The organism is Sphingomonas echinoides, from assembly GCF_029623395.1.
In the GTDB taxonomy this organism is placed as follows: Bacteria; Pseudomonadota; Alphaproteobacteria; order Sphingomonadales; family Sphingomonadaceae; genus Sphingomonas; species Sphingomonas echinoides_A.
The window spans coordinates 1-52,902 of sequence record NZ_JAPYKK010000024.1 but is presented as its reverse complement, the minus strand read 5'-3'; the positions used below and the strand labels follow the sequence as shown (position 1 = coordinate 52,902).

Annotated in this window: 63 protein-coding genes and 1 tRNA gene; 39 read left to right on the top strand and 25 right to left on the bottom strand. The window is 65.1% G+C overall.

The features are described 5' to 3' along the window. Positions 1–172 precede the first annotated feature (172 nt). Positions 173–361: a hypothetical protein gene (locus QBJ92_RS14025; RefSeq protein WP_277970324.1), complete on the top strand. Its 189-nt coding sequence runs from the start codon at positions 173–175 to the stop codon at positions 359–361. 15 nt (positions 362–376) lie between these two features. Here QBJ92_RS14025 and QBJ92_RS14020 read toward each other — a convergent pair whose 3' ends face one another. Next, positions 377–1,003 carry a S24 family peptidase gene (locus tag QBJ92_RS14020; RefSeq protein ID WP_277970332.1) on the bottom strand — a complete coding sequence of 209 codons (627 nt, stop codon included), beginning with the start codon at positions 1,001–1,003 and terminating at the stop codon, positions 377–379. A gap of 92 nt (positions 1,004–1,095) precedes the next feature. Here QBJ92_RS14020 and QBJ92_RS14015 point away from each other — a divergent pair, with 92 nt between their 5' ends. Then, positions 1,096–1,281 carry a hypothetical protein gene (locus QBJ92_RS14015; RefSeq protein ID WP_277970323.1) on the top strand — a complete coding sequence of 62 codons (186 nt, stop codon included), beginning with the start codon at positions 1,096–1,098 and terminating at the stop codon, positions 1,279–1,281. After that, positions 1,278–1,586 carry a hypothetical protein gene (locus tag QBJ92_RS14010; RefSeq protein WP_277970322.1) on the top strand — a complete coding sequence of 103 codons (309 nt, stop codon included), beginning with the start codon at positions 1,278–1,280 and terminating at the stop codon, positions 1,584–1,586. Before QBJ92_RS14015 ends, QBJ92_RS14010 begins: the two co-directional genes overlap by 4 nt. Here the strand turns inward: QBJ92_RS14010 and QBJ92_RS14005 are convergent. Together QBJ92_RS14005 and QBJ92_RS14000 are read right to left on the bottom strand one after the other, a co-directional pair. Beyond that, on the bottom strand, positions 1,583–2,368 hold the full coding sequence (locus QBJ92_RS14005; protein WP_277970321.1) for a hypothetical protein: 786 nt from the start codon (positions 2,366–2,368) through the stop codon (positions 1,583–1,585). The genes QBJ92_RS14010 and QBJ92_RS14005 overlap by 4 nt on opposite strands. Further along, on the bottom strand, positions 2,338–3,579 hold the full coding sequence (locus tag QBJ92_RS14000; protein WP_277970320.1) for a TIGR04063 family PEP-CTERM/XrtA system glycosyltransferase: 1,242 nt from the start codon (positions 3,577–3,579) through the stop codon (positions 2,338–2,340). Before QBJ92_RS14000 ends, QBJ92_RS14005 begins: the two co-directional genes overlap by 31 nt. A 132-nt stretch (positions 3,580–3,711) precedes the next feature. Between QBJ92_RS14000 and QBJ92_RS13995 the strand changes: the two genes are divergently transcribed. From QBJ92_RS13995 to QBJ92_RS13985, 3 genes are read left to right on the top strand one after another with little or no spacing between them, the layout of a single operon-like run. Further along, entirely contained in the window at positions 3,712–3,876 is a 165-nt protein-coding gene (locus tag QBJ92_RS13995; protein WP_277970319.1) for a hypothetical protein, read from the top strand. Then, positions 3,869–5,227: a putative O-glycosylation ligase, exosortase A system-associated gene (locus QBJ92_RS13990; protein ID WP_277970318.1), complete on the top strand. Its 1,359-nt coding sequence runs from the start codon at positions 3,869–3,871 to the stop codon at positions 5,225–5,227. Before QBJ92_RS13995 ends, QBJ92_RS13990 begins: the two co-directional genes overlap by 8 nt. Beyond that, the gene (locus QBJ92_RS13985) at positions 5,224–6,333 is read left to right on the top strand and encodes an acyltransferase family protein (RefSeq protein WP_277970317.1); all 1,110 of its coding nucleotides are present in this window, start codon (positions 5,224–5,226) and stop codon (positions 6,331–6,333) included. The genes QBJ92_RS13990 and QBJ92_RS13985 overlap by 4 nt, the downstream gene beginning before the upstream one ends. Here QBJ92_RS13985 and QBJ92_RS13980 read toward each other — a convergent pair. Then, positions 6,297–6,878, bottom strand: coding sequence for a type 1 glutamine amidotransferase domain-containing protein (locus QBJ92_RS13980; protein WP_277970316.1), 582 nt, complete (start codon positions 6,876–6,878; stop codon positions 6,297–6,299). The genes QBJ92_RS13985 and QBJ92_RS13980 overlap by 37 nt on opposite strands. A gap of 121 nt (positions 6,879–6,999) precedes the next feature. On the opposite strand from QBJ92_RS13980, the gene QBJ92_RS13975 reads away from it, so the two are divergent. From QBJ92_RS13975 to QBJ92_RS13965, 3 genes are all read left to right on the top strand, one after another. After that, on the top strand, positions 7,000–8,028 hold the full coding sequence (locus tag QBJ92_RS13975) for a DNA topoisomerase IB (protein ID WP_277970315.1): 1,029 nt from the start codon (positions 7,000–7,002) through the stop codon (positions 8,026–8,028). 8 nt (positions 8,029–8,036) lie between these two features. Then, positions 8,037–9,281, top strand: coding sequence for a mechanosensitive ion channel family protein (locus QBJ92_RS13970; RefSeq protein WP_277970314.1), 1,245 nt, complete (start codon positions 8,037–8,039; stop codon positions 9,279–9,281). A gap of 219 nt (positions 9,282–9,500) precedes the next feature. Further along, positions 9,501–9,788, top strand: coding sequence for a hypothetical protein (locus QBJ92_RS13965; protein WP_277970313.1), 288 nt, complete (start codon positions 9,501–9,503; stop codon positions 9,786–9,788). A gap of 12 nt (positions 9,789–9,800) precedes the next feature. On the opposite strand, the gene QBJ92_RS13960 is transcribed toward QBJ92_RS13965, so the two are convergent. Further along, complete coding sequence (locus QBJ92_RS13960; protein ID WP_277970312.1) at positions 9,801–10,232, bottom strand: diguanylate cyclase; 432 nt, start codon at positions 10,230–10,232, stop codon at positions 9,801–9,803. Positions 10,233–10,617: 385 nt separating this feature from the next. Between QBJ92_RS13960 and QBJ92_RS13955 the strand changes: the two genes are divergently transcribed. From QBJ92_RS13955 to QBJ92_RS13945, 3 genes are all read left to right on the top strand, one after another. After that, positions 10,618–11,076 (top strand): MaoC family dehydratase, encoded by a 459-nt coding sequence (locus QBJ92_RS13955; RefSeq protein ID WP_277970311.1) that lies wholly within the window; start codon positions 10,618–10,620, stop codon positions 11,074–11,076. A gap of 136 nt (positions 11,077–11,212) precedes the next feature. After that, positions 11,213–12,391, top strand: a complete 1,179-nt coding sequence (locus tag QBJ92_RS13950) for an acetyl-CoA C-acyltransferase (RefSeq protein ID WP_277970310.1) — start codon at positions 11,213–11,215, stop codon at positions 12,389–12,391. A 459-nt stretch (positions 12,392–12,850) separates the two neighbouring features. Further along, the gene (locus QBJ92_RS13945; protein WP_277970309.1) at positions 12,851–13,330 is read left to right on the top strand and encodes a pyridoxamine 5'-phosphate oxidase family protein; all 480 of its coding nucleotides are present in this window, start codon (positions 12,851–12,853) and stop codon (positions 13,328–13,330) included. A 375-nt stretch (positions 13,331–13,705) separates the two neighbouring features. Here QBJ92_RS13945 and QBJ92_RS13940 read toward each other — a convergent pair whose 3' ends face one another. Beyond that, on the bottom strand, positions 13,706–14,923 hold the full coding sequence (locus QBJ92_RS13940) for a polyhydroxyalkanoate depolymerase (protein ID WP_277970308.1): 1,218 nt from the start codon (positions 14,921–14,923) through the stop codon (positions 13,706–13,708). A gap of 154 nt (positions 14,924–15,077) precedes the next feature. Here QBJ92_RS13940 and QBJ92_RS13935 point away from each other — a divergent pair, with 154 nt between their 5' ends. After that, positions 15,078–16,892 (top strand): ABC transporter transmembrane domain-containing protein, encoded by a 1,815-nt coding sequence (locus QBJ92_RS13935; RefSeq protein ID WP_277970307.1) that lies wholly within the window; start codon positions 15,078–15,080, stop codon positions 16,890–16,892. A 140-nt stretch (positions 16,893–17,032) separates the two neighbouring features. Here QBJ92_RS13935 and rimM read toward each other — a convergent pair whose 3' ends face one another. The 3 genes from rimM to ffh form a co-directional block, all read right to left on the bottom strand. Next, positions 17,033–17,509 carry a ribosome maturation factor RimM gene (gene rimM, locus QBJ92_RS13930; protein ID WP_277970306.1) on the bottom strand — a complete coding sequence of 159 codons (477 nt, stop codon included), beginning with the start codon at positions 17,507–17,509 and terminating at the stop codon, positions 17,033–17,035. Beyond that, positions 17,509–17,973 carry a 30S ribosomal protein S16 gene (gene rpsP / locus QBJ92_RS13925; RefSeq protein ID WP_277970305.1) on the bottom strand — a complete coding sequence of 155 codons (465 nt, stop codon included), beginning with the start codon at positions 17,971–17,973 and terminating at the stop codon, positions 17,509–17,511. Before rpsP ends, rimM begins: the two co-directional genes overlap by 1 nt. 62 nt (positions 17,974–18,035) lie before the next feature. Further along, the gene (gene ffh / locus QBJ92_RS13920) at positions 18,036–19,550 is read right to left on the bottom strand and encodes a signal recognition particle protein (RefSeq protein ID WP_277970304.1); all 1,515 of its coding nucleotides are present in this window, start codon (positions 19,548–19,550) and stop codon (positions 18,036–18,038) included. 226 nt (positions 19,551–19,776) lie between these two features. Between ffh and QBJ92_RS13915 the strand changes: the two genes are divergently transcribed. Genes QBJ92_RS13915 through QBJ92_RS13900 form a run of 4 tightly spaced genes read left to right on the top strand, consistent with a single transcriptional unit; the run spans position 19,777 to position 24,344 of the window. After that, the gene (locus tag QBJ92_RS13915; protein WP_431358407.1) at positions 19,777–21,432 is read left to right on the top strand and encodes a putative bifunctional diguanylate cyclase/phosphodiesterase; all 1,656 of its coding nucleotides are present in this window, start codon (positions 19,777–19,779) and stop codon (positions 21,430–21,432) included. 55 nt (positions 21,433–21,487) lie between these two features. Next, complete coding sequence (gene mtaB / locus QBJ92_RS13910; RefSeq protein WP_277970302.1) at positions 21,488–22,795, top strand: tRNA (N(6)-L-threonylcarbamoyladenosine(37)-C(2))-methylthiotransferase MtaB; 1,308 nt, start codon at positions 21,488–21,490, stop codon at positions 22,793–22,795. Further along, positions 22,792–23,721, top strand: a complete 930-nt coding sequence (gene ftsY / locus QBJ92_RS13905; protein ID WP_277970301.1) for a signal recognition particle-docking protein FtsY — start codon at positions 22,792–22,794, stop codon at positions 23,719–23,721. The genes mtaB and ftsY overlap by 4 nt, the downstream gene beginning before the upstream one ends. Beyond that, positions 23,718–24,344 (top strand): inner membrane-spanning protein YciB, encoded by a 627-nt coding sequence (locus QBJ92_RS13900; protein WP_277970300.1) that lies wholly within the window; start codon positions 23,718–23,720, stop codon positions 24,342–24,344. The genes ftsY and QBJ92_RS13900 overlap by 4 nt, the downstream gene beginning before the upstream one ends. Before the next feature lie 390 nt (positions 24,345–24,734). On the opposite strand, the gene QBJ92_RS13895 is transcribed toward QBJ92_RS13900, so the two are convergent. Both QBJ92_RS13895 and pspF read right to left on the bottom strand, forming a co-directional pair. Next, the gene (locus QBJ92_RS13895; protein WP_242182054.1) at positions 24,735–25,346 is read right to left on the bottom strand and encodes a superoxide dismutase; all 612 of its coding nucleotides are present in this window, start codon (positions 25,344–25,346) and stop codon (positions 24,735–24,737) included. A gap of 72 nt (positions 25,347–25,418) precedes the next feature. Further along, positions 25,419–26,474 (bottom strand): phage shock protein operon transcriptional activator, encoded by a 1,056-nt coding sequence (pspF, locus tag QBJ92_RS13890; RefSeq protein WP_277970299.1) that lies wholly within the window; start codon positions 26,472–26,474, stop codon positions 25,419–25,421. Positions 26,475–26,631: 157 nt separating this feature from the next. Between pspF and QBJ92_RS13885 the strand changes: the two genes are divergently transcribed. The 8 genes from QBJ92_RS13885 (at position 26,632) to QBJ92_RS13850 (ending at position 29,489) form a co-directional block, all read left to right on the top strand. Next, positions 26,632–26,781 carry a hypothetical protein gene (locus tag QBJ92_RS13885; protein WP_277970298.1) on the top strand — a complete coding sequence of 50 codons (150 nt, stop codon included), beginning with the start codon at positions 26,632–26,634 and terminating at the stop codon, positions 26,779–26,781. Positions 26,782–26,817: 36 nt separating this feature from the next. Beyond that, positions 26,818–27,486 (top strand): phage shock protein PspA, encoded by a 669-nt coding sequence (pspA, locus tag QBJ92_RS13880; RefSeq protein ID WP_277970297.1) that lies wholly within the window; start codon positions 26,818–26,820, stop codon positions 27,484–27,486. A gap of 1 nt (position 27,487) precedes the next feature. After that, positions 27,488–27,778, top strand: a complete 291-nt coding sequence (gene pspB, locus QBJ92_RS13875) for an envelope stress response membrane protein PspB (RefSeq protein WP_277970296.1) — start codon at positions 27,488–27,490, stop codon at positions 27,776–27,778. Between the two features lies 1 nt (position 27,779). Next, positions 27,780–28,157: an envelope stress response membrane protein PspC gene (gene pspC, locus QBJ92_RS13870; RefSeq protein ID WP_277970295.1), complete on the top strand. Its 378-nt coding sequence runs from the start codon at positions 27,780–27,782 to the stop codon at positions 28,155–28,157. A 37-nt stretch (positions 28,158–28,194) separates the two neighbouring features. Further along, positions 28,195–28,485 (top strand): hypothetical protein, encoded by a 291-nt coding sequence (locus QBJ92_RS13865; RefSeq protein WP_277970294.1) that lies wholly within the window; start codon positions 28,195–28,197, stop codon positions 28,483–28,485. A gap of 20 nt (positions 28,486–28,505) precedes the next feature. Beyond that, complete coding sequence (locus QBJ92_RS13860) at positions 28,506–28,778, top strand: hypothetical protein (RefSeq protein ID WP_277970293.1); 273 nt, start codon at positions 28,506–28,508, stop codon at positions 28,776–28,778. 193 nt (positions 28,779–28,971) lie between these two features. Next, complete coding sequence (locus QBJ92_RS13855; protein ID WP_431358408.1) at positions 28,972–29,211, top strand: hypothetical protein; 240 nt, start codon at positions 28,972–28,974, stop codon at positions 29,209–29,211. A gap of 35 nt (positions 29,212–29,246) precedes the next feature. Continuing rightward, positions 29,247–29,489: a hypothetical protein gene (locus QBJ92_RS13850; RefSeq protein ID WP_277970291.1), complete on the top strand. Its 243-nt coding sequence runs from the start codon at positions 29,247–29,249 to the stop codon at positions 29,487–29,489. Positions 29,490–29,566: 77 nt separating this feature from the next. Here QBJ92_RS13850 and QBJ92_RS13845 read toward each other — a convergent pair whose 3' ends face one another. The 4 genes from QBJ92_RS13845 to QBJ92_RS13830 all read right to left on the bottom strand — a co-directional run bounded on the left by QBJ92_RS13845 (position 29,567) and on the right by QBJ92_RS13830 (position 32,392). Next, complete coding sequence (locus tag QBJ92_RS13845; protein WP_277970290.1) at positions 29,567–29,989, bottom strand: DUF1810 domain-containing protein; 423 nt, start codon at positions 29,987–29,989, stop codon at positions 29,567–29,569. 52 nt (positions 29,990–30,041) lie between these two features. Next, positions 30,042–30,656, bottom strand: coding sequence for a hypothetical protein (locus QBJ92_RS13840; protein ID WP_277970289.1), 615 nt, complete (start codon positions 30,654–30,656; stop codon positions 30,042–30,044). A gap of 77 nt (positions 30,657–30,733) precedes the next feature. After that, positions 30,734–30,818 (bottom strand) — tRNA-Leu (locus QBJ92_RS13835). Positions 30,819–30,886: 68 nt separating this feature from the next. Next, a complete protein-coding gene (locus QBJ92_RS13830) occupies positions 30,887–32,392 on the bottom strand; it encodes a YifB family Mg chelatase-like AAA ATPase (RefSeq protein ID WP_277970331.1) in 1,506 nt (501 codons plus the stop codon). Between the two features lie 43 nt (positions 32,393–32,435). On the opposite strand from QBJ92_RS13830, the gene QBJ92_RS13825 reads away from it, so the two are divergent. The 7 genes from QBJ92_RS13825 (at position 32,436) to QBJ92_RS13795 (ending at position 36,489) form a co-directional block, all read left to right on the top strand. Further along, complete coding sequence (locus QBJ92_RS13825; protein WP_277970288.1) at positions 32,436–32,762, top strand: hypothetical protein; 327 nt, start codon at positions 32,436–32,438, stop codon at positions 32,760–32,762. 83 nt (positions 32,763–32,845) lie between these two features. After that, positions 32,846–32,980, top strand: a complete 135-nt coding sequence (gene rpmH, locus QBJ92_RS13820) for a 50S ribosomal protein L34 (RefSeq protein WP_010162954.1) — start codon at positions 32,846–32,848, stop codon at positions 32,978–32,980. Between the two features lie 32 nt (positions 32,981–33,012). After that, a complete protein-coding gene (rnpA, locus tag QBJ92_RS13815) occupies positions 33,013–33,330 on the top strand; it encodes a ribonuclease P protein component (protein WP_277970287.1) in 318 nt (105 codons plus the stop codon). Between the two features lie 28 nt (positions 33,331–33,358). Next, positions 33,359–33,592, top strand: a complete 234-nt coding sequence (yidD, locus tag QBJ92_RS13810) for a membrane protein insertion efficiency factor YidD (RefSeq protein WP_277970286.1) — start codon at positions 33,359–33,361, stop codon at positions 33,590–33,592. Between the two features lie 37 nt (positions 33,593–33,629). Next, positions 33,630–35,399 (top strand): membrane protein insertase YidC, encoded by a 1,770-nt coding sequence (yidC, locus tag QBJ92_RS13805; protein ID WP_277970285.1) that lies wholly within the window; start codon positions 33,630–33,632, stop codon positions 35,397–35,399. Continuing rightward, positions 35,396–36,031, top strand: a complete 636-nt coding sequence (gene yihA, locus QBJ92_RS13800) for a ribosome biogenesis GTP-binding protein YihA/YsxC (RefSeq protein ID WP_277970284.1) — start codon at positions 35,396–35,398, stop codon at positions 36,029–36,031. Before yidC ends, yihA begins: the two co-directional genes overlap by 4 nt. A gap of 56 nt (positions 36,032–36,087) precedes the next feature. Continuing rightward, entirely contained in the window at positions 36,088–36,489 is a 402-nt protein-coding gene (locus tag QBJ92_RS13795; RefSeq protein ID WP_277970283.1) for a hypothetical protein, read from the top strand. Positions 36,490–36,575: 86 nt separating this feature from the next. Here QBJ92_RS13795 and QBJ92_RS13790 read toward each other — a convergent pair whose 3' ends face one another. The 5 genes from QBJ92_RS13790 to QBJ92_RS13770 form a co-directional block, all read right to left on the bottom strand. Further along, positions 36,576–37,283: a PEPxxWA-CTERM sorting domain-containing protein gene (locus QBJ92_RS13790; RefSeq protein WP_277970282.1), complete on the bottom strand. Its 708-nt coding sequence runs from the start codon at positions 37,281–37,283 to the stop codon at positions 36,576–36,578. Between the two features lie 163 nt (positions 37,284–37,446). Then, positions 37,447–37,914: an OsmC family protein gene (locus QBJ92_RS13785; protein WP_277970281.1), complete on the bottom strand. Its 468-nt coding sequence runs from the start codon at positions 37,912–37,914 to the stop codon at positions 37,447–37,449. A gap of 1 nt (position 37,915) precedes the next feature. After that, the gene (locus QBJ92_RS13780; protein WP_277970280.1) at positions 37,916–39,055 is read right to left on the bottom strand and encodes a glutathionylspermidine synthase family protein; all 1,140 of its coding nucleotides are present in this window, start codon (positions 39,053–39,055) and stop codon (positions 37,916–37,918) included. Next, entirely contained in the window at positions 39,055–39,438 is a 384-nt protein-coding gene (locus tag QBJ92_RS13775) for a hypothetical protein (protein ID WP_277970279.1), read from the bottom strand. Before QBJ92_RS13775 ends, QBJ92_RS13780 begins: the two co-directional genes overlap by 1 nt. A 97-nt stretch (positions 39,439–39,535) precedes the next feature. Continuing rightward, positions 39,536–40,870 carry a chloride channel protein gene (locus QBJ92_RS13770; RefSeq protein ID WP_277970278.1) on the bottom strand — a complete coding sequence of 445 codons (1,335 nt, stop codon included), beginning with the start codon at positions 40,868–40,870 and terminating at the stop codon, positions 39,536–39,538. An 86-nt stretch (positions 40,871–40,956) separates the two neighbouring features. Here QBJ92_RS13770 and QBJ92_RS13765 point away from each other — a divergent pair, with 86 nt between their 5' ends. Beyond that, positions 40,957–41,625 carry a glutathione S-transferase family protein gene (locus QBJ92_RS13765; RefSeq protein ID WP_277970277.1) on the top strand — a complete coding sequence of 223 codons (669 nt, stop codon included), beginning with the start codon at positions 40,957–40,959 and terminating at the stop codon, positions 41,623–41,625. A 117-nt stretch (positions 41,626–41,742) separates the two neighbouring features. Here the strand turns inward: QBJ92_RS13765 and QBJ92_RS13760 are convergent, their stop codons facing one another. Then, on the bottom strand, positions 41,743–42,375 hold the full coding sequence (locus QBJ92_RS13760; protein WP_277970276.1) for a PEPxxWA-CTERM sorting domain-containing protein: 633 nt from the start codon (positions 42,373–42,375) through the stop codon (positions 41,743–41,745). Between the two features lie 198 nt (positions 42,376–42,573). Here QBJ92_RS13760 and dapE point away from each other — a divergent pair, with 198 nt between their 5' ends. Beyond that, positions 42,574–43,722, top strand: coding sequence for a succinyl-diaminopimelate desuccinylase (dapE, locus tag QBJ92_RS13755; protein ID WP_277970275.1), 1,149 nt, complete (start codon positions 42,574–42,576; stop codon positions 43,720–43,722). Positions 43,723–43,782: 60 nt separating this feature from the next. On the opposite strand, the gene QBJ92_RS13750 is transcribed toward dapE, so the two are convergent. Next, entirely contained in the window at positions 43,783–45,009 is a 1,227-nt protein-coding gene (locus tag QBJ92_RS13750; RefSeq protein WP_277970274.1) for a threonine synthase, read from the bottom strand. A 320-nt stretch (positions 45,010–45,329) separates the two neighbouring features. On the opposite strand from QBJ92_RS13750, the gene QBJ92_RS13745 reads away from it, so the two are divergent. Continuing rightward, positions 45,330–46,496, top strand: a complete 1,167-nt coding sequence (locus tag QBJ92_RS13745; RefSeq protein ID WP_277970273.1) for a glycosyltransferase — start codon at positions 45,330–45,332, stop codon at positions 46,494–46,496. A 455-nt stretch (positions 46,497–46,951) separates the two neighbouring features. Continuing rightward, positions 46,952–48,118 carry a glycosyltransferase family 4 protein gene (locus QBJ92_RS13740; RefSeq protein ID WP_277970272.1) on the top strand — a complete coding sequence of 389 codons (1,167 nt, stop codon included), beginning with the start codon at positions 46,952–46,954 and terminating at the stop codon, positions 48,116–48,118. 48 nt (positions 48,119–48,166) lie between these two features. On the opposite strand, the gene grpE is transcribed toward QBJ92_RS13740, so the two are convergent. After that, positions 48,167–48,718: a nucleotide exchange factor GrpE gene (gene grpE, locus QBJ92_RS13735; protein WP_277970271.1), complete on the bottom strand. Its 552-nt coding sequence runs from the start codon at positions 48,716–48,718 to the stop codon at positions 48,167–48,169. A gap of 20 nt (positions 48,719–48,738) precedes the next feature. Further along, positions 48,739–49,782 (bottom strand): heat-inducible transcriptional repressor HrcA, encoded by a 1,044-nt coding sequence (hrcA, locus tag QBJ92_RS13730; RefSeq protein ID WP_277970270.1) that lies wholly within the window; start codon positions 49,780–49,782, stop codon positions 48,739–48,741. A gap of 146 nt (positions 49,783–49,928) precedes the next feature. On the opposite strand from hrcA, the gene QBJ92_RS13725 reads away from it, so the two are divergent. The 3 genes from QBJ92_RS13725 to QBJ92_RS13715 are packed head-to-tail and all read left to right on the top strand — an operon-like array spanning position 49,929 to position 52,506. Continuing rightward, positions 49,929–50,510, top strand: coding sequence for an SRPBCC family protein (locus QBJ92_RS13725; protein WP_277970269.1), 582 nt, complete (start codon positions 49,929–49,931; stop codon positions 50,508–50,510). Further along, positions 50,510–51,697 carry a zinc-dependent alcohol dehydrogenase gene (locus QBJ92_RS13720; RefSeq protein WP_277970268.1) on the top strand — a complete coding sequence of 396 codons (1,188 nt, stop codon included), beginning with the start codon at positions 50,510–50,512 and terminating at the stop codon, positions 51,695–51,697. Before QBJ92_RS13725 ends, QBJ92_RS13720 begins: the two co-directional genes overlap by 1 nt. Positions 51,698–51,720: 23 nt before the next feature. Continuing rightward, entirely contained in the window at positions 51,721–52,506 is a 786-nt protein-coding gene (locus QBJ92_RS13715; protein WP_277970267.1) for an SDR family NAD(P)-dependent oxidoreductase, read from the top strand. Between the two features lie 98 nt (positions 52,507–52,604). Here QBJ92_RS13715 and QBJ92_RS13710 read toward each other — a convergent pair. After that, positions 52,605–52,902: energy transducer TonB (locus tag QBJ92_RS13710; RefSeq protein ID WP_277970266.1), on the bottom strand; the 298-nt coding region annotated here is incomplete at its 5' end.

Genomic DNA, 52,902 nt, shown 5'->3' with positions numbered 1-52,902 from the left:
CAAAGTCCCGAGGCAACGCAAGAACCACCTGGAACTGGGGGGCGCCTACCAACTCTTGTCGGCCACGTCACTGGTCGGCAACAGGTCATTTTCCGGTTCCTGTTCCGATTGATCCACGCTTCCCGCTTCGGGACGCTGGTGTCTGCGTGCGGGACATGGCAGACGCACGATCATGCCTGCTTCCCGCCCGCCCCGCTCGCCGCTTGCCGGTGGCTTCTTGATTGCGCTGGGTGCGATCGTCGGTGTCGCGGTCGGCCTGTTCACGCCGCTCGGGCCGACGCGCGGGTTTCTCGCGGGGTTAGCGGCGGGGATCGCCATGTCGCTTGCGATATGGCTGCTGGATCGCAAACGCGACGGCTGAATCTACGGCAGCGGCTCAGCGCAAGGCGCGCGATAGCCAGACGACGCGGCCGATGATGACCGCGTCAGAGGTGACGATGTCCGGATAAGCGGGATTGTCGCTAGAGACGACGATGGCGTCCTCCTGTCGGGACACGCGCTTGACCAGCAACTGGCCGTCGTGTCGCACCACGAAGATCGCCGGACGCGGCCCGATCGTGCGGTCGCGTTCGTCCACCACCAGCGCGTCGCCGTCTGCGATCGTCGGCACCATCGAATCGCCCCGCGCGGTCAGCATGCTGGCATGGGCCGGAGCCAGCCGCAGATCGGCCAGAAGCCGCGGATCGAGCAGCATCGTACGCGCATCGTCGCGGCTCTCGGCACCGTCGACCATCGCGCCGGGGCCTGCGGACGCCTCCACCGCAAGGCGTCGGATCGCGGCCATGACGGGCGCGGGCTTGCCCCCTAGTTCGCTCTCGTCGATGCGGAAATAGGCCGCCAGCAACGCCCGATCGCGCTCGGCGAGGACACGCGGCGTACCGCGCCGGACGAATTGCTGAAGATACGCATCGTTCCGCCGCAGCATTCGCGACAGCGCCGCATACCCCACGCCATGTTCGGCGATCAGAGCCTCCAGCCGTGCGCGGGGATCAAGCGTACTCATGCTCACGACGATACCATAGGAAATTTCCTAGACAAGTTGGAGATTGCGGAACACATCGTGAACATACAGCGACTCAACTGGGAAGGGCAAACATGTCGGTGCTGCACAAGATCGATTGCTATCTCCGCGCAACGGCGATGCCGCGGACGAAGTTCGGGCGGCTTGCGGTGGGCGACCCCCGCCTGGTCGACGATCTCCGGCGCGGGCGCGAGCCCGGCGCGCGCATGGTGCAACGGATTGAAACCTTCCTCGCGCAACACGATGAGGCATCACGATGAGCCGTGGTCCCGACGCCGCGACGCTGCTGCGGCGCGCGCTCGAACGGCATGCCGACCGGCACGGGATCGTGCTGTCGTGGTATGCGCTCGCAACCCGCCGCTGGGCGAGTGCGACGTTCGTCGGTGCTTGCCACCGGCTGACGCTGTCGGTCGAAGGTCCGGGAATTGAGGGCTGGATCGCTGCGTTGGACGAGGTCGATCTGCCCCTGCGCGGTCATCTGGTCGCCGACGTGGCCGTGACGACCATCACGCGCACTGGTGAGCGCGCGGAACTCGGCGTCGAAGTGCTGACCGTCGAAACCTAGACCGAGCGGATGGCCAGCGCGCGTAACGTGGCGAGCGTGTCTTCGAACGCCCCCGGATGCGATCCGTTTGCCGGTGACGAAGCGGGTGCGATGGGCGTCCCGTCGCGCAGCGCGACCGGGGCAGCGGGAGTCCGCTGCAGCACGCGCTCGAGCCGATCGAGCAGCGCATGGATCGTTTCGGCAGGATCGTCCCTGTTCGGTGCCACCGCCGTCGGTGCCGGGGGATCGACGACAGCGTAGGCCGCAAGCGGCTGGTCGAGATCGTCCGGCATCGCGCGTCCCGCAACGAACGCCGCCGGGCGGTCGACATCCGCCACGGGCGCCGGCGCGCGATCTCCGACCGCCGGTCCCGATGGTGGCGCCACGTCCAACAGCCGGGCGCCAAGATCGCGGTCGGCGCGAAGCGGAGGCCGGGACGGCGCGTCCGGATGCGCATCGGCCCGCCGCAGGATCGGGGCGTCTTCAGGCTCCTCCCTCGCGGGTTTGAGCACGAACCCATCCCCGGCGATCGGCGCGTCGCTCGGCCCCAGCAGCAGGTACGTCGCCAGCCACGCGATCATGCCAAGCCCTCCGCCCCCCAGCACCACGAGCAGCAAGCGCGCGGTAAAGCCGAGCGGTGGCGCCGCCGCCGCGACGACCGAGGCGATCCCGCTGTCGAGCACGACGTCCTCGACCAGCGCCATCGGCAGGAGCGCGAAGGCGACCGCCGCCACGGCACCGACCATCGACCCCACGATCGGTGCGACGGGAATTACGCGTTTAGGATCGGAACGGTTGGCCATGGGGTGAACCTTGCCAGAGGATCGGTGAGTTTCTGGTAAACGGGCGCATAGCAGCCGACGTTGCGCGCCCAGTCCCGCTCGCGCTCGACGAACGCGCGTCCGCGGTCGCGGCGCTGTTCCCAGCTTTGCCGGTCGGCGAGCAACCCCGCCAGCGCCCGCGCCATCGCGGCGGGATCGGCGGGCGTGAACAGCGTACCCGTCACGCCGTCCTCGATTAGTTCACGGTGCCCCCCGACATCGGAGGCCGCGACCAGCCGGCGTTGCGCCATCGCCTCGAGCGGTTTGAGCGGCGTGACCAGATCGGTCAGCCGCATCGGCTTGCGCGGATAGGCGAGGATGTCGGTGACGCTGTAATAGCGCTCGACCTCGGCATGCGGCACGCGCCCGACGAAGCGGATATGGTCCGCAACCGGGGATGCCGCGGCCTGTGCGCGCAGCGCTGCCTCGGCCGGTCCGCCGCCAACCAGGACGAGCTGCACCTTCGGGCGCGCCGCGACGAGTTGCGGCATTGCGGCGATCAGGTCGTCGAGCCCTTCATAATCGTAGAAGCTGCCGATGAACCCGACGACTTCCGCGTCCGTGATCCCCAACGCCGTGGCGAGCGCGGTGTCATATGGCAGGGGTTCGCCGAACACCGAGAGATCGACACCGTTGGGCGAGACGAAAATCTTGTTCCGATCGATCCCGCGCGCGACGAGATCGCTGCGCAGGCCGGCGCAGATCACCGCGACCGCATCGGCACGCCGGACCGCATAGGTTTCGAGCGCGCGGGTGGCGCGATAGACGAGCGACCCTTCGCGCCCGGTGCCGTTGCCGACCGCCGCATCTTCCCAGAACGCGCGAATCTCATAGACGAGCGGCAATTGCCGGCGCCGCGCCACCCGCAACGCGGCGAGCGCGTCGAGCACTGGCGAATGCGCGTGCAGCACATCCGGACAGAATGCCGCCACAACGGCGTCGATTCGCTTCGAAAAGGCGTAGATTTCGTGCAATTCCTGCACGACCGGCAGCGTTTTCCGCACGGGTGCGGTCCGGTGAAAGTCGATCCCGTCGACCGTTTCGGCAATCACGGCCGAATCCCCGTGGCGCGGCCCCGTCACCGCCGCGACCTCCCAGCCGCGTCGCATCTGGCTCTTGAGGATCGCCCGCGTGCGAAAGGTGTAGCCGCTGTGGAGCGGTAGGCCATGATCTAGGATGTGAAGAATCCGCATGCCCGTCCGATAGCGCGGCAGTGTTTAACGGAGCCTCAACCGACGCGCGGTTAGGACGGCGCTCGACAGCCGGGCGATCCGGCGTGGCGCGCAACGCCCCGGTCCGGGGACGGCGGAAAGGTATAGCGGAGGATGATCGACAATTTCGCGCTCGCGATCAGCCATGGCTTGATCGCGCTGACAGTCTGGCTGTTGCTGCGCCGCCCCGATCTTGATGCCGAAGCGGCGCCTGCGGACCAGCCGACGCCGCCCCCCGCAAAGCCTTTCCGGAAAACACGGGCGCGGCCGCGTGCGTGACCTGTTCTTCGTCGCGTTTCTCGCCGCTTTCTTTGCGGCGGGGTTCCGGCGCCCGTTCCTGTTCGTTCTGGCTTATGTCTACATCGATATCGTGTCCCCGCAGCGCCTGACCTACCTGCTGCTCAACGCCGTCCCGATTTCGCTGATCGCGGTGGCGCTTGCGGTTGGAGGCTTCGTGCTGGCGGACGACAAAAGCGACGTGCGGTTCGCGCCGCGGCAGGTGCTGATCGTGCTGCTGCTGCTCTATTGCGGCCTCACGACGCGCAGCGCGGACTTTCCGGTCGAGGCGCTGGAGAAATGGGCATGGGTGTGGAAGACACTGGCGTTCGCCGCTTTCCTCCCCCTCACCTTGCGCACCAAGCTTCGGATCGAGGCGCTGCTCTTGGTGATGATCGCCTCGGCATCCTCGATCATCATCGTCGGTGGCCTGAAGACGATCGCCAGCGGCGGGGGCGGCTATGGCACGCTCAACCTGATGGTCTCGAACAATTCGGGGCTGTACGAAGGATCGACCATCTCGACCGTTGCGGTCGCGATCATTCCTCTGATCCTGTGGTTTGCGCGGCACGGCACGATCTTCCCGCCGGGCTGGAAGGGTACGGCGTTCTGCTATGCGCTGGTGTTCGCGTGCCTGTTGATCCCGGTCGGCACGTCGACCCGGACCGGGCTGCTGTGCATCGGCCTCGTCGCGCTGCTGATGTTGCGCGATGCAAAGCGCAAGCTGCTGTATCTCGGGCTGATTGCGGCTGCGGGGATGATCGCGGTGCCGTTCCTGCCGAGCGCGTTCACCGAGCGGATGGGGACGATCAAGACCTATAAGGGCGATGAATCCGCCTCGACCCGGCTCGCGGTGTGGGGCTGGACGTGGGACTATGCGAAACAGCATCCGCTGGGCGGCGGGTTCGAAATGTATCGCCAGAACCAGATCCGCTACGACACCGAAAAGGTCGAAGGCGACGGCAACAACGCGACCGTCGACCGCAAGCTGACGGTCGACAAGGCGCGCGCGTTCCACAGCGCCTATTTCGAGATGATCGGCGAGCAGGGTTTCCCCGGCCTCGCGATCTGGGCGATGATCAACTTGGGCGGGTTGCTGCGAATGGAGGTGCTGCGCCGACGCTACGCCAAGGCCGAGGCGGGCGACGCGTGGATTGCCCCGCTCGCGGGCGCGCTGCAATCCGCGCATATCGTCTATCTGCTGGGGGCGGCGTTCATCGCGATCGCGTTCCAGCCGTTCGTCTACATGCTGATCGGCGCGCAGATCGGGCTCGACAGCTATCTCGCGCGCAAGCGGGCGACGCAGGCGTTCCGGCCGATGCGCCCGGCCCGTACAGCGAAGCTGGCGGCGTGACCGGCAACCGGCCCGAATTGCGCGCACTGACCGGGATGCGCGGGATCGCGGCGTGGTTCGTCGTGCTGTATCATATTCGTCTTTCGATCGCTGGGTTGCCGCCCTTCTGGCTTGCGGTGTTCGCCAAGGGGTATCTCGCGGTCGACTTCTTCTTCCTGCTGTCGGGCTTCGTATTGTGGCTAAGCTGGAGCGACCGACTGCGGGCGGATGGAATCGCGGGAGTCCCCGGTTTCCTGTGGCGTCGGCTCGCGCGGATCTGGCCGCTGCATCTGTTCATGCTGGCGTGCGCGGTCGGGCTAGCCTTGGTGCTGGCGATGGTGGGCAAGCACAACCCCGGTGCTTACCCCTTTGCGGACCTGCCGCTGCATGTCCTGCTTCTGCAGAATTGGGGATTTACCGATCATCTCGCGTGGAACGATCCGAGCTGGTCGATCAGCACCGAATGGGCAGCGTATCTGCTGTTCCCGCTGCTGGCGATGCGGATCGACTGGCGCCGGATGCCGATTCCGTTGGTTTTGGCGGCGATCGTCACGCTGGGCGTCCTGCTACACTTCGGCATGGCTGGCGCGGCGACGCTTGGCAGCGAGATCTGGACCTTCGGGCTGCGGCGCTGCCTGATCGAATTTGCGATCGGGGGCGCGGTTTGCGGCTTGTGGCAGCGGTGGCGGAAGGCCCCTGCCCGGCCCGCGCTGATCGCCGCCCTTCTTGGAACGGGCGCGGTCGGGTCGGTCGGGTTGGGGATTCCGGAAACGCTTGGCGTACCGCTGGGGTTCGCCGCATTGCTGCTAGCGCTGGCGCTCACGTCTGACAGGAGCGGCAACCCGTTGGCGGGACCGCTGCTCCACTGGTTGGGTGAGGTCAGTTATGCCACCTATCTCGGGCACTTCCTGCTGTTCGTCGTGTTCAAGCTGGTGCTGGTGCGGGACGCCCATGCCGTTCCACCTGCCCTCGTCGTGCTGTATCTCGCGCTCGTTTTAGCAAGTTCGTTTGCGCTCTATCACTGGGTCGAACGCCCTCCGCAAACGGCGATGAACCGGCTCGCCGCGCGTCGGCGAGCCGGTTCTGCACCTTATGCGTCCGCGGTTTCGTCCTCGTCCGCTTCCTGATCGTCCAGGTCTTCCTGCAACGCCGCCAGCAGCGCCCTGTTGAAGGCGGGGATGTCGTCCGGCTTGCGGCTGGTGATGAACGGACCGTCGCGCACGACTTCCTCGTCCACCACGTCCGCGCCGGCATTCGCCAGATCGACGCGGAGCGACGGCCAGCTCGTCATGCGACGACCGTCGACTACGTCGGCCTCGATCAGCAGCCACGGCGCGTGGCAGATCGCCGCGATCAGCTTGCCGTCGTCCGCGAATTCCTCGACGATCTCGACCGCGCGGTCGTTCATGCGCAGCTTGTCCGGATTGCCGACGCCGCCGGGCAGCAGCAGCGCGGTGAAGTCTTCGGTGTCGACTTCGTCGAGCGTCGTGTCTGGGGTGATCGTGTCGCCCTTTTCGTCGAACACCATCCCCTGGATCGGATCGGTCTTGATCGATGCGAGCGTGACCTTGACGCCTGCATCGAGCAGCGCCTTGCGCGGTTCGAACAATTCGGCCTGTTCGAAGCCGTCCGTCGCGATGATGAGTACGTGCGCTTGCGAAAGCTCAGCCATGACAATCTCCGGTCATTGGATAATTCGATTGGGAACAAGCCTCGGGGGCTCGCGGTGCTCAACCCGTGAGTGCGCGCGCCTGTTCCGGAACGATGCGCCGACCCGTGCATTCCTTACGGACATGGCGCAAACCACACCGACGATTTCGTATCACGACGACAGCGAACCCGGCATCACGCGACGCAAGATGCGGCACGGCTGGGGCTATTACGGCGTGGACGGAGCGCGTGTCACCGATCGCGCCGAGATCGACCGGTTGAACGCCATCGGCCTTCCGCCGGCGTACCGAGACGCCTGGTTCTGCCCCTCCTCCACCGGCCATATTCAAGCGGTCGGTTGGGACGAGAAGGGCCGGAAGCAATATCGCTATCACCTGGGCTTTCGCGAAACGCAGGAGGCCGCGAAATACGAATTGTGCGCGCCGTTCGGGCATGCCTTGCCCAAGCTACGCGCCAGGGTCGAGACCGACCTGAAACGTCGGGGGCTCGACAAGGACATGGCCGTCGCCGCCGTGGTGCGGCTGCTCGATCTCGGCAAGGTTCGCATCGGCAACGAAGGCTATGTTAAGTCGAACAAGAGTTTCGGCGCCACGACGCTGCGGAAGCGCCATGCGGCGCTAAAGGGGCAATCGCTCAAGCTCCAATTCAAGGCGAAGTCGGGCAAGTTGCGGATGCTGACGATCACCGACGGGTCGCTCAGCCGGTTCGTCAAGCGGTGCCAGGACTTGCCGGGCCAGCATCTGTTCCGCTGGGTGGACGCCGAGGGCGAATGCCATCCGGTCAACTCGTCCGACGTCAACGCCTATATCCGCGACGCGATGGGCGGCGATTTCACCGCAAAACACTTCCGCACCTGGAGCGCGAGCGTGCTGGCGTTCGAAGCGCTCGCCAATTCGAAACACGACATCAGCCTGAAGACGATGCTGGAACCGGTATGCGAAGCGCTGGGCAACACGCCCGCGATCGCGCGCAAGTCGTATGTCCACCCGGCGCTGCTGGACATCGCCAAGCACGGCCAGAGCGAATTCCGTGCAGCATTGCGCCTGCCGCGATCGACCCAGCATCTCACCCGCGTCGAGCGCGGTCTGATCGCTTTTCTTGAGAATGGCACGGCGACCATCGGCACGCCGATCCTCGCCGGCGCTGCCTGAGGTACACCATGAGTCAGAAAACTGCGGCCGTCCTGCCGCCCATCCGCGTGCGCGACGTCAACAGCCAGGTCCAAAGCCTCGTCAGGACGACGGTCGACTGGATCGGCGATTACTGGCTGCAACTGTTGATTTCCTTCGCCGCTGGCGCCGCGATCGTCATCGCGCTCCATTTCGCACGTCGCATGGGCCACCGACTGTGCGTGCGCGACAAGCAGCTGGGCGGTTGGGGCATCGTCCTCGGCCGGGCGGTGACGCGCACCGGCAACATCTTCATCCTGGTGCTCGCCGCCAAACTCGTGATCGGGTTTGCGAACCCGCCCGCCGACGTCACGCGCGTCATCAACTTCCTGTTCACCATCTCGGCGGTGTTCCAGGCGGCGATCTGGGCGCGCGAACTGATCCTCGGCGCGATCGAGCATCGCACGCGGAGCGAGCATTATACCGGCGAAGCAATCGGCAGTGCGATGGGGATTATCCGCCTGCTCGTCAGCTTCGCGGTGTTCGCGATCGCGCTGATCGTCGTGCTCGACAATCTGGGCGTCAACGTCACCGGACTGGTGGCGGGGCTGGGCGTCAGCGGCATCGCGATCGGTCTTGCCGCGCAGGGCATCTTCGCGGATTTGTTTGCCGCGCTTGCGATCATCTTCGATCGCCCGTTCCGACGCGGCGACGCGATCAGCTATGATTCTTCCGCAGGCACGGTCGAGGCGATCGGCCTGAAGTCGACGCGCATTCGCGGCGTGACCGGCGAAGAACGCGTCGTTGCGAACAAGCAGCTTCTGGAAAAGGAAATCATCAACAACAGTTCGCGCGAATATCGGCGCGTCGTGTTCGTGCTCGGCGTTGTCCAGTGGACCCCGATCGACACGATGGAAGCCCTGCCGTCGATGCTGAAGGAATTGATCGAAGCGCATGGGATGAAGTTCGTGCGCAGCGGTTTTACCGGCTTTGGCGCCAACAGTTACGATTTCGACGTGCAGTTCGATTCCCCGAGCGCCGCGTTCCAGGACTTCTACGATGCGCGCCACACGCTTGGCCTGGCGATCGTGCGTCGGCTGAACGACGAGGGGATCGCCCTGGCCTATCCGACCCAGACCAATTTCATCAACCCGCCAGCACTGCCCGACGCCGACGCCGAAGCAGGCTCTGGCGATCCGAAAACTGCCGCCGACCGCGCCTCACCCGATCGCCGTCACGGAACCGGCGCGACGCCAAACACTTCCGCCGTCGACGAAGATGGGGACCAGCGTTAACCACGACAATAGCCGCTGCATCATATACAGAATGCGCCGTACACCATTAGTATGAGATAGTATTTCATTATTAGGTGCGACACCCAAACGGATGCTTCCAGACTGGCTTTTGAACCGTTCTTGACCTATAAATTGCCTGTATACTTGGAGCGCACGGAACTATCCCAGATACATCTGACGGGATTTTAGCACGACGCCGTTGTATTGGGGGCAATAATAGTGGCTTTGCAATGGGTCCCCGACGATCCGGATAGCATCGAGGTGCGCCTTAATCAGGCGACCCTTGCCTATCTTCGGAAGAGTTGGCCCAATCCGGTGAATCTCTCCCCTACTCGGCTGGGAAGTGAATTTTCGCCTGAAGCCAAGGCATTCGTCCGGATCGTCCAGACATTGATCGACGATGGGATGTTGTCCGTGGAATTCTTCCTGATCGGCACTGGCGATGAACCAACCGCGCGCGATGCCATCCTGACGCGCAAGGGCGTCGCGTCTACCATCCGCTCCTGAGCGCCCCAGCGCTCACGCCAGGCGCTCGATAACCCCCGCCATTTCCCGCAACGTCGTCAGGTCGTCTTCGGATACCGAACGCAACCGTTCGTCCAGGACCGCGAGCGTACCGATCCGAACACCCAACGGGTCGCGAAGCGGCGTCGCGACATAAAACGCGAAGCCTTCGGTTTCCGCCGTCACCGGGTTCGCCAGGGCGGCAAGCGAGCTTTGGTCGCGATCCGCGACGGTAAGACACGCACCGTCGACGGCCACACCCACCTGGCGCTGAGTCCAGCGGTTCGCGCCGCCATCCACCACGATCACCGCGACCGACACCTGCAACGCGCGCATGGTGAGATGTGCCAGATGGTCGAGCGGCACAACGTCCTGCGCCGCGCACTCGTTGGTGCGCATGTCGCGCACCACGTACATTTCGCCCCGATTTTCTGGCCGCTGTTTCATAGCTACTCGCATTTTCAAATGCCCCGCTGACTTCCATACGATGTTGGAAGAATGTAGGAGGGGTATGCAGCGATCCGTCGGGGATGCCATCCGTCGAAAGAACGGTTTCATTCCTATTGACTATTTTTCGTGACGATATGGTGTCGAAAGATGGTCCGTTCGACCCATCTCCCGCCTCGCATTACGTATTATCCGAATCGTCGAAAGCACGTTTTTGAATATCGGGTTCGCTCTTGGCAACCGACTCGATCGTGAATTCCTGTACCTTAACGCTACGGCCTTCGTAATGTTCCGGTTGCGGGTTTCTGCGGTGCTTGCATGCAGCGCGCCCGGGTGCCATTTCCCGATCGATACTATTTTAGTGTGCCGCCTTCAGGGGAATGCCGTGACGACGATTACCATCCAGGAACTGGCGAGCCGTATCGGCAGTGAGCAGGTGTCCGACTGGGTCGAGGTGAGCCAGGAAATGATCGACAAGTTCGCCGATGCCACGGGCGATCACCAGTTCATCCACGTCAATCCGCAGATGGCGGCGATGACGCCGTTCGGCGGCACGATCGCGCACGGCTTCCTGACGCTGTCGCTGATGCCGTTGCTGTCGTCCAAGATCATCGATGCGGTGCAGATCGAGGGCGTAAAGATGGGCATCAATTACGGGGGCAACAAAGTTCGTTTCCTCCAGCCGGTGCGCTCGGGCAAGCGTGTGCGTGGTCGGTTCAAGTTGCTCGAGCTGATCGAGAAGCGACCCGGCCAGTGGCAGCAGACCAACGAATTCACGGTCGAGATCGAGGGCGAGCAGAAGCCCGCCATGATTGCCGAATGGATGTCGCAGATTTTCGTGTGATTCTTAAAAAAGCCCCTCCCCCTCGGGGGAGGGGTTGGGGTGGGGCCGTGCCGCGAACGTACCGGCTGCCTGCATCCCACGTCCCCACCCCCAACCCCTCCCCTGAAGGGGAAGGGCTTTGAAAAGGAGAAGTCCGATGCGTTCAGCCGTCATCGTTTCCACCGCCCGCACCCCGATCGGCCGCGCCTATCGCGGTGCGTTCAACAACACCCCTGCCCCGACCCTCGCCAGCCACGCGATCAAGGCCGCCGTCGAGCGCGCCGGGATCGACGGTGGCATGGTCGATGACGTCGTGTTCGGCTGCGCGCTCCAGCAAGGTCACCAGGCTGGCAACATCGCCCGCACCTCGCTGCTCCGCGCCGGCCTCCCCGTCACCGTGCCGGGCATGTCGGTCGACCGCCAGTGCGCCAGCGGCCTGATGGCGATAGCCACCGCCGCCAAGCAGATCATCACCGACAATATGGACGTCACGATCGGCGGCGGGGTCGAGAGCATCAGCCTCGTCCAGACCCCGCAGATGCGCTTCGCCGCCGACCCCGAACTGATCGCGATGCACAAGGACGTGTACATGGCGATGCTCGGCACGGCGGAAGTCGTCGCCAAGCGCTACAACATCAGCCGCGAAGCGTGCGACGAATATGCGCTCAAGTCGCAGCAGCGAACTGCCGCCGCACAGGCAGCGGGCTATTACGACCAGGAGATCGTCCCCGTCACCGCAACGATGGCGGTGACCAACAAGGAAACCAAGGAAGTCACTCACAAGGAGATCACGCTCTCCAAGGACGAAGGCAACCGCCCCGAGACGACGCTCGAGGGTCTCCAGTCGCTCCAGCCCGTGATGGGCCCGGGGATGAACGTGACCGCGGGCAACGCCAGCCAGCTGTCGGACGGGTCGTCCGCCTCGGTGCTGATGGAAGAGTCGCTCGCCTCGAAGCGCGGCCTCGCCCCGCTTGGCCGTTATGTCGGCATGGCGGTGGCTGGCACCGAGCCCGACGAGATGGGGATCGGCCCGGTCTTCGCGATCCCCAAGCTGCTTGAGCGCTTCAACCTCAAGATGGACGACATCGGCCTGTGGGAGCTCAACGAGGCGTTCGCGGTGCAGGTGCTGTATTGCCGCGACAAGCTCGACATTCCGGATGAGCTGCTCAACGTCTCGGGCGGCGCGATCTCGATCGGCCATCCCTACGGCATGACCGGCGCGCGCGCGACCGGCCATGCGCTGATCGAAGGCAAGCGTCGTGGCGCGAAATACGTCGTCGTCACCATGTGCATCGGCGGTGGCCAGGGTGCGGCTGGGTTGTTCGAAGTCCTGTAATTGAACTCGAGGCAGATTTCGTCTATGTAGTGATCGGCGAAGTCATAGGCGCCTCTCATAACGAGCCCCGGTCGTGTCAGCGACCGGGGCTCAATACGTTTGGGGCTCGGCTGTCAGACCGAGCCCCGCCCGTGCACCTTAGTCTCTGCGTGCCATTTCGATGATCTTCAGGACCAATGTCGTGAAGGCGAAGATCACGCCCAGGATCAGGCACAGATCGGCGACCGCCATAGGTCTACCTCTCATCTTAGCGGCCGGATTGCCGCCGACAGAATGACTAATGGAGACTTTGGATATCCGCAAATTCGGATGGAAATGGTCTTTCCCGAGCACGTCGCCATTCCTAACGGCGATCCATCGTCTTCGCGACATCTTGCCCATGACACTGCGAAAAATCCAGGGCAACCAACCTAGCGTCCCGTCGTTTCCTTCCCGAACCATCCTCAAGGAGAGACACGCATGGCCGACACCCAGGAAATCAAAGAGACGCTGTGGAAGAAGATGGCCGACAGCCCCTACCTCATGGTGGGCAAGGCCGACGGATCGTCGCACAGCGAGCCGCTGATGGCGCAGCTCGACAAGGATCTGGTCGACACTTTGTTCTTCTTCACCGGCAAGGACAATCGCTTGGCCGATGGCGGCGCGGTGATGGCGCAGTTCGTGTCCAAGGGGCATGACTATTTCGCGTGCCTGGCCGGCACGATCCGCCAAGACAATGACAAGGCCATGATCGACAAGCTATGGAGCAAGCAGGTCGAGGCCTGGTTCCCGCAAGGCAAGGAAGACCCCAACCTTGCGCTGCTGCGGATGGACATCGACAGTGCAGAGTTGTGGGAGACCGACATTTCGCTGACCGGTCGCGTCAAGATGCTGTTCGGCGGCACGATTACCGCAGACGAGAGCAGCAGCCACGCCAAGGTCAGCACGACCGCGGCCTAAGACAGTGCTGCGGGATCCCGGCCACGTGCCGGGATCCCGCACGGACCGCACGTTCAGTGCTGTGAAGTTTGAAACGTGTCCAGAGGGCCGTTGAGTATAAAGGTGCCACGGACACCCGCCATGCCGTCATGCTGAACTCGTTTCAGCATCTACCGCGCAGCAGGCTCAGACCGGACTTGCGGCGCGGTGGACCCTGAAACGAGTTCAGGGTGACGCCGGGTTTGGAAATGTCGCAGCCTCCGTCCTGCGGGACGTCATGCTGAACTTGTTTCAGCATCCACCGTGCTACAGGCTCGGACCGGACTTGCGGTGGAGTGGACCCTGAAACGAGTTCAGGGTGACGCCGGGTTTGGAAATGCCGTTCGATGCAGCACCTCAGCCGTGCGCTTTCATCCATTCCTCGACGACCGGCGCGACCTTGTTGCGCCACTTCGACCCGTTGAAGATCCCGTAATGGCCGGCACCCTCGGCCATGTAATAACGCTTCTTGTCATCCGGCAAATTGGTCGCGATCGTCAATGCCGCACGGGTCTGCCCCAGCCCCGAAATGTCATCCTTCTCGCCCTCGATCGCGAGGATTGCGATATCGGTGATCGCACCCGGATCGACCGGTCGTCCGCGATGCGTCATCGTCCCCTTGGGGAGCGAATGGTCCTGGAACACCACGTCGATCGTCTGAAGGTAGAATTCCGCGGTCATGTCGCAGACCGAGCGATATTCCTCATAGAAGCGCTTGGTCGCGTCCGCTTCCAAATCTTCGCCCACGACCAGATGTTTGAACATCTCGTAATGCGACATCATGTGGCTGCCGAGGTTCATCGACATGAAGCCCGCCAATTGTAGGAACCCCGGATAGACCTTGCGGCCAGCGCCCGGATGCATCGCCGGGATCGTCGCGATGACGTTTTGGCTGAACCAGCTGTGCGGGCGCTCGGTCGCGAGCGTGTTGACCGAGGTCGGCGCTTCGCGCGTGTCGACCGGGCCGCCCATCATCGTCAGCGTCTTGGGGCGGCACGGGTTCTTGTCCGCGCTCATGACACAGGCTGCGGCGTAACACGGCACCGACGGCTGGCACACGGCGAGCATGTGCGCACCCGGCCCGATCGCCTCGAGAAACTCGATCAGATAATCGATGTAGTCGTCGAGATCGAACTTGCCGTCGGACAGCGGCACCAGCTTCGCGTCACGCCAGTCGGTGATGTAGACGTCCGCCACCGGCAGCATTCGCTCGACCGTCCCGCGCAGCAACGTGGCGTAATGCCCCGACATCGGCGCAACGATCAGCAGCTTTGGTCCCGTCTCGACGCCTTCGCGGACGAACCGCTTGAGCTGGCCGAAGGGCTTGCGCGCAACGATTTCCTCGGACACGGCAACCGTCTTGCCGTCGATCTGCGTGGTGTCGAGCCCGAACTCCGGCTTGCCGCGCGGCGCGGCGGCGTGCGCGAACACCTCGAGCGCCGACCCCATCACCGCGCCGCCACCGAAGTAGGAGAACGGGTTGGACGGGTTGCTCAGCCAGCCGGCGCTGAAGTCGGCCATGGCGCTCGCTCCGGCGAGCATGGACTTCTGAATTTCATAGGCATTGTACAGCATAAGCGGCCTTCTAGCATACCGGGCTTACGATTCTATCACCATATGCATCCGCAGTCCCGCAACCGGACGAATGGCGTTCAGCGCTACTACGCGCGACAGAGGAATACGATGCACCCCGATTGAGGCGCTCGTCCGTCCCTGCTAGGCGTTCGCCATGGCAGACCCCGTCCAAGCCGCGCCCCAGCCCAACCCCAATGCGAGCGATACCGCGCCACCCGGCCGTCGGAAGCTCAGCAATTTGCTGATGATCTGGCATTACGGGTCGCGCTACCCGGCCCAACTCACGATCGCGCTGCTGGCGTTGCTGACGACGTCGGCGACGACGCTGTACATTCCATGGACCTTCAAGTCGGTGATCGATCGCGGGTTCAGCTCGGCGGGCAATTCCGAACATATCGATCGAGTGTTCTACGGATTGTTCGGGTTGGTCGCAGTGCTGGCGATTGCGACGGCGGTGCGCTTTTATTTTGTGTCGTGGCTTGGCGAGCGGACCGTCGCGGACATCCGCACCGCGGTACAGGCGAACCTACTCCGGCTCGCGCCGCGCTGGTTCGAGGAGAATCGCCCCTCGGAAGTCGCCTCCCGGCTGACGTCGGATACGGCGCAGATCGAGAATGCGGTGGGCACCACCGTGTCGGTCGCGCTGCGTAACGTGCTCACCGGGATCGGCGGGATCATCTCGCTGTTCGCGCTCGCGCCGAAACTTGCCGGGCTGTTGTTGCTCGGTATTCCGGTGATGGTACTGCCTATCGTGCTGCTCGGGCGCCGCGTGCAGGCCTATTCGCGCTCCAGCCAGGATCGCATCGCCGACATCGGCGCGATGGCGGTCGAGACGTTCGGCGCGATGAAAATCGTCCAGGCGTTCGGGCAGGAACAGCGCGAAACCGAACGCTTCGCCGGTGCGGTCGAACGCAGCTTCGCCGCCGCCAAGCGCCGGATCCGCATCCGCGCGATCATGACCGCGCTGGTGATCGGCCTGATCTTCGGGGCGGTGACGCTGCTGATGTGGACGACGCTCGCGGACGTTTCGGCGGGACGGCTGACGGGTGGCGCGCTGACCGCGTTCATCTTCACGGCGGGTCTGGTGACGGGCGCGTTCGGCGCGCTGACCGAGGTCTACGGCGACCTGCTGCGCGCGTCGGGGGCTGCCGAGCGGCTTGCGGAACTGCTCAACGAAGAACCCGAGATCGCTGCCCCGGCGGCGCCCGCCGTTCTTCCCGTTCCTGCGCGCGGCACGGTGTCGTTCGATCATGTCGAATTCCGCTATCCGACACGGCAGGACGTCGCCGCGCTCCACGACTTCTCGCTCGATATCCTGAGCGGGGAGACGGTCGCGATCGTCGGCCCGTCCGGAGCGGGCAAGACCACGTTGTTCCAGCTGATCCAGCGCTTCTACGATCCCGATGCGGGCGCGGTGCGGATCGACGGTGTCGACCTGCGCGATGCCGATCCGGCGGAAGTCCGCGCACGAATTGCGATGGTGCCGCAGGAGACCGTGATCTTCGGCGCGACCGCGCGTGACAATCTGCGCTACGGTCGCTGGAGCGCGCATGACGACGAGTTATGGGCCGCCGCCGAGGCCGCCAATGCCGCCGAATTCCTGCGCAAGCTCCCCGAAGGGCTCGACACCTTCCTCGGTGAGAGCGGCGCGCGCCTGTCCGGCGGGCAGCGCCAGCGCGTCGCGATCGCGCGCGCATTGCTGCGCGATGCGCCGATCCTGCTGCTCGACGAAGCGACCAGCGCGCTCGACGCGGAGAGCGAACGGCTGGTGCAGGAGGCGCTCGAGCGGCTGATGGACCACCGCACCACGCTCGTCATCGCACATCGCCTCGCGACCGTGCGTGCGGCGAAGCGGATCATCGTGATGCGTGATGGGCAGATCGTCGAACAGGGATCGCATGGCGCGCTGATCGGCCAGAATGGCCTCTACGCGCGGCTTGCCAGCCTGCAGTTCAACGAGGCGGCGTAACGCCCCCGCCGTGTTCCTGCGAAAGCAGGAACCCAGGGTCCGGCAGAATAACGGCACGACGTACGCGTAACCCTAGACTCCTGCTTTCGCAGGAGAACAGAAGGCTGTCGGGCCTTACGCGCCGGTCGTCCGCATTCAGATTAAACGATGAACGCCCCGTCCACGACCACGCGCTCGGCGTTCCACTCGGGAACCGCCTCAGCGTTCATCGGGATCATGAAGCGCTTCTTGTCGGGCCGCTCGATCTCGAGCACGTCGCCCGCGCCGAAATCGTCGATCGCCACGACATGGCCGAGCGCCTCACCTTCCAGCGATACCGCCGGCAGGCCGAGCAGATCGGCATGATAATATTCGCCCTCTTCCAAAGGCGGTAACGCAGAACGCGGCACGGTCAGCTCGGTCCCGCGCATCGCCTCGGCGGCGTTGCGGTCGGTCACTTCGGCGATCCGTGCGATCGCGCCGTTGCTGCCGGGGCGCACCGACTTGAGGGTCAGTGCGCCGCCGTTGAACAGTTTGTACTGCCCAAGGTCCTCGGTGAAGACCTTGAGACGCACCTCCCCCGTGACTCCATGCGCGCCGATCACGACGGCAAGCGTAACGGGGGAGTCGGCCGACATCAGCCTTCGACCGGTGCCGAGGCGCTCTCGCCCTCGTTGGTCGCATCTTCGGTTGCTTCGGCAGGCGCAGGCGCTGCGGCTGCTTCAGCGGCGGCTGCCGCTGCTGCTGCCTTTGCCTCTTCTGCGTCGGCGATCTTCTTCTCACGCTCTTCTGCGCGCTCGGTAGCCTTCTCGCCCGGCTTGCCCTTGTTCGGGTTGCTGCGTGCAGCGCGCTCACGGATGCCCGCGACGTCGAGGAAGCGTGCGACACGATCGGTCGGCTGCGCGCCGACGCTCAGCCAATGCTTCGCGCGGTCGGCGTCGAGAATGATGCGCTTCTCGTCGTCCTTGGCGAGGAGCGGGTTGTACGTGCCCAGCTTCTCGATGAACTTGCCGTCGCGCGGGCTGCGCGCATCGGCGACGACGATGCGGTAGTACGGACGCTTCTTGGAGCCGCCACGCGACAGACGAATGCTGATTGCCATTGTAAACTACTTCCTTCTTGGTCGTTCTTGGGTTTTGCCAGCGGCTCAAGGCCGCATGGCGATCACTTCTTCTTGAGCAAATTCTCGAAGCCCGGAGGGAGCTTCGTCTGGCCGCCGCCGAGGCCGGGAAGACCCCCGCCACCGCCGCTGAACATCTTGGACGGATCAATCCCGCCGAGACCACCGAGGCCACCCGCGCCGTCCGGGCCGCCACCGCCGCCCAGACCGCCCATGCCGCCGCCACCACCAAACAGCTTGGCCATGCCTTTCAGCCCGCCCATCTTTTTGATCTTCTTCATGGCGTTCGCCATTTCCTGATGCATCTTCAGGAGCTTGTTGACGTCCTGCACGGTCGTGCCGGAGCCCTTGGCGACGCGGATCTTGCGCTTGGCGTTGAGCAGTTCGGGCTTGCGGCGCTCCTTGGGCGTCATCGACGTGATCATCGCGTCGAAGCGGACGAGGATCTTCTCGTCCATCGCGCCCGAGGCCATCGCCTGCTTGGCCTTGGCCATGCCGGGGATCATCCCCGCGAGCGCGCCGAGGCCACCCATGCGGCGCATCTGCCCGAGCTGCGCGCGCAGATCGTCGAGGTCGAACTCGCCTTTGGCGAGCTTGGCCGCCATCTTCTCGGCGTCCTCGACCTGGATCGCTTCCGCCGCACGCTCGACGAGGCCGACGACGTCGCCCATGCCGAGGATCCGGCCCGCGACCCGCTTCGGATCGAACGCCTCGAGCGCCTCGAGCTTTTCGCCCATGCCCGCGAACTTGATCGGCTTGCCGGTGACGGCGCGCATCGACAGCGCCGCACCACCGCGCGCATCGCCGTCCATGCGGGTCAGCACGACACCGGTCAGCGGCACCTGATCCGAGAAGTTCTGCGCGACGTTGACCGCATCCTGACCGGTCAGCGAGTCGACGACGAGCAGGATCTCGGTCGGCTTGGTCACCTCGGTGACCGCGCGCATCTCGTCCATCAACGCTTGGTCGACGTGGAGACGACCCGCGGTATCGAGCATCAGGACATCGAAGCCTTGCAGCTTCGCCGCCTGCACCGCGCGCCGCGCGATATCGACCGGCTGCTGCCCCGCGACGATCGGCAGGGTCGAAACCTCCGCCTGCGTGCCGAGGACGGCGAGCTGCTCCTGCGCGTTCGGGCGGTTGACGTCGAGCGACGCCATCAGCACCTTCTTGCCCTGCCGCTTGGCAAGGCGCAGCGCGATCTTGGCGGTCGTCGTCGTCTTGCCCGAGCCCTGCAGGCCGACCATCATGATGATCGCGGGCGGCGAGACGTCGAGTTCGAGCTCGGACGCTTCCGCACCCAGCATCTCGACCAACGCATCGTTGACGATCTTGACGACCTGCTGCCCCGGCGTGACCGAGCGCAGCACGTTCTGGCCCACCGCCTGCTCGGTCGCGCGATCGACGAAATCGCGCGCCACCGGCAGCGCGACGTCGGCCTCGAGCAACGCGACTCGGACTTCGCGCATCGCCGCACGCACGTCGGCCTCAGTCAGCGCACCGCGCCCCCGCAACCGATCAAACACACCGCCAAGGCGGTCGCTCAGGCTCTCGAACATCCGAAAAAACCCTTCCAATTCAGCGCATCCGCCGCGTAACGCAAAGAGCGCCGGCGGACGAAACCTCGTCGGCCGGCGTAGTCCCGCAGGACAGCCTTCACGCTTCACGGTGGAGCGATCGGTTCGTCCCTTACATCAACGCGTTCGTCGCTGCAACTCTCGGGGTTTAACCACCTGTACATGTATCCCGTGAGATGGGCGACGCACGGAAGGTTGATCCTAAATGATGAGACGCGACAGAGGATTCCGTCAGGAAGAGGCAGAAAGCGTCCGGACGTCGTTGGCGCCCGGCGTGGTCAATGGTGCCATCACGACTGGGGCGATCCTGTTGTTCGTCGCGCTCGGCAGCGCAGCCATGTCCAACGCGCTGCAACATTATCTCGGTCGCGGCGAACAGATCGACCAGGCGCTGGTGATCGCACTGTTGCTCAACATCGCGCTGATCCTGATCGGCTGGCGGCACAACCGTCTCTTGCTGCGTGAGGTCGACGTGCGCGCCGCCGCCGAGGAACGCGCGCATCAACTCGCCGCGAAGGACCCGCTAACCGGGTTCCTCAACCGCCGCAGCCTCGCGGAAACCGGGGCCAAGATGTTCGGGCAGGCCACCGGGTTCGAACAAGCCACGGGTCGCCAGACCGCGATGGCGTTGCTCCTGCTCGATCTCGATTACTTCAAGATGGTCAACGATCTGCATGGGCACGCCACGGGCGATGCGTTGCTGAAGGCGGTCGCGCGCGAGATTGCCGAAGCGATGCCTCCATTTGCGGTGGCAGCGCGGCTGGGTGGCGACGAATTTGCCTGCGCATTCCCGTTCGATCCGATGCTGCCCGCGCAAGTCGAACAGGTGGCGGAAGCCATCGTCACGCGGCTGGCGCGCCCGTTCCATGCCGATGGCTTGCATCTTCATATCTCGGCCTCCGTCGGCATCGCGCGGTCCGACACCGGGTGCGCTGGCTTCGATGCGCTGATGCGGTCGGCCGACACCGCGATGTACGCGGCGAAGAACGCCGGTCGCAACCGGTTCGCCTGGTTCGACCAGTCGATGGAGCGCGAGTTGAAGGCGCGCAACGACCTTGAAACCGAATTGCGCAACGCAATCCCCAACGGCGAGATCGTCCCCTATTTCGAACAGCAGGTCGATCTGGTGAGCGGGAGGATTACCGGGTTCGAGGTCCTCGCCCGGTGGGCGCATCCGACGCGAGGCATGATCAGCCCCTCGGTGTTCATCCCGATCGCCGAGCAGACCGGGCTGATCAGCGACCTGTCGATGTCGCTCATGCAGCAGGCGTTTCATGCGGCGCGCGACTGGGATGCGGGCCTGTCGCTTTCGGTCAACTTCTCGCCGCTCCAGTTCCGCGATGCGTGGATGGCGCAAAAGGTGATCAAGGTCCTGACCGAAACGGGATTCCCGGCAAACCGGCTCGAGATCGAGATCACCGAAACCGCGTTGATCGACAATCTTGCCCTGACCCAGTCGATCGTCGGAAGCCTCAAGAATCAGGGAGTCCGGATCGCCCTGGATGATTTCGGAACCGGCTTCTCCGCGCTGGCGCATTTGCGCGCGCTGCCGTTCGATCACGTCAAGATCGATCGCAGCCTCATCATGTCGATCGAGCGCAGCGCGGAAAGCACCGCGATCGTCACGGCGATCACCCGCCTGGGCGAAAGCCTCAATCTGCCGATCACCGCCGAGGGAATCGAGGACATCCGAATCGAGGAGCGCCTGCGCATGCTGGGCTGCGCCATGGGACAGGGCCACCTCTACGGCCAGCCGATGAGCGTGGCGAACACGCGGCGCCTGCTGGCCGAGCGCCGCCTGTTGCAGAAGCCCGCAGCCGGGATCGCTGCCGTATCCGGTACGGACACGCGGCGTAGCGCCTGAACCGGGGGACGTGCCACGCATGGACTTCGCCCCGTACCGTCCCTAGATCGCCGCCATGCCCGAACCGCGGATCATCAGCCTTGGCTGCCGTCTCAATATCGCAGAAAGCGAAGCGATTCGCGCGCTTGCGGTCGGCGGCGATACGGTGGTGATCAACAGTTGCGCGGTCACCAACAGCGCGGTTGCAGAGACCCGCAAGGCGATCCGCCGCGCACGCGTCGACCGACCCAACGCGCAGATCGTCGTCACCGGGTGCGCCGCACAGATCGACCCTGTGAGCTTCGCGGCAATGCCCGAAGTCGACCGGGTGCTCGGTAACGTCGAGAAACGCTCGGCTGCGGCGTGGGCTTCGGACGAAGCGGTGGTCGTCGGCGATATCCTCACCGCGCGCGACACCGCGCCGCAACTGGCGGCCGTGTTCGCGACGCACGCGCGCGCCTTTGTCGAGGTGCAGAATGGCTGCGACCATCGCTGCACCTTCTGTGTCATTCCCTATGGGCGCGGCAACAGTCGCTCGGTCCCGGCGGGCGCGGTGATCGATCAGATCGCTGGGCTGGTCGATGCGGGGCATCGCGAGGTCGTGCTGACCGGGGTCGACCTGACCAGTTACGGCCCCGACCTCCCGGGCGCGCCGAGCCTCGGGCTGCTGGTCGAACGGATCCTGCGGCATGTGCCCGCGCTCGAGCGCCTGCGCCTGTCGTCGCTCGACGGAGTCGAGATCGATGACCGGCTGTTCGCCTTGCTGACGCAGGAAGCGCGGGTGATGCCGCATGTCCACCTATCGCTCCAGGCGGGGAACGACATGATCCTCAAGCGGATGAAGCGCCGCCACGCGCGTGCCGACAGCGTGGCGCTGGTCGATCGGCTCAAGACCGCCCGGCCTGAGATCGCGATCGGCGCAGACCTGATCGCGGGCTTCCCGACCGAGGATGACGCGATGTTCGCCGACACGCTGGCGCTGATCGACGATTGCGACATCGTCCACGCGCATATTTTCCCGTATTCGGAGCGCGACGGCACCCCCGCCGCGCGGATGCCCGCAGTTCCGGTTCCGGTCCGCAAGCGTCGGGCTGCGTTGCTGCGCGCGGCGGCGGCGGTACGCAAGGCGGCGTGGCTGGACGGGTTAGTCGGCACGACGCAGGACGTCCTCGTCGAGCGTCCCGGCGACCGCGGGCATATCGGCAGCTTCGCCGAGGCGCGGTTTGCTTCGCTGCCCGTAGGGTCCGTCGGGCAGGTGCGGATCACCGGGAGCGACGGTAGCATGCTGACCGCAACGGCGCTTCCTTACGCAACGTCAAACAGCTCGACTGAGCCCCGGCCCGCGGCGAGTCCGCATAGTATCTTACAAGAGACCCTCGCATGACCCCAAGCTGGCACGACAAACTCCTCGGCGGGTTCAAGCGCACGTCGGACCGCCTGATCGGCAATCTCGCCGGTCTTGGCACCGGGCCGCTCGACACGAAGACGCTCGACGAGATCGAAGAAGCGTTGATCGCGTCCGATCTCGGCCCGGAGACCGCCGCGCGGATCCGCCGCCGCCTGTCGACCGGCGTGTTCGAGCGCGACATGGAGGAACTCGGCATCCGCCTCGTCGTCGCCGAGGAAATCGAGAAGGTCCTCGACACCGTCGCGGTCCCGCTCGAAATCACCGGCTTCCCGCGCCCGCACGTCATCCTCGTCATCGGCGTCAACGGTTCGGGCAAGACGACGACGATCGCCAAGCTCGCGCATCTGCTCAAGGAACAGGATTACGGCGTGATGCTCGCGGCAGGCGACACATTCCGCGCTGCCGCGATCGGGCAGCTCGCGACCTGGGCGGAGCGCGCGGGCGTGCCGATCATCAGCGGCAAGGAAGGCGGCGACGCGGCGGGAATCGTCTATGAAGCGGTCAAGCAGGCGACCGCGACCGGGATCGACGTGCTGATCGTCGACACCGCCGGGCGCCTCCAGAACAAGCGCGAGCTGATGGACGAACTGTCCAAGATCCGCCGCGTGCTGGGGCGGCTCAACGTCGAGTCGCCGCATGACGTGTTGCTCGTGCTCGATGCGACGACGGGGCAGAACGCGCTCAACCAGATCGAGGTGTTCAAGGAATCGGCGGGCGTCACCGGCCTCGTCATGACCAAGCTGGACGGCACCGCGCGCGGCGGCGTGCTCGTCGCGGCGGCGGAGAAATATGGCCTGCCGATCCATGCGATCGGGATCGGCGAAGGCATGGGCGATCTGCGCCCGTTCGATTCGAACGAGGTTGCGCGGATCATCGCGGGCGTGGAAGGGGTCCGCAAATGACCACCACCCCTTCTCTTCCGTCCAAACCCCCGCTTTCCGCGGGCCAGCGCCTCGCGGTCGACATCGGCCCGATCGCGATCTTCTTCCTCGTCAATTTCCTGACCCCTGGTCTGGACATGGTGAAACTGATCGCCGGGACCGCGGCGTTCATGGTCGCGAGCGTCGCAGCGATGATCTATTCGCTCGTCAAATCCGGCCGGATTTCCCCGATGCTGTGGATGACCGGCACGCTGGTGCTCGTGTTCGGCGGGTTGACGCTGTATTTCCACAGCAAGGAATTTATCCAGATCAAGCCGACCGTCATCTACGCGATGTTGTCGGCAATCCTGGTGTTCGGGCTCGTCACGGGGCGGCCGCTGCTCAGCCTTTTCCTCGATTCGGCCTATCCGGGCCTTAACGAAACCGGGTGGCGCAAGCTGACGATCAACTGGGCGGTGTTCTTCGCCTGCCTCGCGGTGCTGAACGAGGTGGTCCGGCACGAATTCAGCTACGGGTTCTGGCTCGGGTTCAAGCTGTGGGGCGTGATTCCCCTCACCTTGATTTTCGCATTTGCGAACGTGCCGATGCTGATGAAGCATGGATTTCAGATGGGCGAAGAGCCGCCGATCCCGCCGCAGGAGTAGATCGCGACTCGCGAAGCCGCGGCTTCGGCGCGCGGGGGCATGATCCGGTGATCCAGCGACTAGTTTGAAGAGAAATCGCGGGGGAGAGCAAACTCTGCTCGATCCCCCGGCAATCGTGTCGCCGTTGCCGGTCTTTCCGGCGGCGTCCCTCGTCCTGCGTTTCTATTTTTTGTCCGGCGCTACGACAGCACCAGAACCATAGCAGCGGTTTCGACAAAAAAAAGGCCGGTCTTTCGACCGGCCGTAAAAGTTTTAGGAGAGGATGCCTGAAAGGCACACTCTTTGTGCAGTGCAGCAGGGATTAGATCAACTGCAATGTGAGCGTTAACGAGTGCATTTCGTGCAACCGCTCGTTTCGCCACCCCGGACGGGCCGGGGTGGCGCGGAACCTCAGGCGCTTGCGCCGTCGAAGCGCTTGCCGGCCTCGTCCCAGTTCACGACGTCCCACCAGGCCTTCAGATAGCCCGGACGGTCGTTCATGTACGTCAGGTAATAAGCGTGCTCCCACACGTCGTTGCCGAGGATCGGAGTGCCCTTGTCCTTGGCATCGTCCATCAGGGGGTTGTCCTGATTCGGCGTCGACACGACCTTGAGCGCGCCCGACGAATCCTTGATCACCCACGCCCAGCCCGAACCGAACTGGCCCGCACCCTTGGTGTTGAAATCTTCCTTGAGCTTGTCGAGGCCGCCATAGGTCTCGATCGCCTCGGCGAGCGCGCCCGATGGCTTGGTCGTGCCGGCCGGTGCCATGATCTTCCAGAAGAAGTCGTGGTTCCAGAAACCGCCACCATTGTTGCGCACGAGCGGCGGCAACGTCGAGATCATTCCGAGGATATCCTCGATCGACTTGCCCTCGAGCTTGGGATCGGCAGCGACGCCCTCGTTGAGCTTGTTGGTGTAGGCCGCATGATGCTTGTCGTGGTGGAACGTCATCGTCTCCTTCGAGATCGTCGGCTCCAGCGCGTCATAGGCATAAGGCAGCGGGGGAAGTTCGAAAGCCAAGGCTCGTCTCCTTTGATAATGACGGGGTCGCTCACCCAACGTCGCTTGGGCGAAATGGGTCCCAGCTGCTCGTTACGCAACCGATTCGGAAGAAGCGTTCGAAATCAGGCCGTGCCGCTTCAACGCGTGGCGCAACTGGTCGTAACTCAGCCCCAGCGCCTCGGCGGTCGCGCGCTGGTTGAAGCGGTTGTCCGCCAGCGCGGTCTGCAGCATTTCGCATTCGAATCGCGCAAGCCGCGCCTTGTAATCCATCGGCTGGACCGGATCCGCGCAGGGCGGCGGCGGGGAGTCGACCGCCTCGGGTGCTGCGACGGACGGGGCCCGCGACGGGACGGATGCCAGCGATGTCGCCGGGCGGTGCGGCGAGTGAAACGGATCGAATACGATCGTGTCGATCGGCGTGTCGTGGTCCCAGCGATACACCGCGCGTTCCACGACGTTGCGGAGCTCGCGGACGTTGCCGGGCCAGTCATAGGCCTCCAGCTGCACCTCCGCTGCATCGGTAAACCCCGCCCAGCCATCGCGCCGCAGTTCCGCCGCCATCCGGCGTCCGAAATGCTCGGCCAGCACCATCACGTCGTCGACCCGCGCGCGCAATGGCGGTAGCGTCACCACCTCGAAACTCAGCCGGTCGAGCAGATCCGCGCGAAACTGATGCCGCGCGACCTTATCGGGCAAATGCTCGTTGGTCGCCGCCACGATTCGCACGTCGACCCGCATCGGCCGCGACGATCCGATCCGCGTCACCTCGCCATATTCGACCGCACGCAGCAGCCGGTCCTGCGCCGCCATCGACAGCGTGCCGAGTTCGTCGAGAAACAGCGTGCCGCGATGCGCTTCCTCGAACCGCCCTGCCCGCGCCTTGGTCGCGCCGGTGAACGCGCCCGCCTCATGACCGAACAGTTCCGCTTCGATCAGCGTCTCAGGCAGTGCCGCGCAGTTCATGATCACCAGCGGCTGATCCCAGCGGGGCGACAGGCGGTGGAGGCGTTCGGCGACCAGTTCCTTGCCCGTTCCACGCTCGCCGATCACGAGCACCGGGCGGTCGAGCGCCGCGGCGCGGCTCGCGAGTTCGAGCGCGTCGAGAAACGCGCCTGACTGCCCGATGACCTGCGTGGTTCGCTCCATTGCCAAGGCTTGGCGTAAAATCCCAGAGGTTGGCAAGGCGCATTTCGTTCACCTTGCAGCAAGGTACGGATTTCCGCCGATATTCGATTTGGCACGGTCCCTGCAAAGCTTCTGGCATCGCCCCACGGGGCACCAGACACGAACAGGGAGACCCACTATGGACAACCAGTATAAGAACCGCACGTCGCTCCCGCAGCTGCTCGTCGCGATCGTCGCAACCATCCTCGTCGGATCGGTCGCGCTCGCCGGCACGGTCGGCCCCGCGATGGCCACCCCGTCTTCGGCAACGGCCCCGTATCAGGCCTGACGCCGCCATCCCCGAAATTTCCCAAGGAGTATCACTATGGGCATCTTCAGCCGAACCCGCGACATCATCGCCGCCAACTTCACCGACCTGCTCGACAAGGCCGAAGACCCTTCGAAGATGATCCGCATGATCATCCTCGAAATGGAGGAAACGCTGGTCGAGGTGCGCGCCTCCGCCGCCCGCACGATCGCGGACCAGAAGGAAATGCGCCGTCACATCAGCAAGCTCGGCGCGCTGCAGGAAAGCTGGACCGAAAAGGCCGAGCTGGCACTGTCGAAGGGCCGCGAGGATCTCGCCAAGGCCGCCCTCGTCGAGAAGCAGAAGGCCGCCGACATGGCCGCCCAGCTCGACGGCGAGATCGCGGTGCTCGATGAATCGCTCCACGCGTCGGAGGAAGACATCGCCAAGCTGACCGGCAAGCTCCGCGAAGCGCGCAGCCGCCAGAACTCGATCGCAACCCGCTTCGAAAGCGCACAGAACCGCTTCAAGCTGCGCGAGATGTACAACGGCCCGCGGATGCAGGACGCGTTCAGCCGCTTCGAGATCATGGAGCGCCGTGTCGACATGGCCGAAGGCCGCGCCGACGTCGCCGGAATGGGCGCGCCGCCCAAGACGCTCGAGGAAGAAATCGCCGAGCTCAAGTCGAGCGAAAAGGTCGAAGCCGAGCTCGCCGCGATGAAGGCTCGCTTCGGAAAGGACGGCTGAGATGGAAGACATCCTCGTCCCGATCTTCGTCTGCGGTACGCTGTTCGTCGGCATGCCCTGGGTGATCCTGCACTATGTCACCAAGTGGAAGCAGGCGCCCAAGATCACCAACGAAGACGAGAAGCTGCTCGACGAACTCTACTCGCTCGCCCGTCGCCTCGAAGACCGGCTCGGCACCGTAGAGCGGATCATCGCCGCCGATCACCCGGAATGGCGCGTCAGCATGCCGCTCGCCGAGCCGACCGTCCAATCGCACCCCAACCCGTCTTACGACATCACCCGGAGGAACTGAAATGTCCGCCAGCCGCACCAAATTCTACCTCGACAAACAGAACGCCAAATGGATGGGCGTCTGCTCGGGGATCGCCGAATATACCGGCATCGACGTGACCCTGGTCCGGGTCGGGGTCGCACTGCTGACCCTCGCCACCAGCGGGTGGGTGTTGATCGCCTATGTCATCATGGGCTGGGTTGCCGAGAAGAAACCCGTCGGTTTGTACGACAGCGCCGATGATGCGCGCTTCTGGCAAGGCGTCCGCTCCAACCCGACGCGCTCGACCGCCGAAGTCCGCAGCAAGTTCCGCGACATCGACCGTCGGCTCGCCGACATCGAGGTGATGTACACCAGCCGCAACAGCCGCCTGGCGGACGAGATCGACAGCCTGCGCTGAACACGGCGGGGTTTTCCAAAAAAAAGGGAGAATACCGATGTCTTGGGGTGGACCAGGCTTCGTCATTGCCATCATTGCCATGTCGACCCTCGGATGGGTGTTCACCACCTGGATCCGCGCACGGCACGGCTACCCGCTGGAGAACGAGTGGAGCGGCACCGCCAGCCGCACCGATCCCGACGCAGACCGCAAGCTGGTGCTGCTGATCGCGGAAAACGACAAGCTCCACGGCCAGGTCAGCCGGCTCGAGGAGCGCATCGCAGTCCTCGAACGGATCGCGACCGACCCCGCCGAACGCATCGCGCGCGACATCGACGCGCTGCGCTGAACCCCGGAAAGGACCCGAGCATGCCGCCCGATATCGTTTTTCTCATCCCGATCCTGGGGATCAGCGTTGGGATCATCGCGGTGACCGGAGGCGTCATCGTCCGCCCGTGGCTCGCTTACAAGGAGCGCAAGCTCGCGATCGAAGCCACGATGGTCGCCGAAAAGGCCGCCCAATATGCGGCCCAGACCGAACGGCTCGAACAGCGCGTCCGAGTGCTGGAACGCATCATTACCGACCGCGGCGTGGATCTCTCGCTGGAGATCGATCGACTGCGCGACACCCCGCTCAACTGACCCCCTACCCTTTCTTCCCCGAGGATATCATGATCATCTTTTTTGGAGTGCTCGCCGTCGTGACGGCGGGATGTTGCTGGGCGACCGAAAGCATCGACCGCCCCCGCCGCCGCGCCGCCCGCGCGGCACGCCAGGCCACCCAGGGCTGACCAGCCCGAACGCATAAAGGGAGAATGTCATGAACGGTGGACAAATGATGGTCGTGCTGATCGTGCTGGTCGCGGTCGTCGGCGGGATCATCAAGGCACGCTACAAGGCGGCCGACCGGATCGACCCACAGATGCCGCAGGACAGCGCGGACGCGCGGCAGCAGCGCGACGAAATCCGCGCGCTCAAGGAGCGGATCGCGGTGCTCGAACGGCTCGCGACCGAGAACAACGACAGCGGCGCCCGTCTCGATCGCGAGATCGAGAAACTGCGCGACCGCCCGTGACCATTCCCGTGACCATCTTCCCAGGAGCAGGGATCATGAACGACCCGATTGTCACCATGACGCTCGCATTGGCCGCGCTCGCCGGTCTGGCGATGCTGACCTTCGCAACGCTGACCGGCTGGCGCGGCTGGCTGTCGTACAAGCTGGAACAGCTTCACGCCGGCGGAAACGCCAACGCCGGCCCGGCGCTTCCCAACGCCAGCGCCCGGATCGAGATTGCGGACCTCAAGGAACGCATCCGCAAGCTGGAAGCAATCGCCGCCGGGGTGGATCTGTAAGCGCGCAGAACGTTGCGCTACCCCGTTACGCCCACGCGTGACGGGGTAGCCTGGCGCTTCACTCGGGAGCGGATCCCCTACCGCCGGCCGACAATCTCCAAGGTCCGAGCATCGCGCGCCCCGCCAAACCAGCGGTCCAGCGCAGCCCCCACCACCGCAGGCGCTCCCGCGACCTCGAACAGCGTCAGCGACGAGCGCAACTTGATCGCATCAATCCCGCCGAACACCTCCTCCGCGGTTCCGCTCGACAACCCTTGAAGCGCATCGACCCCGGCCAAATAGCGCGGGCCGAGCACCGGATCGGCCACATACGCCCGCGCCTCGTCCAGCGACGCAAGCGCGAAATGTCGCGCGGTTGGGCTGCTGCCAAGCCCGGCGATCTGCGGGAAGACGAACCACATCCAGTGGCTGCGTTTTTCGCCTGCCCGGATTTCGGCAAGCGCGGAGTCGATCACCCCCGTTTGCGCCGTGATGAATCGCTCCAGATCGTATCCCGTCATCATCGCATCCTCGTCCTTCCCCGATCAACGCGACGACAGGGCGAAGGGTTCGTCAGTCCTCATCCCCGCTTCGCGCCGCGCGCCAGCGCTTCAACGCCGCGGCATAGGCGGTATCTGCGCGATCGAGCGCCGCTTGCAGTTTCGCGCGCTCCGCCGCCTGCGTCCGCTCCAGGTCACGGCGCCGGCGATCGAGCGCGGCCTGTTCACGGGCAAGCGCACGATCGTCCTCCTCATGCCGACGCTTCGCCGTCTCGAGTTCCGCCTCGGCAGCTTCCAGCGCATCGGGCGAGGGACGCGGGGGTGGCGGCTTCGGTTTGGCTTTCGGTTTGGGCGGGGTTTTGCCCTTGCTGGACTTCGGCTTGCCCTTTGTAGGCACGGAACGCTCCGGTTCCTCCTCGTCGGCGTTCGCCGCGCGATCGGGCCGTTCCACCGCGGGCAGCGCCGCGATCTGCTCCGCCGTCGTCCCGCGCGAGCGCTTGATGACCTTCCCCGGCGACGCCAGCGGTTCCTCGGTCAACGCTGGATCGGTGACGATCTCCGCGATCCCGCGCGCGAACAGGTCGTGCGTGCTGCCCCATGCCTCCAGCGCGGCCTTCTTGGTCGGCGCCGCGACATAGGCGTCGTGGAACCCGATCGGGGTGCGAAAGACTTTCAGCGCACGGGGCATATCGGGAGGCTAGCGCCCTCGGCCGCGAGCGACAATGCGCTCAGCGGGGCGCTCGGCCGGGTACTCGACCGAAAAGGTGGTGCGGGCGGTCGGAATCGAACCGACACTCCTTGCGGAACCGGATTTTGAGTCCGGCGCGTCTACCAGTTCCACCACGCCCGCACGCAAGTCCCGCTAGCGCAAGCTTGGCGGCGCTGCAACACCCTGTTGCAACAGGATGACAGCTTCGTTCAATTCACCGGCTCGCGCCGCCGATAGCTCAGCGCCTCGGCAATGTGCAGCCGCGCGACCCCGTCCGCCCCCGCCAGGTCCGCGATCGTCCGCGCGGTCCGCAGCACGCGCGTATAGCCCCGCGCGGACAGCCGCATTGCCTCCGACGCCTGCGCCAGCAACGCGCGCCCGGCCGCATCCGGCGTCGCCACGCGGTCGAGCAGCGCGCCGTCCGCCTCGGCGTTGGTCCGCACGCCTTCCCCGGCATAGCGCTCGCGCTGGAGCATTCGCGCCGCCGCCACGCGTGCAGCGACCTGCGCGGACCCTTCGGCGGGCGGCGGCAATACCAGATCGGCGGCGCTCACCGCCTGTACTTCGACGTGCAGATCGATCCGGTCGAGCAAAGGGCCTGACACCTTCGCCTGATAATCCACCGCACAGCGCGGCGCGCGCGAACAGGCGCGCGCGGCGTCGCCCAGATGCCCGCACCGGCACGGGTTCATCGCGGCGATCAGCTGGACGCGCGCCGGAAAAGTGACATGCGCATTCGCCCGCGCGACGCTGACCACCCCGGTCTCGAGCGGTTGCCGCAGCGAGTCGAGCACCGCCCGCTGGAACTCGGGCAATTCGTCGAGAAACAGCACGCCGAGATGCGCGAGGCTCACCTCCCCCGGCTTGACCTTCAACCCGCCACCGACGAGCGCCGCCATCGAGGCGGAGTGATGCGGCGTGCGGAACGGTCGCGTCCGGGTCAATCGACCGCCCGCAAGCGTCCCTGCCACGCTCGCGACCATCGACACCTCCAGCGCCTCTGCCGCATCGAGCGGGGGAAGAATGCCCGGCAGGCAGGACGCCATCAGCGACTTTCCCGACCCCGGCGGCCCGACCATCAGCAGATTATGCCCCCCTGCCGCCGCGATCTCGAGCGCGCGCTTGGCGGTTTCCTGCCCCTTCACCTGCGCCAGATCCGCGCCGTGGACGATCGGCTCGGCTTCCCCCGCCGCGGGCGCCGCGAGCAGCCCATGCCCCTTGAAGTGATTGATCAGCGACAGAATATCCGGTGCGGCGAGCACGCCCTGCCCCGCCCAGGCCGCTTCCGCCCCCTGCGCGACCGGGCAGATCAGCCCCTTGCCCAGTTCGGAGGCATGGAGCGCCGCGAGCAGCACCCCCGGCGACGGCGCGATCCGCGCGTCAAGCCCGAGTTCGCCGACCACGACATAGTCGGCCAGATCTTCCGCATCGACGATCCCCATCGCCGCAAGCAGCGCCAGAGCGATCGGCAGATCGAAATGCGACCCTTCCTTGGGAAGATCCGCGGGCGAAAGGTTGACCACGATCCGCTTCGGCGGCAGCGCCAACCCCATCGAGGCGATTGCGCCGCGCACGCGCTCGCGGCTTTCGCCGACCGCCTTGTCGCCGAGGCCGACCAAGTTGAACGCGGGCAGCCCGGGAATGAGCTGCACCTGCACCTCGACCGCGCGCGCCTCCAGCCCCAGATATGCCACCGTCGACACGCTCGCGACCATTTCGTTCCCCCCCGGGCCTGCCAGCGGCTTAACGGTCCGCACGATGATGTCCACCGTCTTGCCAAGCCCGCCCGGCTTCCCACATGCTACGCTGATGCGCTCCACCCGCCACCCGATGCTTCGGCTGACCTTCTTCTCGACCGGAGTCGTGCTCGTCATCGCGTCGCCGGTCGTCGGTGCGATCCCCGGACCGGGCGGGATCTTCGTGTTCGCGGCAGGGCTTGCGCTGGTGCTGCAGAATTCGCTGTGGGCGAAGAAGCGCTTCGTCCACGTGAAACGGCGCTGGCCGAGGGTCGGGCATTATGCCGACATGGGTCTCCGCCGTCGCAGTGCGGCGCGTCGCCGTGCGCGTGATCGCGCAATTGACTAGGCCGCCCTTTTTGCCTAGGGGGACCGCTTACGAGGCCGTCCGCGTGGCGGCCCTTTTCTGTTTGCAGTCCTAGGGAATGAACGATGAAGCGGACCTTTCAGCCGAGCAATCTGGTGCGTGCACGTCGCCACGGGTTCCGCTCGCGCATGGCGACCCCGGGTGGCCGCAACGTGATTCGCGCTCGCCGCAACCGCGGCCGCAAGAAGCTGTCGGCGTAAACCGGGATACACGCGGCGCGACCATCCAGACGATGGCGCGCCGCGCCGATTTCCTCGCCGCCAATGCGGGGAAACGCGCGCCGATGCCGGGATTCGTCCTGTTGATGCGACGGCGCGACGATGGCTCCCCGGCGATGCGCATGGGGTTTACCGTCACCAAGAAAGTCGGCAATTCCGTCATCCGCAACCGGCTCAAGCGTCGGCTGCGTGCGCTTGCGCGTGAGCTGTTGCCTGTCTCTGGTGTCGCGGGCGCGGACCATGTGCTGATCGGTCGCAGCGGCGGAATCGAACGCGATTACGCGGCGATGCGCAGCGAACTCACCAAAGCGCTGGCGAAGGTGGTGCGGTGAGGGCTTCCCTTCCCGACGGCGTTTGCTGATGTGCGCGCCGCGCCCCACCCTCATGGCCCGCGCGCTGATCCTGGTCGCGCGCGGCTGGCAGGTTGGCCCGTCGGTGGTGCTTCCACCCAGCTGCCGCTATCAGCCAAGCTGTTCCAGCTATGCAATTACCGCGCTTCGCCGCTATGGCGCTCTGAAGGGCGGATGGCTGGCCGTGAAACGAATCGCGCGGTGTCATCCCTGGGGCGGGTACGGACCCGACCCGGTCCCATGATCGCCGAAACCCTGATCGACGAACGGATACGACTCGCGTGAAGCACGACAGCAAGAATTTCATCCTCTTCGCGCTTTTTGCCGCGATCATCCTGCTCGGCAGCAACTTCATCACCCAGAAGTTCTTCCCGGCGGCGAACCCGCCTGCGACCAAGATCGTCAAGGGGCAGTCAAAGGCGTTGCCGACCTCGGTCGATCCGGTCGCCGACGGCCCGCTCGCCGTGCGCGACCGCAATGCGGTCCTGCGCGAGACGGCCGGGCAGCGAATCCGGATCGAGACCCCCAAGCTCAACGGGTCGATCAACCTCAAGGGCGCGTACATCGATGACCTGACGCTGTCGCAGTACAAGGAAACGGTCGCGAAGAACTCGCCGCCGATCCGCCTGTTCTCGCCGCGCGGGACCAAGGATGCCTATTACGCCGGGTTCGGTTGGTCGGGCGACGGCGTCACCGTCCCCAACGGCGAGACTATGTACACCAGCTCGTCCAACGTGCTGCGCCCCGGCCAGCCGGTGACGCTGCGCTGGGCCAACGCGCAGGGCCAGCGCTTCGCGCTGACGATCGCGATCGACGATCGCTACATGTTCACCGTCCGCCAGGTTGCCGCCAACGGCGGCGCCGCCCCCGTCGCCTTGCGGGCCTTCTCGCTCGTCTCGCGCACCGGCGTCGGCACCGAGGCTGATACCTGGACCAACCACGTCGGCCCGATCGGCGTGTTCGACAAGGGCGCGACCTACGACATCACCTATGACAATCTGAAGGGCAAGGACGCCTCGTTCTTCGGCAAGATCTGGGGCAGCGGCGCCAAGCCCGGCGCGAACATGTTCGACGGCAATGGCGGCTGGGTCGGCTTCGGCGACAAATACTGGCTCGCCGCAGTCATCCCGGATGCGAATAGCCCGGTCCACGCCGGCTTCACCGCCGCCAAGGGCGACACGTTCCAGGGTGGCTTCACGCTCGCCCCGCGCGTCGTCGCGCCGGGCAAGGCGCTGGTCACCACCGCCAAGCTGTTCGCCGGTGCCAAGGAAACCAACACGCTCGATCGCTATGAGGATCGCCTCGGCGTCCGCCATTTCGGCAAGGCGATCGACTGGGGCTGGTTCGAGGTCGTCGAGAAGCCGATCTTCAAATATCTCGACTGGTTGTTCCGCATGATCGGCAACTTCGGCGTCGCGATCATCCTGCTCACCGTCACGATCCGCACGCTGATCTTCCCGATCGCGCAGCGCCAGTTCGCGTCGATGGCGGCGATGAAGGCGATCCAGCCGAAGGTGAAGTTGCTCCAGGAAAAGTATAAGGACGACAAGCCGCGCCAGCAGCAGGAGATGATGGCGCTGTACAAGACCGAGAAGGTCAACCCGCTCGCGGGCTGCGTCCCCACGCTGATCCAGATCCCGATCATGTACTCGCTGTACAAGGTGCTGCTGCTGACGATCGAAATGCGGCACCAGCCGTTCGTCGGGTGGATCCGCGATCTGTCCGCGCCCGACCCTGCGACGATCCTCAACCTGTTCGGGTACCTGCCGTACCATCTGCCGCCGTTCCTCGCGATCGGCATCGTGCCAGTGTTGCTCGGCGTGTCGATGTACTTCCAGTTCAAGCTCAACCCCGCGCCGATGGACGATGCCCAGAAGCAGGTGTTCGCGCTGATGCCGTGGGTGCTGATGTTCGTGATGGCGCCGTTCGCAGTCGGCCTGCAGGTCTACTGGATCACGTCGAACCTGTGGACCGTCGCGCAGCAGCGGATGCTGTACGCGCGCCATCCCGGCATGCGCGAGCCCGCTCCCACCAAGGTTGCCAAGACATGAGTTTCGAACCCGAAGCGATCGAGGCGGCGCGCAAGATTTTCTCGGGGCCGGTGGCATTCCTGAAGTCCGCGCCCGCGCTCGAATTCCTGCCCAATGCGGATGTCCCTGAAGTGGCGTTCGCGGGCCGGTCGAACGTCGGCAAGTCCTCGCTGCTCAACGCGCTGACCAACCGCAACTCGCTGGCGCGTACCTCGAACACGCCGGGGCGGACGCAGGAGCTCAACTTCTTCGACGTCGGCACCCCGCTGACGTTCCGGCTGGTCGACATGCCCGGCTACGGCTTCGCCAAGGCGCCCAAGGACATGGTCCGCAAGTGGCGCTTCCTGGTGAACGACTTCCTGCGCGGGCGCGACGTGTTGAAGCGCGCGCTGGTGCTGATCGATTCGCGCCACGGCATCAAGGACGTCGACCGCGAGATCCTCGAGATGCTCGACAAGGCGGCGGTCAGCTACCGCATGGTGCTGACCAAAGCGGACAAGATCAAGGCAAGCGACCTCGCCGAAGTGACCGAGGCGACCGCGGTCGAGGCGCGCAAGCGGCCGGCGGCGCATCCGGACATTCTGGTGACGTCGAGCGACACCGGCATGGGCATCCCCGAACTGCGCGCGGCGGTGATCGAAGCGATCAGCTGAGGACGCACGCCTACCCTGGATTAGACGTCCGCACCATCCTGCCCTATATCAACGATATGACCCGCAAGATGCTCACGCCGCTTCGCCCCTTCCTGCTGGCAACCGCGTGCATCGCGAGTGTCACCGGCGGGTCGAGCGGCGCCTTTGCGCAAAGCGTCGATCCGGCGCCCGTGGCCCCGGCTACCCCCACGCCGTCAACCGACACCATTCGCCTCAGCGATGCCGAGCGCGATGCGATCCTCAACAGCAATACCGTGGAGAGCGCGGCCATCGCGCGCGGCGAGCGCGAGGAGACCGGCAAACCGGGTCTGGGTATCCACGGCGAAGTCGGCGCGGCGATCGGAACGAACGGCTACCGCAGCGCTTACGGCGTCGCTGCGATCCCGCTCGGCGACAATGCCGGTGCGGTCGTTTCGTTCGAGAGCACGCAGTTCGGTGGATATCGCCAGCGCCGCTGAGGGCGCGAAACGCCTGGTGCAGTAACAGAAGAAAAGGCTGCCGGTGGTCCCACCGACAGCCTCCTCGCGTCATCACAGCAACGGGTTCAGACCGCGAAGGCCATCCGCGGCATGGTCTTGCGGCTACGACGCACCGCGAAACCGATACCGCCGAAGCCGAGCAGCATCATGCCCCACGTGGCCGGTTCAGGCACCGCCGCGACCGGCTGGAAGTTGGCGCGCTGCGCGACCGATCCGTCCTGGGTCGTGAACGTGCCGCCAAGGTTGTAGTTGGTCGCGTCGGTCCGGAAGATATAGGTCGCGCTGGTCTGACCGGCGGCTTCCAGGCCATTGTCGCCAAAGTCCGCACGGACGATCGCACCGCTACCGCTGCGCGAGGCGGTGGTCGTCGAACCGGGCGGCCCCTGCAAATTGGGGTTGTTCGCCGCCGTGAAGATCCCCGCACCATCAAAATTGGTACCGTCGACCAGCGCGTTGACCGAGAAGTCAAGGAAACCGGCGGTGGTCAGGTTGAAGACTTCGTCTCCCCGTACGATCGAATCGATCGCAACCTGATAATAGAAGTCCAGCGTCCCCAGCGTGTTCCGGTACACCGCACTCCGCAGCGAACCGGTATAGGTGGTCGCGCCAGTGGTGCCGGAGGTGATCGACTCCAACAGCGTCCCGCGCGTCGAGGCATCGAACGCGGAGAAACTGATGCCGGACTGCCCCGGCATGAGAATGGTCGCGCTTGCTGGTGCCGCCGCAGCGACCCCGATGGCTGCAGCGACTGCTAAAAATCCGATACGCTTCATAACAACTCCCGAAACGAAGGTTGGTGCTGCCGCAGACGCGGCGTTCACCAGGGAACCTTCATCGCCCTGGCCGGGAAGGAACGTTAATGTCCGGTAAATATACGCGGCACGACATAAAGTTTTGTCACTTGCGTTGTCCCGGAACGAAACATGCGCAGCGGGATCACGCCTCCTGGTACGTCGCCACATGCTCGACGGGAAACGCCACGGATCGCGCAATGAAGCAATGCGCCCCGACGTGCGCGTGGATCGCATCTGCCGCCGCAACGTCGCTTCCCGGTGCCAGCGTGATCCGCGGACGCAGCACCGCGCGCACGAACCGTCCGGTCCCGTCGGGCGCGCTCTCCCCGACGCCAAGCGGATCGTCGGTATAGTCCGTCACCACGATCCCCGCCGCACTCGCCAGATGCAGGAACCACAGCATGTGGCACGCCGCCAGACTCGCCAGCAGCAAGTCCTCGGGATTGGGAAGCGCCGGGTCGCCCCCCAGCCGCGGATCGTTCGAACACGCCACTGCCGTCCCGCCGGGCGTCACCAGGTCCCACGTCCGGTCATAACCGCGATAGCGCTTCGTCCCCTCCCCGCGGTTCCCAGTCCAGGCGATCCGCGCGGTGAAATCGTGGCCTGCCATGCTATCCCTCGATGATGTGCGGCACGAAGCGGGCGGTGTTGCCGGTGATCGGCCCGTCTTCGCGAATCCCCATGCCGGCGGGTGCGCCATCGACCATCCACGCGCCGATCACCGGGCGACGGTCGCCGCTTCCGGGCAAATCGTAGAGCGCCTGATACACGAACCCCTCGCCACCATAATCGCCCCCGCTCTCGGCCTGCGTCACGCCGCCCTTGACCAGCGTGACGTTCGCGCCCTCGCGCGCCAGCAGCGGCTTGCGGACATGATCGCCCGACAGCGGTGTTCGCCGCGCCTCGAGCAGATTGGGGTGCCCCGGAAACAGCTCCCACAACACCGCGAGGATCGCCTTGTTGCTCCACAGCATCTTCCAGATCGGCTCGATCCACAGCGTGCTGCCAAGGCTCTCGACCAGATCCTTGCCGAACGGTTCGTTCACCAGCCATTCCCACGGATACAGATGGAAGACCGCATCGATCGGGGCATTGTCGAGATCGACGAACCGCCGCCCCGCGCTGTCCCAGCCGAGATCCTGCATCTCGATCAGCCGGGTATCGATCCCCGCCGCCCGCGCGGTATCGGCGAGATACGCGGTGGTGACGCTGTCCTCGCCCGCGCTATCGGCGACATGCGCCAGATAGAGCGCGCTGCTCCCCGGCGGCGGCGCGATGTCGCGCCACTTGGCGACGAGCGCTTCGTGGAGGCCGTTATACTGGTCGGCTTTGGGGAAGACCGCTTCCTTCCAGTCCCACTGGATCACCGCCGCTTCAACCAATGACGTCGGCGTGTCACAGTTGAATTCGAACAATTTGGGCGGCCCCGCACCGTCATAGCCAAGATCGAACCGCCCGAAATTGAGCGCGGGCGGCTCGGCATTCCACGAATCGTGGATCGCATCATGACAGAAAGCTGGAATGCCGAACTCGCCGAGCAATTCGCGGTCGAGCACATGCTGCCCAGCGGCGACGAACATCTCGTACAGGTCGGCGCTTGCCTGTTCGATCGTCGCGATCTGCGCAGGCGTGAAGCTGTAGCAGGCGCTCTCGTCCCAATAGGGTTTGCCGTCGGCGGTGTGCCAGACGAGCCCAAGCGCTTCTACCTGCGCCTGCCAGTCGGCGCGCGGCGTGGAGTCGATCCGGCGCATCAGGCACCGACCCGGCCAAAGCCGCTGCGCGCACTTGCGCCGAAGCCGCCGCGCGTGACAGTCGCCGCCGAGGCGCGCGAGTAATTCACGCCTGCGCGCGGCGACAGGAAACCGCCCGACACGCGCTGCCCCATCCCCGGCACGACGCTGCCGCGGGAAAGATAATACCAGGTCGCAGCCCCAAGGATCGCCCCGTTCATGCCCCCTCCGCCATGGCCGCGCGCGCAATTGGCGTCGGCGACCCGCGCGCCCTTGTCGTCGCGACACACGGCGACATCCGACTTCGCGACATCGGTCGAGGGACCGCACGCGCTCGCCAGCAAAGCGGTCGCCACCGCGCTGGTGATCGGCAGAAATTTGGGATCGAACGTACGTTTGGTCATCGAAAAACTCCCCGGGTGGGGGAAGCATAAGGCACGCGGGGCGGCGGGAACAGGGAAACCGAAGCCCGCGCCGATCGACCGCCGGATGCGCGGCGCGTCAGTCCTTCTTGCCCTCGACCAGTGCGAGGAACGGCTTGGCGAGGCCATGATACAATCGCTCGCGACACACCACCGTGCTTGCGGCGTCGGCGATCAGCGCGGTCGCGAACAGCGGGAGGATCATTCCGCGCGCAGCCGTCGCCTCCATCACGATGATCACCGCGGTCAGCGGGGCACGCACAACCCCGACGAAATACGCCGTCATCCCGAGCAGCACCACCGCCCCGGCGGGTTCAGCACTGAAGATGCCCGTCAGCAGGTTCCCCAGCCCCGCCCCCACCGCCAGCGACGGCGCGAAGATCCCGCCAGGCGCGCCGCTCAGCGTCGTCGCCAGTGCGGCGAGGAATTTGGCGGGACCGAACCATTGCGACTGCCCGGTGCCCTCGACCAGCGCGCGAGTCGCGCCATAGCCCGTCCCCCAGGTGCTCCCGCCGGTCGCGATGCCCAGCACCGCCACGACCAGACCGCACCCGAGCGCAAGCAGCAGCGGCCGCGACCGCGCAACCACCACGGGTCGCCACTGCGACGCCGCGAACCCCAGCACCAGACGCGCAAAGGCGCCCCCGGCGGCACCTCCCAGCACCCCCGCGACCGGCGCCAGCGTCAGCACCGCGCTCACCCCGAGCGTCGCATGCATCGCGCCGAAATAGACGTAGTCGCCCGAGATCCCGAGGCTGGTGAGACCCGCGATCATCACCGCCCCCATCACCAGCACCGCGACACGCTGTTCATACGCGGCGGCGAGTTCCTCGATCGCGAAGGCGACCCCTGCAAGCGGCGTATTGAACGCCGCCGCCACGCCCGCTGCGCCGCCGGCGATCAGCACGCCCGCAGTAATGGGGACGCGGAAATAGCGGTGAATCTTGACCATGATCGCCGCGCTGACCTGCACGGTCGGCCCCTCGCGCCCGACCGACGCGCCGCCGAGCAGCATCACCACGGTCAGCACCAGCTTCGCGCCCGCCGTCCAAAGCGAGACGAGCGCCGCCGCCGCACGGGACTCGGGCGCGCGGCTTGCCGCGATCACCTGGGGAATGCCGGAGCCACGCGCATGCGGCGCGAACCGCCGCGTGATCCACACCACCAGCACGAACACCGCCGGCGTCAGCGCGAGCGGCGCATAAGGCCAGCGCACGACGAACGCCGCGAACGTCGCCTGCGCGCGGTCGCTCACCCCCGCAAACGCCAGTGCGGCAAGCCCGAGTAACACCGCGCCGATCCCCGTCGCCAGCCGCCGCCGCAGCCGCCCGAGATGCTCCCCCGCCTGCCGCGACCCGCGCCGCCGCCAGAGAATGGAGATCAGCCGGACGAGATGGGGGGTGTTGCGACTCATGCCGCGCGTCATGCGGGATCGGCCGTGGGGATACCACCCGGGATTGCGCCGTTGCACGGGATCGGGCGCTCGCTTAGGCAGGGGCCATGAAACTGATCATCGGCAACAAGGCCTATTCGTCCTGGTCCATGCGCGGCTGGCTCGCGTGCAAGCAGTCCGGGCTGCTGTTCGAAGAGGCGGTCGTCCCGCTCTACGACGCCGAATGGGACAAGCGCCGCGAAGGCGACGAATTCGCGCCGTCCTCGGGCAAGGTGCCGATCCTGTGGGACGGCGACGCGGTGGTGTGGGACAGCCTTGCGATCGTCGAATATCTCGCCGAGAAGACCAGCCGCGATCTGTTCTGGCCGGCGGACGACGCCGCGCGCGCGATGGCGCGGTCGATGGCGGCGGAAATGCATTCGAGCTTCACCGCGCTGCGCCGCAAGCACAGCATGAACGTCCGCCAGATCTTTGCACCGACGGAGCCCGACGCCGACGTGCTCGCGGATCTCGGGCGGATCATGGAATTGTGGGCGCAGGCACGCGCGCGCTTCGGCGGTGACGGCGATTTCCTGTTCGGTGCGTTCGGCGCGGCGGACATCATGTATGCGCCGGTCGTCACGCGGATCGTCACCTACAGCCTGCCGATCGCGCGCTTCGCTGCTGGCTATATGGATGCGGTGCTCCACCACCCGTTCGTCCAGGACTGGATCGCGCAGGCGCAGGAAGAGGAATGGGTCCTCGAACAGTTCGAGCAGCCCGCCACCACCGCCTGACGGTTGCTCCCGAAGCGGGATCACCTCCACTCGATCCGGTCGTTTCGACAAGACGATGAAAAGGCCGCCGGTCCAAAGGGACCGACGGCCTTTTCAGATTGCGCGTCGCGCGAGAAATCAGGCGTGCGCGACCGTTGCCGACGTGCTCCGGCGCGAGCGCAGGCCGAGGCCGATCATCCCGAAGCCGGCGAGCATCATCGCCCAGGTGGTGGGCTCAGGCACGGCGCTCTGGACCGCGGTGAACGAGAACTGGCCGGCATAGTCACGCCCGTCGCCGCCCTTCACTGCGACGTTGCCGCTGACGTTGTCGGCGCGCGAGCGATCCCAGCCGAAGCCGGTGAAGGTGTAGGTGGTGCCGCCAACCGTGGTCGACGTTGCGTTGAGGACGTCATCGACCAACGGATCGTACACGCCCGAGATCGTCGCGCCGTCCGCGAAGTTCAGCGTCATCGTGTAGCGCGGGTCCGACGCACCCTTGACACCGATCGGCCAGCCGTCGCCGTTGATGGTGAAGCTGTTGAGGCCGGCTTCGGTCGGGTCGTTGATCGCCTGGCCCTGCGGGTTCATCACGTTGCCGAGCGGCTGCTGCAGGAAGACCGTGTAATAGCCGGTCGCGCTGGTGGTGTTCCAGACGGTCGACCCATTCGATCCGGTGACGGCCGCGCTGACGAGGTTGGCAGCGGCGTTCGCGCCGGTCGAAACGAGGGCAAGGGCGGTGGCTGCAGCGGCGAACAGGATGGTCTTGGTCATGGGCTTAACTCTCTGTTTACAAGGCTTCGTTGCCCTGAAACATCGCAAGCCGCGTGCCAGTTGAGCATTTCGGCGGCACACGATCGTTAACGGCTCCCGCGGCTGTAAACGCGAGTGACAGGGCGTGCGGAAAAGGCGTCGGCGTCACCGACGGTCAGCGGGATTGAAAGCGATCCGCACTTGGGCGATGGCCTACGGATGGATCAGCCCGCCCCCTCGCCCCTCCCTTCCTCCGACGTCATCGCGCTGGCGACCGCGTTGCTCGCTTGCCCCAGCGTCACGCCCGCGCGCGGTGCAGTGTTCGACGTGCTGGAAGCCGCACTTCGCCCGCTCGGCTTCGTGGTCGACCGGTTCGTCACTGGAGACGCGCCCGACGGCCCGGTCGAGAACCTGCTCGCAACCCGCGCCGGAAGCGGACGGCATCTCGCCTTTGCGGGCCACCTCGACGTCGTCCCGCCCGGTGACGGCTGGACCGACGGTGCCTTCACCCCCACGACGCGCGGCGGATTGCTGTACGGGCGGGGCGCGGTCGACATGAAGGGCGCGATCGCCGCCTTCGTCGCGGCGATCCCGACCAAGCCGGGGGCGCCGCTCACGCTGATCATCACCGGCGACGAGGAAGGCCCCGCCACTTACGGCACACGCGCGCTGATCGACCGGATGCGCGCGACCGGGGTCGCGCCCGATCTTTGCCTCGTTGGAGAGCCGACCTCGGCGCATAGGCTCGGCGACACGATCAAGATCGGGCGGCGCGGGTCGGTCAATCTGTGGATCACCGTCGCGGGCAAGCAAGGCCATGTCGCCTACCCCCACCTCGCCGACAACCCGATCCCGCGGCTGATCGCGATGCTCGCCGAAATCGAGGCGATCGTGCTGGACGAAGGCAATCGCTGGTTCCAGCCGTCCAACATCGAGGTGACCGATATCACCGTCGGCAATCCCGCGACCAACGTCATCCCCGCACGCGCCGAAGCGCGGCTGAGCATCCGCTTCAACGACGAACAGACCGGCGCCGCGCTGGCCGAGCGGATCTCCGCACTGGTCGCTCGCCATGACGCCGCGGCGACCGTCACAGCGCGGATCTCGGGCGAAGCGTTCCTCACCGAACCCGGACCGCTGTCCGCGCTGGTCGCCGCGGCGATCGAGCGGCACACCGGGATCGTGGCCGAGCTGTCGACCACCGGCGGCACGTCCGACGCACGCTTCCTGTCGCAGCTGTGCCCGACGGTCGAATTCGGCTTGCTCAACGCAACGATGCACAAGCTCGACGAGGCAGTAGCGCTGGACGATCTAACCGCGCTGACCGCAATCTACGCAGACATCATCGCGAAGGTAGCGGAAGCCTGACCCAGCCACCCCGGGCTCGTCCCGCTATCCAGCGAAACGAGCCGAGGTGACGAACGCGCGTTACAGCGCGTCGAAATCGATCGGCGCGAACCGATCGATCGCCGCGTCGGCGGGCGGCATCGGATATTTGAGCCCGGTCGCGCAGTTAAACAGGACGACGCGTTCGTCCTCGTCGACCTCTCCCGTTCGCAGCGCCTCGCGATACGCCGCCAGCGTCGCGCCGCCCTCGGGACACAGCAGCAACCCATCCTTCTTCGCGCAATCCTCGACTGCCTTGAGGATCGCAGGATCGCCGACGCCGAGCGCCTTGCCGCCGCTCTCGCGCACCGCGCGCAGGATCAGGAAATCGCCGACCGCTTTCGGAACGCGAATCCCCGCCGCGACCGTTGCCGCATCCTCCCAGCGCTCGGCGTGCTCAAGGCCAGCCTCGAACGCGCGGACGATCGGCGCGCAGCCGCTCGCCTGCACCGCGTACATGCGCGGGCGCTCGGACCCGATCCAGCCGAGTTTCTCGAGCTCGTCGAACGCCTTCCACATACCGATCAGCCCGGTCCCGCCGCCGGTCGGGTAGAAGATCGCATCGGGCAGTTTCCAGCCGAATTGCGCGGCGAGTTCCAGCCCCATCGTCTTCTTGCCCTCGATCCGATACGGCTCCTTGAGCGTCGAAAAGTCGAACCAGCGCCCTTCCGCCGCGCCCTTGCCGACGATCGCACCGCAATCGTCGATGAGCCCGTTGACGCGATACACCCGCGCGCCCTGCACCGCGATTTCGCGGACGTTGATCTCGGGCGTATCCTCGGGACAGAAGACGATCGTCTCGATCCCGCAGCGCGTCGCATACGCGGCGAGCGCCGCCCCGGCATTGCCGTTGGTCGGCATCGCGATGCGCGTCACGCCGAGTTCCTTCGCCATCGCCACCGCCATCACCAGCCCCCGCGCCTTGAACGATCCGGTCGGGAGCCGCCCCTCGTCCTTGACCAGGACGTTCGGGCTGCCCGCGCTCTTCGGGATCGGGATGAGCGGGGTTTCGATCTCACCGAGACTGACGATGTTCTCGGTGCGGCGCACCGGCAGCAATTCCCGCCAGCGCCACAAGTCGGTCGGCCGCGCCGTGATGTCGTCACGCGAAATGACCGCCTTCACCGCCTCCAGATCATAGCGGACCAGTAACGGGCGACCCGCGCTGGACAGGCCATGCAGCATGTCGGCCTGATAGACTTCCCCGGTCAGCGAACATTCCAGATGCGTTACGAATGTCGGGCGATCTTGCGTTGTGTTGTTAACCATTTGGCAACCATAATTCGGTTGCAAAGGCGGTAATGGCATGATTTAGCTTTCCCAGTATGCGTAAAGTATGACGGTCACCGTCGTGTGATGACGGATGAGCTTGGGTATCTGTCGGTGATCGCAGACGAAAATTCTTCCGTATTGGCGGGAGTCGGTCCGTCGCACGTCTTTCACCTCTTCGTGCTGCGTCGGCCGCGAACTTCAGCTTCTTTCTGGAATACCATGGTATTTTTTCAAGCGAAACATGCCTTTGTTCCGACCCGTTTGCTCTCGTCGCAATTTGCGGACGTGCAGCCGCTGCACTTTGAGAGGAAACAGCAATGATCGCGACGCTCCTGGACGAAGCAGTCTGCAAAACAGCTTTGTACCATCCGACGTCTGCGCGTCTGATGCAGCCGCTGGTTTCCTATCGCCTGTCACGCCCGTTTGACGAAGACTGCGCCGAAAAGTGCTTGCTGCTGTATCAAAATGATCGCCTGGCCGAACCGCAATTTTCGCCCTTCGTCCGCGAAGTCCGCTCCTTCCGCAAGGAAGGCGTCAGCATTCGCGCCTTGCCGACGGAGCAGGCCGACGGGAACCCGTTGGTCGAGGCAGCCGGGACGATCCTGTATCAACCGAGTTTCGACGAATATTTCGCGCTCAACGTCGATCGGGTGAAGCGTCTGCGCGAGCGCAATCCCACAGCCACCATTATCTTCTGCGACTGGTTCGCGCCCTGTGACATTCGTTTCTCGCAAAAGGTCGATCCGTTCGTCGACGGCTATGCCAAGAAATCGCTGATGCATGAAAGGCGCGACTATCTGAAAGCCCTGGACGGCCATACGAACCTGATGGCCTATTACTCGCAGCTGCTGCAGGTTGAAACAGACCCGGCATCGCCAGAGGACGTCCGGTCGACCTGGATCAATCCGCCGACGATCCTGCCGAAGCTGCTGCTGACCCCAGCCTTCTCCACGAGCAGCCAGCTGTATCGCCTGTTCTCGGGAGAGCAGCGGCGGGTGTCCGTCCGCGACATCGATGTCCATGCCCGGATCCAGACGAAGGGCACCGGTTGGTATGGCAGCATGCGCAAACACGCCTCCAACGCCATTTCCGCAGTGCCGGGAATTACCAGCGCCACGAACGGCATGGTCAAGAAAAGCCAGTTCATGGCGGAATTGTCGCGGTCGCGGTTGTGCTTTAGCCCGTTCGGCTATGGCGAGCTGTGCTGGCGCGATTTCGAGGCCTATGCCGTCGGCGCGGTGTTGCTCAAACCCGACATGTCGCACCTCGACGTCATGGGAGACGTCTTCCGGCCGTGGGAAACCTATATCCCCGTGAAATGGGATCTGAGCGATCTCGACGCGGTCATCAAGGAAGCGCTCAGCGACACCGCAAGGCTCGAAGCGATTGCGGACAACGCCTATCGCAGCATCCAGGACACTCTCGGGTTCGACGCCACACGGGCGTATCTGACGTCGCTCCGCGCCAAACAGGCGGTTCAATAGCGGTTCCGCACACGTCTGTGTGCCGGCATCCGGAGTGCGCCGCCACGGGCGCGCGGATGGCGATCGACATGGTCGTTAACGCCTGATTTCCGACACTTTCCCGATCACTCCGCCGAAAGGCGGTGATCCGATGCCGCGCGGTGTGCGACCTGCCCTCATCAGGGCGGGCTCGCGCACGCTCCAAAAACTAATACCTCCTTAACAAATTTTTAATGTAAATTGAGGGCGGTTGCACTCGATGTGAATCGTCTTGGAAATGTTGTCCCTAGCGGGCCATCTTTCCTGACGAGGGTCAAAGTATTCGATTACCTTACGGACTTCATTCGCTTTGTAACCCGTACGCCCTGTCTTCTTTCAATCGACTTCGATTGTGGCGCCGGCAATCTTGTTCATGCGTAAACATTCTATCCTGCGCTGGATCGGCCGCACGCACGGCCGCATCCTGGAGAACCTTGGTGCAATCCCAAACCCTCGTTGTGACCCCAAGTGTGCCCATGGCGCAGGTTGGCAACAGGACTTTTCTCGATATCAAGGCGGTAGAAGGCCTGAAACAGTATGCAGCGCTGTGGCCGGGCCGCGTGCGCTGCCTGATGCGGCAAGGCGATCGCACCCAGATCGCGTTCGGGGATTTCTATGATCCGGCGGATCTTCCGTTCGACCTCATGTCGATCGGCGACCATCTGCAGGACAGTCCCGGCGCTTTCGACGATGCCGCCGTGGTGCTGGCGGCGGGTGACAGTCATCTCGATCTTGCGATGCCGTATGTGACCACCGCCCCCACGGTGTTCGTGATCGAATATACGCTGGACACCCGCCTGCGGATCCTTCGGCTCGACCACGGTCTGTCGATCCAGACCGCCAAGTCGAGCGCATGGCTCCTCCTGCGCGAACGTGATCGCCGCCGCGCCTTCTCGAAAGCGGCTGGCCTGCAAGCCAATGGAACCCCGGCGTTCGACAGCTATCATGCGCTGACGAATGCGCCGATGCGCTACTTCGACACGCGGATGCCGCGCGCGCAGCACGTCACCGCCGCCGAAGTCGAGGCGAAAGTCGTGCAGGTCCTCGCCGGACGACCGTTGCGGCTCGCCTATTCGGGCCGGCTCGCCAAGATGAAGGGCGCGGATCACCTCGTGCCGATCGCTGCGGCGCTCTCGCGCAGTGGCACACCCTTCACCCTCGACATCTACGGGGACGGACCGTTGCGCGGGGAAATCGCGGCATCGGTCGACCGGGCCGGACTTCAGGACAGCGTCCGTGTCCATGGCCCCGTGCCGTTCGACGCGATGCTCGTCCCCAGAATGAAGGAATCGGTCGACCTGTTCGTCTGTTGCCACCGGCAAGGCGACCCGTCGTGTACCTATATCGAGACGATGAGCTGCGGCGTGCCGATCGTGGGATATGACAATGCCGCGTTCAAGGGGATTACGGCGCTGGGGAACGTCGGCCTGTCCGTCCCGACCGATCACATCGTCGCGCTGGCGACCGCGATCACGAAGCTCTCGAACGACCGGGCACAGCTTGCCGACATGATCCGCGCCGCGGCCCGGGTAAGCCGCGACCACAGCTTCGAGGGCGTCTTTCGGCAGCGGATCGATCACTTGCGGACGATCGCGCAGGTGTGATCCGCGGTGCCGCCGCGACGCCCCCGAGGGCGTCGCGGCGGTTCGCTCTTACTGCGCCTTGGCGACCCCGACGAGCGCGGGACGCAGCAACCGGTCCTTGATCATATAGCCCGACTGCATTTCCTGCACGACCGTCCCCGCCGGTTCGTCGCTCGGCAGCTCGAACATCGCCTGGTGGAAGTTCGGATCGAGCTTCTCGCCGATCGTCGTCATCTTCTTGATGCCGTGCCGCTGGAACACCGCTTCCAATTCGCGACCGGTGGCCTCGAGCCCGGCGACGAGCCCCTTCATCTTCTCGTCCTCGCGCAGATCCGCCGGGATCGCATCGAGACCGCGTGCAAGATTATCCGCCACCGACAGCAGATCGCGCGCAAACGCGGTCGACGCATAGGCCCGCGCGTCGGCGGTTTCCTTCTCCGCGCGGCGTCGGATGTTCTGCGCCTCGGCATGCGCATACAGCACCGCCTGTTTCGATTCCGCGAGCTCCGCCTCGAGCTTCTCGAAGCGTGCGTCGACGGCATCATGCTCGGCGACCTCGGGAGCGGCTGCGGCGGTTTCCTCGCGCAGATCCTGTGCCTGGTTCGTGTCGTTATCGCTCATGTCGTCCAAAAATCCCGTGTTCAACCCATCAATCGCGCGAGTGTCGCGGCGGTATAATCCACCATGGGCACGACGCGCGCATAGTTCAACCGCGTCGGCCCAATCACCCCCACGACTCCCACCACGCGACCGTCCAATCCGCGAAACGGTTTGGCGATGACCGAGGACCCGCTGAGCGCGAACAGCTTGGTTTCCGCGCCAATGAAGATCCGCGTCGCATCGCCCGCCGCGGCATTGTCGAGCAACCGCGCGATGTCCTGCTTGCCCTCCAGATCGTCGAGCAGATCCCGCACCCGTTCCAGATCGGCCGCGGCGGCGTCGTCGATCAGCCGCGCCTGCCCGCGCACGATCAGGACCGGGCGCCGGTCGCCGTCCTCGCTCCACACCGCCAGCCCGCGTTCGATCAGCGCGCGCGCTGCCCCGTCGAGTTCGGCACGTTCGTCCATCATCTCGCGCTCGATCCGCGCGCGCGCCTCGGCGATCGTCAGTCCGCCGAGCATGGCGCTCATGTAATTCCCCGCCTCGACCAGCGCCGACACCGGGAGCCCGGGCGGCAAGTCGATCACGCGGTTCTCGACCGATCCGTCGGCGCCGACCAGCACCGCGAGCGCGCGTTCCGCCGACAGCGGGACGAAACTCATCTGCCGCAGGACCAGCTCGCGCTTGGCGACCATCACCATCCCGGCACAGGCCGAAAGCCCGGACAGCGCCGCCGTGGTCGCGGCGATCGCTTCCTCGACCGGGCCGGTCTGCGTCAGCCGCGCGGCGATCGCGGCCTGTTCCTCGGCGGACGGTTCGAGCGCCTGCATCATGCCATCGACGAACAGCCGCAAGCCGATCTCGGTCGGCATTCGCCCCGCGCTGGTGTGCGGCGCCGCGAGCAGCCCCAGTTCTTCCAGATCCTGCATGACGTTGCGGATCGACGCGGGCGACAGGTTGAGCCCCGACAAATGCGCGATCGCGCGCGACCCGATCGGCGCCCCGGTGTTGAGATAGCTCTCCACCACGACTCGAAAGATGTCGCGCGCACGGTCATTGAGTTCGGCGACGGGAGCAGGGTTCATCCGTCATATATGGGGCGCATCGTCGCAACGCTCAACCGTTACGACCTTCCGACGATCACCCCGCCCCTAATCGAGGTTAACAAGGTTGTCAGGAACCGCCGGGGGGCGTCCACGCGTTGAACGGACTGCACCTCCAGGAGAGCATGATGCCCGACGTCACCACCGACGACGCACCCCTTTCCGCGTCCAAACACCCGTCCGCCGCGATCGATGTGGCGACCGACACTCTGCTCGAGAAGCGCGGCGATTCCATCGTCGGGCGATCGGTGACGATCAACCGTCCCCGCGCCGAACTGTTCGCCTATTTCCGCGATTTCGCCAACCTGCCGACCTTCATGGAGAATGTCGTGCGGATCGACGTGCTCGATTCCAAACGGTCGCATTGGGTCGTCAAGGCGCCCGCCGGAAAGACGGTCGAATGGGACTCGGTCGTCACCGACGAGGCGGACGGGTCGTACATCGCCTGGGCGTCCGAACCCGGCGCGGATATCAACAACAGTGGCCGCATCGAATTCCGCGACGCAGGCGCGCGCGGCACCGTCGTCACCGCCACCTTGTTGTACGATCCGCCCGCGGGCGTGGTCGGCAAGCTGATCGCCAAGCTATTCCAGCGCGAGCCCGCCATTCAGGCACGCCGCGACCTGCGCCGGTTCAAGCAATTGATGGAAACCGGCGAAATCGCCACCGCCGCGCAAACGCGCCAGCAATTCGAAGAGGAACTCGCCTGATGCGCGCACTGACCTGGCATGGACGCCACGACGTCCGCGTCGACACCGTCGACGACCCCGAGATCATCAACCCGCGCGACGCGATCATCAAGATCACCGCGACCGCGATCTGCGGGTCGGATCTGCATCTGTACGACGGGTACATCCCGACGATGCAGTCGGGCGACATTCTCGGCCATGAATTCATGGGCGAAGTCGTCGAAATCGGTCCGAAATCGACGCTCAAGAAGGGCCAGAAGGTCGTCGTCCCGTTCACCATCGCGTGCGGCAGCTGCTATCATTGCGGCAAGCACCAATATTCGGCGTGCGACAACGGCCTCCCCGCCGACAATCAGGATATCGCGCAGACGCTGTACGGCCAGCCGATGTCCGGACTGTTCGGCTATAGCCACATGACCGGCGGCTATGCCGGTGGTCAGGCCGAATATGTCCGCGTCCCGTTCAGCGACGTCGGCCCGATCGTCATCCCCGAGGGGATCGACGACGAGAAGGTGCTGTTCCTGTCGGACATCCTGCCGACCGGCTGGATGGCGGCGGAAAATGCGGACATCGAACCCGGTGACACCGTCGCCGTCTGGGGCTGCGGCCCGGTCGGGCTGTTCGCGGTGCAGTCGGCGTTCCTGATGGGCGCCGAGCGTGTCATCGCGATCGACCATTTCCCGCGCCGCCTCGAACTCGCCAAGAAGTTCGGCGCGGAGACGATCAACTTCGAGGATTCAGGCGTTTACGACGCGCTGTTGGAGATGACTGGCGGGATCGGCCCGGATGCCGTGATCGACAGCGTCGGCCTGGAAGCCCACGGTTTCTTTGTCGACAACGTGATCGACCAGATCAAGAAGTCGACCTTCCTCGGCACCGACCGCACTCACGCGATCCGTCAGGCGATCTACGCCTGCCGCAAGGGGGGCCGTGTCTCGATGCCCGCGGTGTACGGCGGGTTCGTCGACAAATTCCCGCTCGGCGCGTTCATGGAAAAGGGCCTGACGCTCAAAACCGGCCAGACGCATGTCCAGCATTATCTGCCCGGCCTGCTGGCCGCGATCCTCGAAGAGAAGATCGACACGACCTTCCTCATCTCGCACCGCCTGTCGCTGGAAGAGGCCCCGCAGGGCTACAAGATGTTCCACGACAATCAGAATGAAGTGACCAAGGTCGTCCTCAAGCCCGGCCTCGCGCCCACGCTCTGACCCGTATTCCAGGAGACATCATCATGGCCAACAAACTTGCCCTCGTTACCGGCGCGTCGACCGGGATCGGGTTCGAACTCGCCACGCTCGCCGCCAAGCAGGGCTACGACCTGATCGTCGTCGCGAACGAAGCGCTGATCGACGCCGCCGCCGCGGACTTCAAGCAATTTGGCACCGACGTCCAGTCGGTCAACGCCGACCTGTCCTCGATCGACGGCGTCGACCAGTTGCTCGATGCGACCGGCGGACGCCAGATCGACTTGCTGTTCGCCAATGCCGGGATCGGCACGGGCGGCGCGTTCCTCGATCAGGACGTCGCCATGTGGCGCCGCTCGGTCGACACCAACATCACCGGCACGATCTACCTCGTCCAGCGCGTGCTCAAGGACATGGTCGCGCGCGATGACGGCAAGATCCTCGTGACGGGATCGATCGCGGGCTACATTCCCGGCGCGTTCAACGCGGTCTACAACGGCACCAAGGCGTTCGTCGACAATTTCACCGAGGCGCTGCGTAACGAGATCAAGGACTCGAAGGGCGTGACGCTGACCACGCTGATGCCCGGACCCGTCGATACCGAATTCTTCGACCGCGCGGGCATGGGAGACACCAGCGTCGGGCAGGACGACAACAAGAGCGATCCGCTCGACGTCGCGAAGGACGGCTGGGACGCGCTGTTCGCGGGCAAGGGGCACATCGTCTCGGGCCTCAAGAACAAGCTGCAGGTCGCGGCAACGGGCGTCATCCCGCCGTCGATCCTAGCCGAACAGCATCGCAAGATGGCGGAGCCGGGTAGCGGCGAGCAGTAAGCGATCGTCGCGCCGTTAAAGGCAACCCGGTCAGAAACGCGAACACCCCGGGACGCTGTTCCGGGGTGTCGCTGTATAAGGGCCGGACATGCGGCCCGCTATTCGTCATCCTCATACCGCCCACGTTCGATCGTCCAGACTTGCTCGCCGGTGACCGTGTCCGGAACCGCCTGCCCAGCGGCATTGCGCGTCGGGCGGTAGCGCAGTTTCTCGATGATCAGCGCGCACGTCGCCGCATCCAACCGGGGATTGCGGCTCGACCGCGTGATCCGGCACGCCGTGACCCGCCCCTTCGCACTGACATCGAACGCCATCCCGACGATCCCGGACACGTGCGCCGCATACATGTCGCGCGGCAAATCGGCATAGCGTAGCTCACCGCGGATCAGTTCGAGT

Coding starts and splice junctions, on each gene's coding strand:
- QBJ92_RS14025 (WP_277970324.1), top strand. CDS start 173: ATGCCTGCTTCCCGCCCGCCCCGCTCGCCGCTTGCCGGTGGCTTCTTG.
- QBJ92_RS14020 (WP_277970332.1), bottom strand. CDS start 1,003: ATGAGTACGCTTGATCCCCGCGCACGGCTGGAGGCTCTGATCGCCGAA.
- QBJ92_RS14015 (WP_277970323.1), top strand. CDS start 1,096: ATGTCGGTGCTGCACAAGATCGATTGCTATCTCCGCGCAACGGCGATG.
- QBJ92_RS14010 (WP_277970322.1), top strand. CDS start 1,278: ATGAGCCGTGGTCCCGACGCCGCGACGCTGCTGCGGCGCGCGCTCGAA.
- QBJ92_RS14005 (WP_277970321.1), bottom strand. CDS start 2,368: ATGGCCAACCGTTCCGATCCTAAACGCGTAATTCCCGTCGCACCGATC.
- QBJ92_RS14000 (WP_277970320.1), bottom strand. CDS start 3,579: ATGCGGATTCTTCACATCCTAGATCATGGCCTACCGCTCCACAGCGGC.
- QBJ92_RS13995 (WP_277970319.1), top strand. CDS start 3,712: ATGATCGACAATTTCGCGCTCGCGATCAGCCATGGCTTGATCGCGCTG.
- QBJ92_RS13980 (WP_277970316.1), bottom strand. CDS start 6,878: ATGGCTGAGCTTTCGCAAGCGCACGTACTCATCATCGCGACGGACGGC.
- QBJ92_RS13975 (WP_277970315.1), top strand. CDS start 7,000: ATGGCGCAAACCACACCGACGATTTCGTATCACGACGACAGCGAACCC.
- QBJ92_RS13970 (WP_277970314.1), top strand. CDS start 8,037: ATGAGTCAGAAAACTGCGGCCGTCCTGCCGCCCATCCGCGTGCGCGAC.
- QBJ92_RS13960 (WP_277970312.1), bottom strand. CDS start 10,232: ATGAAACAGCGGCCAGAAAATCGGGGCGAAATGTACGTGGTGCGCGAC.
- QBJ92_RS13950 (WP_277970310.1), top strand. CDS start 11,213: ATGCGTTCAGCCGTCATCGTTTCCACCGCCCGCACCCCGATCGGCCGC.
- QBJ92_RS13945 (WP_277970309.1), top strand. CDS start 12,851: ATGGCCGACACCCAGGAAATCAAAGAGACGCTGTGGAAGAAGATGGCC.
- QBJ92_RS13940 (WP_277970308.1), bottom strand. CDS start 14,923: ATGCTGTACAATGCCTATGAAATTCAGAAGTCCATGCTCGCCGGAGCG.
- QBJ92_RS13935 (WP_277970307.1), top strand. CDS start 15,078: ATGGCAGACCCCGTCCAAGCCGCGCCCCAGCCCAACCCCAATGCGAGC.
- rimM (WP_277970306.1), bottom strand. CDS start 17,509: ATGTCGGCCGACTCCCCCGTTACGCTTGCCGTCGTGATCGGCGCGCAT.
- rpsP (WP_277970305.1), bottom strand. CDS start 17,973: ATGGCAATCAGCATTCGTCTGTCGCGTGGCGGCTCCAAGAAGCGTCCG.
- ffh (WP_277970304.1), bottom strand. CDS start 19,550: ATGTTCGAGAGCCTGAGCGACCGCCTTGGCGGTGTGTTTGATCGGTTG.
- QBJ92_RS13915 (WP_431358407.1), top strand. CDS start 19,777: ATGAGACGCGACAGAGGATTCCGTCAGGAAGAGGCAGAAAGCGTCCGG.
- mtaB (WP_277970302.1), top strand. CDS start 21,488: ATGCCCGAACCGCGGATCATCAGCCTTGGCTGCCGTCTCAATATCGCA.
- ftsY (WP_277970301.1), top strand. CDS start 22,792: ATGACCCCAAGCTGGCACGACAAACTCCTCGGCGGGTTCAAGCGCACG.
- QBJ92_RS13900 (WP_277970300.1), top strand. CDS start 23,718: ATGACCACCACCCCTTCTCTTCCGTCCAAACCCCCGCTTTCCGCGGGC.
- pspF (WP_277970299.1), bottom strand. CDS start 26,474: ATGGAGCGAACCACGCAGGTCATCGGGCAGTCAGGCGCGTTTCTCGAC.
- QBJ92_RS13885 (WP_277970298.1), top strand. CDS start 26,632: ATGGACAACCAGTATAAGAACCGCACGTCGCTCCCGCAGCTGCTCGTC.
- pspA (WP_277970297.1), top strand. CDS start 26,818: ATGGGCATCTTCAGCCGAACCCGCGACATCATCGCCGCCAACTTCACC.
- pspB (WP_277970296.1), top strand. CDS start 27,488: ATGGAAGACATCCTCGTCCCGATCTTCGTCTGCGGTACGCTGTTCGTC.
- pspC (WP_277970295.1), top strand. CDS start 27,780: ATGTCCGCCAGCCGCACCAAATTCTACCTCGACAAACAGAACGCCAAA.
- QBJ92_RS13865 (WP_277970294.1), top strand. CDS start 28,195: ATGTCTTGGGGTGGACCAGGCTTCGTCATTGCCATCATTGCCATGTCG.
- QBJ92_RS13860 (WP_277970293.1), top strand. CDS start 28,506: ATGCCGCCCGATATCGTTTTTCTCATCCCGATCCTGGGGATCAGCGTT.
- QBJ92_RS13855 (WP_431358408.1), top strand. CDS start 28,972: ATGATGGTCGTGCTGATCGTGCTGGTCGCGGTCGTCGGCGGGATCATC.
- QBJ92_RS13850 (WP_277970291.1), top strand. CDS start 29,247: ATGAACGACCCGATTGTCACCATGACGCTCGCATTGGCCGCGCTCGCC.
- QBJ92_RS13845 (WP_277970290.1), bottom strand. CDS start 29,989: ATGACGGGATACGATCTGGAGCGATTCATCACGGCGCAAACGGGGGTG.
- QBJ92_RS13840 (WP_277970289.1), bottom strand. CDS start 30,656: ATGCCCCGTGCGCTGAAAGTCTTTCGCACCCCGATCGGGTTCCACGAC.
- QBJ92_RS13830 (WP_277970331.1), bottom strand. CDS start 32,392: ATGGTCGCGAGCGTGTCGACGGTGGCATATCTGGGGCTGGAGGCGCGC.
- QBJ92_RS13825 (WP_277970288.1), top strand. CDS start 32,436: ATGATGTCCACCGTCTTGCCAAGCCCGCCCGGCTTCCCACATGCTACG.
- rpmH (WP_010162954.1), top strand. CDS start 32,846: ATGAAGCGGACCTTTCAGCCGAGCAATCTGGTGCGTGCACGTCGCCAC.
- rnpA (WP_277970287.1), top strand. CDS start 33,013: ATGGCGCGCCGCGCCGATTTCCTCGCCGCCAATGCGGGGAAACGCGCG.
- yidD (WP_277970286.1), top strand. CDS start 33,359: ATGTGCGCGCCGCGCCCCACCCTCATGGCCCGCGCGCTGATCCTGGTC.
- yihA (WP_277970284.1), top strand. CDS start 35,396: ATGAGTTTCGAACCCGAAGCGATCGAGGCGGCGCGCAAGATTTTCTCG.
- QBJ92_RS13795 (WP_277970283.1), top strand. CDS start 36,088: ATGACCCGCAAGATGCTCACGCCGCTTCGCCCCTTCCTGCTGGCAACC.
- QBJ92_RS13790 (WP_277970282.1), bottom strand. CDS start 37,283: ATGAAGCGTATCGGATTTTTAGCAGTCGCTGCAGCCATCGGGGTCGCT.
- QBJ92_RS13785 (WP_277970281.1), bottom strand. CDS start 37,914: ATGGCAGGCCACGATTTCACCGCGCGGATCGCCTGGACTGGGAACCGC.
- QBJ92_RS13780 (WP_277970280.1), bottom strand. CDS start 39,055: ATGCGCCGGATCGACTCCACGCCGCGCGCCGACTGGCAGGCGCAGGTA.
- QBJ92_RS13775 (WP_277970279.1), bottom strand. CDS start 39,438: ATGACCAAACGTACGTTCGATCCCAAATTTCTGCCGATCACCAGCGCG.
- QBJ92_RS13770 (WP_277970278.1), bottom strand. CDS start 40,870: ATGAGTCGCAACACCCCCCATCTCGTCCGGCTGATCTCCATTCTCTGG.
- QBJ92_RS13765 (WP_277970277.1), top strand. CDS start 40,957: ATGAAACTGATCATCGGCAACAAGGCCTATTCGTCCTGGTCCATGCGC.
- QBJ92_RS13760 (WP_277970276.1), bottom strand. CDS start 42,375: ATGACCAAGACCATCCTGTTCGCCGCTGCAGCCACCGCCCTTGCCCTC.
- dapE (WP_277970275.1), top strand. CDS start 42,574: ATGGATCAGCCCGCCCCCTCGCCCCTCCCTTCCTCCGACGTCATCGCG.
- QBJ92_RS13750 (WP_277970274.1), bottom strand. CDS start 45,009: ATGGTTAACAACACAACGCAAGATCGCCCGACATTCGTAACGCATCTG.
- QBJ92_RS13745 (WP_277970273.1), top strand. CDS start 45,330: ATGATCGCGACGCTCCTGGACGAAGCAGTCTGCAAAACAGCTTTGTAC.
- grpE (WP_277970271.1), bottom strand. CDS start 48,718: ATGAGCGATAACGACACGAACCAGGCACAGGATCTGCGCGAGGAAACC.
- hrcA (WP_277970270.1), bottom strand. CDS start 49,782: ATGAACCCTGCTCCCGTCGCCGAACTCAATGACCGTGCGCGCGACATC.
- QBJ92_RS13725 (WP_277970269.1), top strand. CDS start 49,929: ATGCCCGACGTCACCACCGACGACGCACCCCTTTCCGCGTCCAAACAC.
- QBJ92_RS13720 (WP_277970268.1), top strand. CDS start 50,510: ATGCGCGCACTGACCTGGCATGGACGCCACGACGTCCGCGTCGACACC.
- QBJ92_RS13715 (WP_277970267.1), top strand. CDS start 51,721: ATGGCCAACAAACTTGCCCTCGTTACCGGCGCGTCGACCGGGATCGGG.